The following is a 51,970-nucleotide window of genomic DNA, read 5'->3' as shown; positions in this document are numbered from 1 at the left end:
AAAAAAAAAATGCCGGTGCCACCGTTCAACTTGTTGATGGCAGTGTTGCCGCGCACCAGGTTGCTCAGTGTGTTGCCGGTACCATTGATGGCCGTGGTGCCGGTGAGAGCGAGGTTCTCGACGTTGGTGGTCAGCGTCAGCGTCACAGCGGACTGGATGGTGTCGTTGCCGGCGTTTGCGGCTTCAGTCACCACATCGGTGCTGACGTTGACCACATAGGTGTCGTCGCCCAGACCGCCCACCATCCTGTCGTTACCTGTCCCGCCATCGATCGTGTCGTTGCCGTCGCCACCAGTCAGGGTGTTGTTGGTGCTGTTGCCGATCAGGATATTGTCCAGGGCGTTGCCGGTACCATTGATGGCCGTCGTCCCGGTCAGCGTCAGGTTCTCGACATTAGCCGAAAGCGTGGTGGTCACGCTGGACTGGACGAGGTCGGTACCTTCGCTGAGCAGTTCGGTAACGACATCGCTAGCGTTGTCGACAACGTAGCTATCGTTACCAGCACCGCCGATCATCGTATCGGCCCCGGCACCACCATTCAGCGTGTCGTTACCGGCCCCTCCGGTCAGCGTGTTGACCGCCGTATTGCCGGTCAGCACGTTGTCCAGCGCGTTGCCGGTACCATTGATGGCCGTCGTGCCGGACAGGGTCAGGTTCTCGACATTCGCCGAGAGTGTATAGGTGACACCCGACTGGACGAGATCCGTGCCCTCAATGGCATTTTCGGTGACGATATCGCCGGTATTGTCGACGACATAAGTGTCGTCGCCGGCACCACCAATCATCGTATCGGCCCCGGTGCCGCCGGACAGCGTATTGGCCGCACTGTTGCCTGTGATGACGTTGTTTAGGGTGTTGCCAGTACCGTTGATGGCCGTCGTGCCAGACAGGAGCAGATTCTCAACGTTGTTGGCGAGCGTCAGCGTGACGGAACTACGGACGGTATCGGTACCTTCGCTGGCATTCTCTGTCACAACATCGGACGCGCTGTCGACGAGATAGGTATCGTCCCCCAGACCGCCCACCATCGTGTCGTTGCCCGCGCCGCCATCCAGGGTGTCGTTGCCGGCACCACCGGTCAGCGTATTAGCGGCGGAATTGCCTGTCAGGACATTGTTAAGCGTATTGCCGGTGCCGTTGATAGTCGCCGTGCCCGTCAGGGTCAGGTTCTCGACGTTAGTCGAGAGTGTGTAGGTGACAGAGGATTTGACGGTGTCGGCACCTTCATTGGCCGCTTCGGTCACCACATCGGCGGTGTTGTCGACAAAGTACGTATCGTCGCCACCGCGACCTATCAAGGTATCGGCACCCGGGCCACCGTCCAATGTATCCGCCCCTGAAAAGCCATAGAGCGTGTCGGCACCAGTCGTTCCGATTAGGCTGACCGGCACATGAGCAGCGATATTCATTTGGAAATTGGTGCTACAGCTCAATCCGCCCGCATCCGTTGCAGTCACCACAATTTGCATCAGCCCGATGTCCGCTTGCCCTGCAGTGCCGGTGAAGGTACGTGTGGTGCCATTGAACGTGAGCCATGCCGGCAAGGCATTTCCATTAGCTTGCTTGGCCGTATAGGCAAGTGTGTCACCAACGTCCGGGTCGGCAAAGGTACCGTTGGGCAAGACGTAAGTGAAGGCCACACCCTCCGTCGCCGATTGACTGTTCGGTGTCATCGACAACACCGGCGCATCGTTCACATTCAACACGGCATCGGTTGCGCCACTGGCCACCGACTCAGCCGTGCCATGCCCATCCACGTAGCTGGCCACTACCCGCATCTGTTGGCCGACTTGCGACTCGGTCAGTGTGAAGCTCGTACTCGTCGCGCCAGCAATATCGTTCCAGATCGCGCCATTGGCGCTCGACTGCCACTGGTAACCAATGGTGCCCAGACCATCTAGGTCGCCGAGGGTGTTGCCGGCGCTCAGCGTCTGGTTCTGGGTGGCGGCACCGGTGACCGTGACCGTGCCGGTGGGTGCGTCGTTCACATTCAACACAACATCGGAGGCGCCGCTGGCCACCGACTCAGCCGTGCCACGCCCATCCACGTAGCTGGCCACTACCCGCATCTGTTGGCCGACTTGCGACGCGGTCAGCGTGAAGCTCGTACTCGTTACGCCGGCAATATCGTTCCAGGTCGTGCCATTGGCGCTTGATTGCCACTGGTAGCCAATGGCGCCCAGGCCATCGAGGTCGCCGAGGGTGTTATCGGCGGTCAGCCTCTGGTTCTGGGTGGCGGTACCGGTGACCGTGACCGTGCCGGTGGGTGCATCGTTGATATTGGGGGGCTCGCTATCACTTGCGTTGCTCCCCCAAACAGCCGATTCGATGTCTGGACTCTCCCAATACGAATCGGTTGCAGACCAAGAAAAATATTCCAGACGAGAAGGAGTGGTCGCAAACCAATCTCGTACTAACAGGGAACTGGAGGAACCGTTAACAGAGATCAACAAATCATCTCCATCGCCGGCAAAACGCGTGTAGTACACATCCTCGGGCAGAATCGAGCGATCAATTCCCAACCAGTCCCGACTGTCATCACCCGATAGTTCGACGATTACATCTCGTCCGCTCGTGCGCGTCAGAATGTAGGCATCGCCTCCCATGCCTCCTTCGAGCAGGTCATTACCCCCGTTCTGATGAAACCAGTCATCCCCGGCCCCTCCAACCATATGGTCGTCGCCGCCCATGCCAACGATGACATCGTTCCCACCACCGCCTTGCAGCAAGTCATTTCCCGAAGTCCCAACTAGCCAGTTATCCCCATCGTCACCACTCAGGTTCACAATGGCAGCCTTGACTTCGGATGGCGAGATTACTTGTCCATCGGCGAATTCAAGGCGAGGGGCATTCTCAAGCCTTCCTCCATAGCCAATTGAGTCGCCTGAACTGAGGATACGGAAGTAGAGATCGCCATCCTCAAGCCGAATAGTTAGTTCCGAAGGGGCGATTCCCGCTCCAAATCGAATCACGTTCTCGGAGTTGCTCCCTGCCAGATTCTCCGGGTGAAATTCCTCAATCCAATCTTGGCCGTCTCCCAAGTTGAACACATAGGTGTCTGCGCCAGCCCCTCCAATCAGAAAGTCATCTCCTAGACCACCAATCAGAATATCGTCTCCAGAGCCGCCTAACAGAACGTCATCTTTTTGGCTGCCAGTTAGAACATCGTTACCAGCGCCCCCAATGAGTGTTTTACCGATCCCGGCCCGCTCCTCAAGCTCAGCCGTATCCCAGACTGTTCCGTCAGAAAAGGCAACAGACGCTACTTGAGCACCTACGGGATGTCGCCAACGTAACAGATCGATTCGATCCTCCGAACCCGCGATAGTCAGCACCAAGTTGTCTCCGTCGGCCACTACAGAAACGTCATCGGGCGAGATGCCCTGACCAAAACGGACTTGGTCTATATCTTCAGAAAGCGAATCCTCATCGGAAACCAAATCATATCCGTCGCCTCGCTGGAAGATATAAACATCATCTCCAGGGCCCCCGATCAAATAATCCTCACCAAGGCCACCATGAAGTTCGTCATTGCCCCCCATCCCTTCCAGTTCATCATCCCCGCCAAGGCCATACATCGCATCGCCAGCCTCGGTGCCATAAAGCCACGGATCATTGTCCTCGGTACCAATTATTTCGTTGTCGGATGGTGGATTTTGTAGCGCAAGCTCAAGCGCCCCTTGGTCCCAGACCGTTTGATCGGCGAATTCAACAGCGGCGACTCGGGTGCTTTCCCCCTTCAGCCAATCCGACAACGTCAGGCTATCCGTACTCCCTTTGATCCGCAGTACGAGATCGTAGCTGTTGGCTAACACCGTCACGTCTTGCGGCGATATTCCAGAGGAAAACCGCACGATATCGCGGTCGCCTACTACCGCACCGCTCTGGTCAATGACATCTTGCCCGTCGCCTCTAGCAAAGACGTACACGTCGTCGCCAGCACCACCATTGAGGAAATCGTTGCCACGCAAACCGAAAAGGGTATTGTCGTACTCGTCCGCTGACAGGGAATCATTTCCATCCGTTCCGACGATAGCGCCGTATGCATCCGCCTTGGCAATCAGCACATTGGTATCCCAGCCAGTGCCGTCAAGAAACCTGACTTGCTCAATGCGTTGCTGCGTATCGAGCAGCCAGTTGACCATGGTGATTTTGTTGCCCCGGACAGAATGTGAAAGCACCAAGTCATTTCCAACCCGTCTTACCGAGACCTCCTCCGGCTTGACATCGTAGGCAAACTGCAGCGTATCCACCCCTCCGGAGTCCTGCAGCAGGTCCTGGTCGCTGCTGTAATGCACCACATATACATCGTTTCCTTGGCCCCCCATCAATTGGTCATTGCCTTCGCCACCGGCCAAGGTGTCGTTGCCAGCACCGCCGACCAACGTGTCGTTCCCAGCCATTCCGAACAGCACCTCAGCACTATTGCCCGCAGTCAGCTGGTCGCTCTGGGCATTTCCGATTTGGGTGCCATCACCCAGGTTAGGCATCGCCGGAGCGAATTGGAGTATTTGAGACATTGGCATGAAGAGCCCCTTGCCGAATTTGAAGCCTTCAACGCCAAACCCGATCGGGTCATTCGCATTCGGCATCACGATCCGTGCATGCAAGGCACCATTCCAAGACACATCCAGGGTTAGTCGTAGCTGGCCATCGCCATCATCATGCTCACCCCAAGAGAAGGATAGGTCAGCCAGTTTCAAGGCCTCGGGCAGAACTACTATATCCTGTGCCCCGATTCCCGTATCGGCTTTCAAAGCGTAGTCTCGGCTATTTCCGATCAACATGGGAGGCAAGGCCGGGAAGTGCACCAAATCGCCCGACGCAATGGCTTCGGCAACAGACCACTCGGGATATCTCGCGGCAAACCACGCATCCATCTCCGGGCGCGAGTAGAAGGTTGGGCCACCATCACCAGGCCAGATCGCCCAATGCTCTACTGGACTGAGTTCCCGGTAGTTCGATATCCCTTGTTGCCCATAAAACCAGCTCTTGTAATCATCCAAACTGCTGCCGGCATCCTGAATCAGGTCAGCTCCCGATTCGGCTGCGTCCAGAAAGACATACCGGTCACTCAATTGACCACCATAGAGTTGGTCGTTGCCTTCACCGCCAACCAGAATTGCACCGTTTCCGCGAATGATGTCGTTGCCGGTGTTTCCGTATAAAAGGTCTACCTGGGTTGCGCCACCTTCACTGACAATGGTGTCGCTGCCGGCTCCGCCGTCGACCAACTCAGTCGCCCAGCTATTCGCATGAATCTCGTTATCCGCGTCACCTGCAACGATTTCATCGACCAACGACAAATGCTGAGTCGATAACGAATAGCGAACCGCCATTCTGTTCCCAAGCACGCTATTCTCTTGAGAAGTCCAACCGGTCAAATCATCATCAAAGCTGCTGACGAATCCATATACTTGATAGGTATCTCGCCAATACTGGGTAAGCTTCTGCCCAACAGCCTCCCCTTGTTCATTTCTGACCAAATCAGAGTAACTCCAATGGGAACTCTGGAAATTCGTTTGGCGGTCTCCCAAGGAAATATTTGCAATCGCAGTCCCTGTCGTTTGGTCAATACCGCCTACAGCATTGTTCTCAATCAAAAGATCGTTGCTTTGATTGCGCCGGACTTCGTACTTAACGATGTAGCGGCTCGCACTGTCACCGTATAGCCACCCTTGAAAATTCGACGACTCATTAACGCTGTCTGTCTGCGACAGGACTTTACCGTCGAGGGTCGCAAGCGTTGTGGTCGATAAATCAGTGATTTTTTGAAATGCCCCAATATTTGACAGGGTTCGTTCAAAAGCCAGATTTCCCAAATTGATAGAGGGATACTGAAGTGTTTTCCCCAGTTCGTAGGAAAAATAGCTCTGACCTTGCAGTTCAGACTCGAGACGGCTGGAAATCACCTGATTTCGTGTCTCGGTCCACAGCTTACCCAAGGCAGACCTACTCATCGCCCCAGAGAATATCTCCGAAAGCGGAGTTGATTGCTGACCTTCAAAATCAACCTGCCAATTGGATTGCTCTGCGACAAAATAGTCTTTAATCAGGACGCTCCCTAAGGAAGCATTCAAGGACAAATGGAGATCGTCGCCAATCCGGGCTGCAGAAAAGGATTCCGGATTAAGGCCGAAGTCAAAACGCAATATGCTGTTTTCCGAAGCGTTATCAATGACGACGTCCGATCCAAAATTTGCGGAGAACCGGTAAATATCTATACCGTCACCACCGGAAAGCACGTCATCACCAATCCCGCCAATCAACAAGTCTCCACCGGCGCCTCCGGCGATACGGTCAGTAACGTTAGTCCCATTGATGACGTTGTTGTCTGCAGAACCACTGAGATCGAAACCTTGATTGATTAATTGTGTATAAGTAATCTCCGTTCCATCATCAAACTGGAAACGGTTGATCGCCGGAGTGCTCTTAGTAGCCAAGGCGTCATTGGGATCAAATCCATCGATGTAGATCGCATCATTTGGGTCACTGCCGATCACCAGCTTCAGTTTTCCAAGAAAGAAATCCAGCTTGATATCCGACGGGGCAATGCCGGCCCCAAACTTGATTGTATTGAGACTTAATGAGCCTCCCGGAGTGCCGCTTGCAATACTCGCATCCGTAATATGATCGGTTCCGTCTCCAATGCGATAGAGATAAGTGTCATTTCCGGCACCACCCTGCAGAAAATCGGTACCAACCCCGCCGGCCAGAACATCGTTGCCATCTCCGCCATAAAGCAGGTCATCATCGGCACCACCATCCAGCACATCATCGCCGGCCTCTGCAAAAAGCCGATCCGTGCCAATCCCCCCCATGAGCGTGTCGTTGCCGGCATACCCGCGCAGATAGTCGTCCCCCGCCTCTCCGTCCAGATAATCGTCGCCCTGATCCGTTAACGCCACATCATCGGCATCCCCAAATAGGCTATCGTTGCCTGTCCCGCCGAGGAGTTGGTCGCTGCCAGCACGCCCGATCAGTGCATCGTTCCCCGCGAATCCCCTGATCCGGTCGGTAGTATTGGTTCCAGCAATACTGTCATCACCGTCGGTTCCATCCAGATCAAAGCCCCGTGCTAGCAATTCCTTGTCGGTCAGCGTACTGCCGTCGGCAAACTCGAAACTAACTATGGAAGAACTATTGAACACATCGTTCTGGTTGAAATCTTCAATGTGAATAGCATCTCCATTGCCCATATCAAGCATGAGCGAACCCAGGCGTAACTTGATGGTTGAGGCATCGACACCAGCGCCAAAGCGGAGAATGTTCTTCTCTCTTTCATTGTCATGAATGGTATCTACGCCGTCCCCTGCATTGTAAAAATAGACGTCGTCCCCTACCTCACCCCAAATCGTGTCATTGCCGGTGCCACCTTCCAAGTAATCCTTACCGGCCCCGCCGAAAATCTGGTCCTCGTCCTCTCCACCAAATAGGTAGTCATCCCCTTTGGAATTTGCCCATTGACTGACTGGATCGTCGTCACCCCAAATGGAATCCTTCCCTTCTCCGCCAAAAACAATATCGTCTCCCCCCTGACCGATCAGGTAATCGTTACCTTTACCACCATCGATCACATCATTTCCGTGGTTTTCTGGAAGCGTCCAGACAACCGACACACCATCAGGTTGGTTACCGTCACCATAGATCAGATCGTTACCGCCATCGCCGAACAGAATATCTCCCTGGTCCATGCCATAGACCAGATCATTGTCAGCACCACCATGGACGATATCCGACCCGGTACCAGCGGCAATGAAATCATTGCCAATGCCGCCGTCAATAAGGTTGCCTTGATCGCCATCGAGTCGGTTTCGTGGCGCGTTGGAAAACGCTCGAGGCACCCCATTGGCAGAAGTGATGAAATATCCGGCCGTCCAGTTAAAGCCCGTTCCTTGAGGATTGAAATAGTCATTGACTGGACGTTCAAAATCCACGCGCGTTGGGTTGTAGTGCGCCTTGTCGCTGGAGCCGAAGATTTTGTCATGACCATCCCCACCGAAGATCGTATCCGCTCCCAATCCCCCCTGGATATGGTCATTGCCTATCCCTCCCAGAATGTAGTCGTTGCCCGCCTTACCCGACAGCGCATCGTCACCGCCACCGCCATCAATTACATCGTTTCCGGTAGTGCCACTGATCTGGTCCAGCGCATTCGCCTCCGCACCATCTTTGGCGTAGTTCTCACCATCCATCACATAAGTATCGTCTGTGATTTCAGGGGTATTGTGGTTATCGATTGCTTTCTTGAAATCGCCCATCAGCGTCACTGTAGGAACCGTCGTCGTACTGTCTTGCAAAACGATGCCCAAGGTACCCGCAGCCGGCCAGTCATTGACCAAAATGCGGCTTTTCGTGCTTTCTTTGAGGGCGACAAGAGTCTTCCCGCCGTTGAGCTTCACGAAAGCCTGACCCGATGCACTGTCCTTGTAAACGTTCTCCAATATCTTGCTACCGCCACCGAGCGTTTGCCCATCGACCTGGAGCGAACCGCTGCCATCGCTGTCGGTGACGATGTCGATACCGTAGTCGCCGGTGAACGTGTAGGTGTCGTTTCCGTCGCCCCCTCTAAGGAGGTCATTTCCCGCTCCGCCGTCGAGTGTGTCGCTCCCGCCCCCCCCCAACAGCAGATCGACGCCTTTCCCCCCTTTCAGGATGTCCTGCCCGCTACCGCCGAGCAGTACGTCGTTACCCTCGCCACCATTGAGCAGATCGCTGCCCGCGTTGCCGACCAGCAGATCGTTGGCGGTACCGCCAGTCAGGGTGTCGCTGCCATTGCCGCCGAGCATGAAGGCCCCGCGGTTCTGGGTGTCGGTGGCGGTCATGCCCCCTGCGCCGGCCTGCACATACCAGTCGCGCATGTAGGGCAGGAAGGCTTTGATCTGGCCGAGCTCTTCGTTGCTGAAGATGCCCGACGCCGCCATGCCTTCAACACGCCCAGTGTTGAGATACTGGTCAAAGAACTCGTATCCCTTGAGGATGAACTTGCCATCTTTCTTGGCATCCAGTTTCACCACCTCGCCACCAGCATCCATCTCTGCGATGGCGGCGGCGATTTTCTGTGAGACGTCGCCAATGGCGAAGCGGATGCCGCTGCTGCCTTCGCCGGTCGCAGCCAGGTCGGTGAAGAGGTGTTTCTTGCTGTCGTTGGCGTTGGCGGTGTCTTCGTAATAGAACTGCATGGCAAACGCCGCCAGGGCCTTGCTGATGTTGCGCACCTCAGCATTGCCGGCGTAGCCGTCGTTGATCGTCAGCCCGCCTTCCTGGGCGAGTTTCCACAGGTCGGATGTGAAACGCTTGACCATGTCGTCGGCGGGGAGGCTGCTTCCCATGCCGGCCTGGTGGCGGACGATGTGTTCGAGGAAATTGCGTTGTGGATTGTCTTTATTGTTTGGATCGAAGGCGAACAGGTTCTTGTCGAAGATCATCTTCAACAACTCGGGCAGCTTGAAGGTGACCCGGTTGAAGGTCTTGGCGCTGGCGTCGGTGTTGGTTGCGGCATTGGGGTCGCTTTGCAGGAAGGCGGTGAGCAGAGCTTGCGAGTGCAGTTCGATCTCCCGTAACGCAGGGATTTGCATGTTATTCTGTTGCGGGATGTTGCTTTGCGCGCCAATGCGTTGGAACCCCGGCAAAACCGTGAGAATCTCTCCGTCCACGTTGATGTTGGTGACGCTCCCCTCGTTGGGTAGGACATCCGGAGCGGCATTCTGCAGGGCGGCCACATAGTCGATCAGGCCTTGCAAACGCGCTGTGCCGTACTTCGGCTGACCATTGGCCGTTTGGCCCCGGAGGTAGTCCAGCAGGTCTTGGGCTACGGAGCGGATTGTGCTGCCGCTAACCGGGTCGGTGACGGTATACGTCAGCGCTGAGTTGCGGAAGGGGGCTTGGTCGAAGGTGACGGCCTTTTCACCAAACATGACCGCCATCAGGGAGGCCAGCCCCCCACCCAGGCTGTGCCCCGTAAAGGTGATGCTTGAACCGGTAGGTGCGCTGGCTTTGACTTGCAGGTAGTAGTCCGCCGCCTGTCGCAACTGGTCGGGCAGCCTGCCCAACGCCAGCGGGATGTTGCCATGACTCCAATCGCCATCCCCGCCGGTGCCAGCGAAGGAGATGACGATTTCTCTCGGATTCGCCTTGTTTTGGAAAGATATGGCCTCAAAACCGGTAGCTGCTTTGAACTGCGGAAAATCAGGGTTGTTTGGAACATGAAAGTATTCAAGCCACTCATCGGGCAAAGGAAACCAGTTCAGCGGGGCGCGAGTCGTTTGATATGCCCTTCCTGCCAGCACTGCGTAGTCGATTGTTGTTGCCATGATTTGAATTCCATTAAAAAGTCGATTTCTTGGCTTGTGCAGCGAGTGCCTGGGAACGTGTCGCTTAATTGATCGGCAAAGGTGGTACGGGGCTACGGTAGCGTTGCGCCCCCCAATCAGGGCAAAGCTCGCTGTCGGATAACGCCTCCCTCAAAATGCGCTTGTATTGGGGTTCCAGGTAATAATTCCTGGCATCGACGCCCTCCACCGTGTAGTAGGACTTCAGCAACTCCGTAGCGGGGCGCCCGACGATGACGTTTGTTTTTGTCAGCTCGGCAGGAAATTCCGCCATGGAGATACGTTGCCACCGGCTTTGTGCATGCTTGAACAGAACGTAGGGGGGATTTGGTCGCTGCCATTTGTTGTAGGCGATACAACCGGCTGGGTAGGTGGCGATGTAAGGTATGCCGTTCACCACATCGAACAGCAGCAGGTTTAAGCTGTTCGGTTCGGGCACGGAATCGCGGAAATCGGTTTCCCAGACGATGCGGTGTTTCAGACCCGGCACCTTGAAGGTTATGGTCTGACTCAGTGCAGTTCGATCCGTACTCGCCGGCGTCGAATATCCCCCTAGCTGGTAATGACGTTCTGCGATTGCAGTTTGTCCATCGTGCAACAGGACTTCTTCTTGCCATCCCATCGTGCGAGCGGCTATGCCACCCGTACAGCCGCTCAATCCAAGTAACGTCAGCGCTGCAACAGCGATGAAACCCTTGAATTGCGGTCTGAATTTGATACTCATGCTGCACTCCTTGACCGGTTGGGGATGGGTATGCGGATTTTTAGCCGCTTCTTGAGGACGACAAGATTCCTCCTACCGTTAATCGAATTTTGTAATTCACTGTTCATGCGATCTGTCTCCACAGCGGCAGCCCGCCGATCAAGGGGCGTGTCTGGTTTTGGCTTGGCGGCTTCTGCTGGCTGAGTGTATTCGGGATGATGCGTGGGCTTGCTGGTTCGGGAGCGGCAATCCCCAACAAACGCTCGTAGCCCGCCAGCCCCTGACGCAACGAGTAGCCAGCAACCATGTCTTCCCTGGCCTGCCGGCGCAGAGCTTCCTGCGCTGCCGGATCGTTCAGCACCTCGACGATGCGCCCGGCGATCACGGCATCGTCGAAGAAATCGACCCGCCAACCATTCTCGCCATGGCGCAGCTCTTCGCGGACGGGCGCCGTGTCGGCGCCGATGACCAGGCAGCCGCTGGCCATGGCTTCGAGCATGGACCACGACAGCACGAACGGATAGGACAGGTAAACATGAGTTGCCGATACCTGAAGTACCCGGCGGTAGACGCGGGCGGCGGCTTGGCCGACGCGTACGGCCTGTTCCATGGGGCGCAGATAGGGATGTCCGCCGGGTTTGGCATCCGGTGAGCGATAGCGCAGATGGCGCAGACCGGGGATGCCCGGTGAATCGGTATTACCGAGGACGACGACGCGCAGGTCCGGCCGGCCGGCCCATTGTCTAGCCAGATGGCGGAACTGGCCGGGGAAATTGGGGTGGATCAGCAGGATATTGCGTGTCGCTCCGCTCATGGTCGAGTCTGCTCCTCGACGATTTCCATAGCGTGCGGCTGGTCGCCCAGTTGGATGACCTCATCGACCATCAACCCCCTGGGAATCTGATGCGTAATAAACAGCATCGTCACTTTTCTCTTGAGCTTGTTGATGGTCTTGGCGAAATGTTCAGCCGTGTGCTGATCGAGGTTGGAAACCGCCTCATCAAAGACCAGAATCTTTGGCCGCTTGAGCAACGCCCGGGCAATGGCAATCCGCTGCCTTTGCCCACCCGATAGCCCCGTCCCCCGTTCCCCGATCTCCGTCTGATAGCCGTTTGGTAGTTGCTCGATGACCTCATGTATCTCCGCCGCCTTGCACGCCTGGATCACATCCTCGAAGCTGGCATGGGGATGGGCCATGACCAGGTTGTCGTAGAGGGTGCCAGCGAACAGTACCGTTTCCTGCGGCACGACGCCGAAGGTGGCTCGGAGTTCGTTGGCAGCGAGATGGCGGATGTCTTTGCCATCCAGGTTAATCTGGCCTTCGTTCGGTTGGTAGAAGCCGAGCAGCAGCTTGGCCAGTGTGCTTTTGCCACAACCGGAGGGGCCCATCAGCACGGTCAAGTGGCCGGGCTTAAGGGTCATGTTCAAATTGCGGTAGAGCCAGGGGTGATGTTCCGAATAGCGGAAGGCGAGATGGCTGAGGTCGATTCGGCCCGGCCCCTGATTTTCGCGGGTCGGCGTCAGGGTATGCGGCTCCTGCGGCATGTCGAGAATGTCACCGAGGCGTTTGACGGCGATGTTGGCTTGCTGGAATTCCTGCCACAGGCCGACGAGGCGCAAGAGCGGTTGGCTCATTCGCCCGGCGAACATCTGGAAGGCGACGAGCATGCCCACCGTGAAACCCTCGTTCTGCATGACGAGCAGGGCGCCGACGATCAGGATGGCCAGGGTCATGATTTGTTCGAGGCCGTTGCTGATGGTGTTGTAGGTGTTGCCGACTTGCTTGGTGCTGAATCCAGCGGCGAGGTATTGGGCGAGGTAGTCGCCGTACTTCTTCTCGATGTCGGCTTCCATCTGCAGGTACTTGACGGTGGCCATGCCCGAGACGTATTCGGTGAGGAAGGCCTGGTTTCGGGCACCGAGCATGAATTGCTGGTTGAGCTTGTCGCGAAAGAGCGGCGCGACGAGGAAGCTGATGACGGCGATGGCGCCCAGCAGGCCGACCGCGATCAGCGAGAGTTGCCAGCTATAGGCAAACATCACAGCCAAGAAGATGAGTAGGAAGGGGAAATCGAGGATCAGCGTGACGGCGGCGCCGGAGACGAATTCGCGGATGGTCTCGACGCCGTGCAGTCTTGCGACCAGGGTGCCGGTGGGGCGATTCTCGAAATAGGGCAAGGGCAGTCTGAGCAGGTGCCGGAAAACCTGGCTACCGAGAACCGCATCGATACGGTTGCCGGTGTGCAGCACAAGGTATTGGCGCAGCCAGCTCATACCGCTGGTGAAGAGCATGAATATGACCAGGGCTACGCCAAGAACGATCAGGGTGCTATGGGTCTGGTGAACGACGACCTTGTCGATGATGACTTGGGTGAACAGCGGGGTAGCCAGACCGACGAGTTGGATGGCGAGGCTGGCAAGCAGTACGTCACGCCAGATGGTCTTGTGCTTGAGCAGTTCGGGGATGAACCACGAGAAACCGAATGTCATGGACTCGGCTTTAAAGCCGGGAATCTCGCCTTCCTTGTTGGTGCCGCTGGCTTCGCGGGAGGCAAGGATCAGTTCGGGCTCAAACTGGCTGGCTGCATCTTCGACGCTGAAGGTTTCCGGAGTCTGGGAACCGGCTCGAAAGTAGAGAAGCTTGTGGCCATCGGTTTTGAGAATGAGGACCGGAATGACGGGGATGGCTTCCTCTGCAGTTGCTTCCGGCACGGCGCGCAGGAAAGCGATAGCCGGGAGCGGCAGCTTTTGCCAGTCGGCTGGGTGAGGACAATGGCCGGTCTTGAACCCGAGAGCACGGGCAGCTTCGTGGAAAGTGGCGAGGCTATACGGTGGTGGGAAATCTTGCTCAATAAGCTTCTGATCGAAGGGAATGCGATAGAGACTGCATAGGCTGCCAAGCAGCCAAAGCACCTCTGCCCCCCCCTGTTTCCCCTCTGTGATTTGCATCGCCTTGCTTATTATTGTAAATAGCGAGCATTCTAGGAGATGCGCCTGGAATATGAAATATGGCTTTTGGCGTACTGGTTCTTTTACTCACCCTGGCTTTCCCGTACAAGCTCTGCGTGAGTGACGGAACTGATACCTACGCAGCCGCGGGGCGTCAGAGATATCCTGCACAAAGCATGCTCCAAGACCTCTGGATTTAGATTGAAAAGGTGCCGCAATTGGTGTTCGCTGAGCGCAGCATAAGGTGCCAAGGTAGCCGCTGAAATGCGTATCGGGCCGCCAGAAAACTCTTCTGATCGCCGGATCGCCTGTACCACATCGTCCACACAGGCAGCGAGATACGCTCGCTTGCGCATCAGTTTTTCTGCATTGGCAGCACGGGCAGTTACCTTCTTGCGCTCATCCAGCCAATCGGCATCACGCAAGCTAGAGCGAAAAAATGCCTGCTGAGAGAGGTTCTTCCAAACTCTCACGGTGGGTCTGGGAGCCCTGGAAATTGCGGCCATGATCGTTGCACGATCTGCTTCGATGCTGGGTAGCACTTCGGTCGCGCCTCGGCCACCGGGAGGGTAATGGGCTTCAAACCAAGCTTGGTCGAACAGGGTCAGGTACCAGAACAAAGTCTTATATCGTCGATATAGATAGGAGCGTGTTACCGCACGGCCAACATGTTTTTCGATTTCTGCGGTTTGCGTCCTGGCTTCCATCACAGAGCCGGGATGCCTGCGTGGAGCAGCAGATTCGTATGACTGTGAGCCATGCTCGTGGAGCGTAGCCATTACGCCTGCTAACGAGGTGATACGAACCCGAGTTTGCTCAAAATTAGCATCAATCGCCACTAGAACAGCACAAAACTGCGGAGCCCGAAATTCGCGCTTGCTGCTCAAAGCAAGCGGGGCGGAGCTGTAGATATCAGAGCGCTGCGGGGCCTGAGTGAGTATTGCCTTCGCACTCTCCTCACCATAGATCCCCGATAGCAGCGCCAGAAGTTCCGGACGGTTTTCCAGGCCTCGTTCGGCAAGTTGGCTATCGAAAAATTTGAAAAATACGCCACAAATCTCGACCGAGTCTTTGCAGAATAAAGCGTCGACACTGAACTGCGCCAAGCGCTCCCAAACTTCGCTGTGCTCAGGACCTCGATATTGACGCAGATCGTAGCCGCACGAGCAGATCAGCGGTGTCGGGACAAAGGTACTCGGCATGCGAAAAAGCTGTTCGCAACGAGGGCATCTGGAAATTAATGCGATGCGGTGCAGATGGCAAACTCGGACGAACGGAAGATGATGGGCTCGATGCAGATATGCCTCACCGAACCGTGTGAAATCCTCACTCAAGCATACCGGACAGAGCCTAAGCACTTGAGGGAGAAGAAAGCGCAGTCGTGGTAGAGACTGGCGCCGAGCCTTGAGAATGAGCAAAGGGAGAGGCCTGTGCGAATCCAAGTGGGAGAAATCAAAATGCTCGGCACTGTGAAAGCGTAGCCAATAAGGGTAAGTTGTATGTTCGAGTATGACGTGACGGTATGTAGTACCCAGAGCATCAAGCAGGCGTTCGAAGTCTGGAGTTGTCTGCACTATGTCTCGCCACTGTGCTTTATCGAGATTGCAGCGCGTATCAGGCTCCAGCAGATTGCGAATCACCGAGCCATGATTATGGATACCTAAGCGATACAACCAGCTTCCCAAAAGCTCATCCGGAAAAGGGCTCACCAAAAACGGAATTGCGCACCGATTTGACATAGATTATCTGGCTCAGGAGTATCGGATTACTTGGGCAATGGCATAAGTTTGCAGCGCTTCGCTGAAGTCTCGAATATTGGCTAGGCGCCGGATCCGCCACAACTTCAGGGGGAGGCCTTGGGTGATGAGTCGCTCTATCGCCCAGTCGATACGAAGGCACCGATACACGAATGGTGACTCCACCCATTGATTGAGGCGGGCATTAAGGTTCGGAAGGCGATTAAGATTGGTTCGAAGCATTGGATCGCCCAACTGGCAAAAAATGAAAGTTTTGCTGATCCGCGGCCGGTTGGTGCAAGATTTAGCGGTCTCGACAATCATATCTGCGCGCTGACACAAGCAATGGTCCCGGGCAGCCCAGTCGATCCGGAGTGAAGATGACCTTGGCTGCCGCAAAGCTTGGCAAGTCTGCCGAAGCCAAGCACGATCATGTCGGTACAGCCAGGCATACGTTGCCGAGGCGAGCGCACGAATCTGGCTCACTCCTGCTCTGTCGTGCTTTCGGGCGAGTTGTAGCCAACACAGCCGATGGCGGTGCCTCTCATGCTCGAGTTGGCGGACAGCATGTGCTCGGTTCAGCGCAGGCATTTGCGCACGCAGACGATAAACGGTCGCGATCGAGACTTGTTGTGCCAGGGCGATTGTCGCCAACGACTGACCTCGTTTGAGGGCTGCCTCAATGGCTGATCGGCGCTCGGGAAGCAGTTGCTTAGGCCTAGCCGCGACAGGTATGCCGAGAGCTCGCCGACGAGAGATGACAGTGGTTACGGAGAGGTGCAAGCACGCAGCAACCTGGCGGCACGAGAGTGAGCGATCAGTAAGTACTGCAGTAGCTTCACTCTTGGTTTGATGGTCATGTGATGCTTGGCTTCCGCCGTCAGGCGTAGCGCAGAGATTACTTAACGATTGGTTTGCCACATCTGCCACTTGCTTAAATTTTTTGATTGAGGTGAATAGAAAACCGATCAGCAACAGATGGCAGATTGGGTGCGATGCCCTGGAGGGGCGTTCCAGAAGCGAGCGCAACCAATAGAGGGGATGGTTAGGTGTCGCGAGGAGGCGATCGCGATGGGTAAAGTGCTCGAAATCGTTATAGTGGCTCCTCAGTGCAACCGTAAGCGCAACGTAGTCGATCCGATGCCGGAGGCTTCCAAAGCCCAGATTGCGAATCGCCGTGTTGTAGATTGCTACGCGCCAAAGCGGATCGATGACAGGCAATCCACCTTCAAGCAGATCACGTGACAATACAGAAAAGCTTCGCTGTAGCACATCGGCAGCCTTACGAACGATGCCACTACCAATTTGTCCAGGAGGCAAAATCAAACGTTGCTTGTCGGTCACAGCGTCCAGCAAGCTACATGGGACAAGATCAATGCCATGGGTAGCACAGCAAGTAACCCCAGGAAGTTGATGGCTACGATGCCAGTAAGGTGCCCCATGGTGGCCAATATCCTCGAGAATGCAATCTGAGCAATAGCGTAGCGGCGGACTGGCACCAAAACGATTTGCAACCCGCCCCATGAGTGTCTTGAGTCCTTTGCCGTCTCCAACAAGGAGCAGCCATAAAACGGCCGTGTGGCGCTCGGATGTCAGAAAAGGGCGGTGATAGGGATAGAGTGTCGCGGTATCGATCAGATGTTCAGGGGAGTTGGCGGGCGAAGCACTCCCCAATCGGTGGTGCAAGGCTTCCAGGCGGGTCGGTAGATCGGGACTCGGCACCACATCTTTTGTGCCAAACAGCGTCACGAGAAATTGTCTAGGATTGCCCAAGGCGTTGTAGGTAACCAATCGCGCCAGCCAGGAATACAAAAGTTCGTCAGGTAATAACGATGGCGTGTAGGGGATCGATAGCGTAGAGGCGGAGAGGTACAAGGTTACTCAAAACCACTGGCTACATGGCTAATGGATCTTCAAGAGGGAGATCGCCGTTGAACACCGCGCAGGGGGCCGGCAGGGCTTTCGAGCGTCGACGCCCCTTGTTATGGGGAGCGCCGTCGGCACTGACTTCCTCGAATTCATCAAGGGTGGCCTTTTTTGGAAGCGGATCCTGAGCCCCAAGGAGTTTACGCAGTGCCCGATATTTCGGACTGAATAGAAGATCGTCGAAAGCCCGAAGCTTTGTGGGGTTGCGGCTGCGCAGTGCCGCTATGGCCGGCTGCAAAAAAGCCATGTCCGTTGCGGCCGTACGCGCAAATGCAGCTGCGTCTATGGTCTCTCGCCCACCGATTTCGTTGCGCTGAGACAACCAGAAGGCCAAGGCCGCAAATGCCGTATTGCCTGCCGAGGCCGCGTACCAAGCGTTACGCACGGTCGTGTCGAGCCGGCCTTTCTTCTTCACGAAGCTATAGTCCCAATACGTTTCGCAAAAGTCATTCCACTGAGGATCATCGCTCGACATTGGACTCAATACGGTTTCACCGTATGAGGCGAGCTTTCTGGCGTTGCGGACGCTGTTCTCCACCACGGCTTGTACAGCAGGAGTTGCGAGAATGAAGAGACTAATACCGAGACGCTCGATGATTTCGCTAAACATATTTAGCATAAACTCGGCATTCCCACCCCGCGCACTACGCAGATTCTGCACTTCATCAACAACGAGAAAGCCCAACGAAACTGCGGTAGCAACCTGATTCATCAATTGAACCATGGCGGCAATCTGCCCTAGCGAACGTGCTTGACAGGCATAGCTAGTCTGGAGAAGGCGGTCGACTTCCTCGAAGAACTGCACACACAAGCTTTTGAGAGTCGCATCGTGCGGGACACGCAATACAAGATAGACCACTTGCATGCATTTCAATTTTTCACCCAGGTAAGCGGTGTGTTGGATAACCTGGGGATAACGCAACAAAAATGCCCCAATGAAAGTAGTCTTGCCCATACCACTAACGGCCATCATCAGATGCCCTTTGGCCGAGGATTTCCAATTGGCAGGAAACGGCAGGCCGTCGGTACCATTAGTTGCCAGAGCATGCCGACGCTGTCGATCTTGAGCACTGAGCGGGTTGCGTGCAACGTAGGTGTCACGCATCATGGTGGCCACGGCAATGCCCGCCTTTTGATATTCTGGAAAGGGATAGACAATGTCGTTCAGCGTCGATAATTCCATGAGCCGGGCAATCTCCGATCGCCGTCTCGTTGATGCAGTCGGCACCGGTGGATAATGTGCGAGGGCGGTAAGAAACTGCCGCTTGGTTGCCTCGAGAGGAGGCAAGGCCTCGATGAAAGGGTTCCCTGCGAAACGTCCAACGCCGGTATCGGTGTAGCTAGCCGGAATATGCTCGGTGCAACTCAACGCTTTCTCCTTTGTCGCCGAATAATTTCCAGATTTCGGATGCGCTCAGCCTCTTCCAGTGCAGCCCAATCTTCACCGCCTTCCGTGCTCATGGCTACCGGTTCAGCAAGGGGTCGTTGTGGCCGGCCAGATAGGGCGCGTTTGAGGTCGTTGGACTCCTGGGTGCGGATATCGAGTTGTTCCTGTTTGCTGACCTTGGCGGCAAGGGCACTACGCTTCGTCGGAGGGGATTTCTTACCGCTCTTGGCCGCGACACGATGCACACGGCTGGCATGGTCTGCACGCGCCCAAATCCGAGCAGTTTCCGTCCTGAAAGCCTCCTCCTCGTCCAGCGTCAAACCAGCCAATTCCTGAGCGCTGCCAGGAGTTGCACGAAAGATGGCCCATTCGCGTCCGGAACACGGCACGAAGACCTCTACCGGATCTGTCTTATCAACCCGGATGCTAATCTGTTTGGCACGTGCTGTAGACCTAGCAGCAATATCGAATGCAACCTCATTGATGGGTAGATAGGCTCGGCTCTTGTAGCGTACTACGCCTTTACCGATGTTTGCTGTGTCGACGCTTAGCAATAAGCGCTGATAGTCGGCATCGGTCAGCGGCGGGCTGCGCAGACCCGAGATGTGCTCAAGCCCCCAGAGGTAAGCCTCCTTGGGAACCGGCTGCACACCGGCTTGAGTCAAAATACGGCGGCGACGCAATGCTGTGTGTGGACGATGATTGTGGTCATCGATAATCTCGATCAAGAAACGGTAGGCTTCTGCCAACGAATGCACAGCGGCAGCTTCCGACTTTCGTGCCACCCGTTTAGAGATAGGGTCGAGTGGCCGATCGGCATAAACACCCTTCATTCCCGAAGAAGCCATGCGGCGCTTGAGTTCTCGGATCAAACGCTCGACAATTGCCTTGCCATCCGGGCAGAGCGGCGGCAGCGGTGTTAAATCAATACGAAGATCCTGAACGACGGACTGCTCCATAGATTCGCTCATAAAGTCAGCCCCCCTATCCGGGCAAAGAACAGCCGGCACGCGTCCGATCGGCCAGCGCTTGTCGCTAATATCTACGCCCAATGCCTGAAAACGAGTTTCGCGCGAGGTAAAGGCGATCAGTAAGGTATAGCGTACTTCTTCATAGGAAGGCGATTTCAGAGACAAGTAGGCAGAAACGACAAATCGGCTCCAGCGGTCGATAATCAGGTAAATAGTCGGTTTGCCAACCAGGACAGGCGGGTCACCCGACGACACTAAGTGCAGCCGGCCGCCGGTAGAGTCAATCTCGTAGATTTCGCCTGGGCCAGCGGCCCGTACTGAGCCAAGGTAGCCAGGGTTACTGGCTCGTGTGCGCAAATTCTGGGCAAGTTTTTCACTTAAACGCGCATGGAGCTCCGTGTAATAACGGTACTGCTTGAGAGTCACGGGCTCAACACGTTTCCCAGCTAGATACTCCGCGTAAATTTTGGGGTGACGCCGTTGAAATTGCCTGGAGAGATACTCTTCATGCGCCGTGGTTTTGAATGTTGGGCCCTTCCGCAGGCAGGCCTCCAGTGCAGCGACCATGTCGGCGATATCATCCGAAGTTACGATGAAATCATTGCGCCCCAGTTCTTCAGTAAGGATCGACTGGCGGCCGCGTCGCTTCGGCAGAGACTGATCGAGACCCACAACAGGAGCATCGTATGCCGGTTGGCCAGCCTTAACTCCGGGGGTCAGGGGCTGGAGAGCGAGGCGCGTGCGGCCAAAATAGTAGTAGCGCAGCACCATCCTCTGTAGCGTAACAAAGCTGATCTGCGATGCGATAGCGTGGGCTCGGATAAGTGCACTAAAGCGCGATGGAGCAAGGTTAACTTCCTGATCAAATGCGCGGATTAAGGGTTCGATCAAGGACAAAGAGGCATTGAGCTGTTCCTCCTGCGCGATCATTCCCGGGGATACACTGGAGAACTCTGGCGGCAAGGGTATTCTCCCCCAGGTCAAGGGTGCCCCATCTGCCATAACCGAGAGTTTCTCCTTAGCTACTCGCTGCGGACGCCGTGCCTGGCGAACTTGCCTCGCCTCTCCCACCCACATGACGAAGATAGAGTCTTGGAAGACATGGGTTACACGTAGGTAGGCCGGCTCAGACGTGCCAAGACGCAGCACTAATCCCGGAGCGGGTTCAGAATGAGGCAACGGTTCAAAATCAAGTGTCGGCATCGCGAAGTACGAGCGGTCTGTCCAATTCGAGTTGGTGCGTTAATGACACATCGAGGTGAGCACTCCAGGCGCAGTAGCGAAAGAGGTTTTGGGCTTCGGCTTCGTTTATGCACATCAGCCGAGCAGTCTTGCGAATCAACTCACTGAGCAGGATGTTGGTACCGTACTCCCCGAGAAAGTATTCGGAGAAACGTGCAGCTCGATCCTGATCCGGCTCATAACGATTGGAAAACCAGGTTCGCATAAAACGTAAGGTCGCTAACATGGTCTTAGTAAATGCTGAGGTATCGACCAAAGTCCAAGGAATACCGCGTTCACTGCACCAGGCATGCTCGACCGCGAGGCGGCGACGAATTTCAGGATCAAGCGCGTCAGAAGGAGTCTTGATACTAGCAGCACGATGTGTAACGCTATCATTGACCATTTCCGTAATCAGAAAGTCAATCGTTAACGGCTCCGGATAAGGGCCGCGAAACGGGTGGCGCACACCGAACTGGCGACAGAGTTCAAGCGTCCGGTCAATATCCAAGATCGGCCATTGCTCTCGGAGGTCGAGCAGCGTGGATTTACGCTCCATCAGGTGAAAGTAAATAGCCTCGTATTCAGAGAGCAAGTGATACGGACGTCGTATGACAATTCCAGGCGGCATCGAAGAGGTGCCAACCGAGGGTACATCGCGCGACTTTAGCCAAGGTTTATATTGAGAAGCGGCACCAATGCCACGGCCCCGGCGGATTCGCGAGCGCAGGTAGGAAGGATAGAGGTTGGGATCTGCTTTCCAGTACACGCCACAATTATAAGCACATAAGAATTATTCTCCACAATAATAGTCATTTAAAGGCGACATCCAGGGCTGCTACGACTCGCTGTGCCGGCTACTGGAGTGCTGCGCCTTCGACCCGGCCCGTGATCGCCTGTGGCTGGTCGGCGACCTGGTCAATCGCGGCCCGAAATCGCTCGAAACCCTGCGCCTGATGAAATCGTTGGGGCCGGCTGCGCTGACCGTGCTCGGCAACCACGACCTGTACCTGCTGATGGTGGCCGAAGGCGGCGCCAAGTTCCGCGGCAAGGACGACACGCTGCAGGCCATTTTCGACGCCCCCGACTGCGCCGAACTGCTCGACTGGCTACGCCGGCAGCCGCTGTGCCACACCGAAGGCGAGTACTGCCTGGTCCATGCCGGCCTGCTCCCGCAATGGACGGCGAGCTGCGCCCGCGAGTTGGCTCGCGAAGTCGAAGCTGCACTGCAAGGCCCCGATTACCGGGAGTTCGTCACCAACCTGTGGGGCAGCGAGCCGGCCGGCTGGTCCGACGAGTTGAGCGGCTGGCAGCGTCTGCGCGTCATCGTCAATGCGATGACCCGGATGCGCTTCTGTACGCCGGAAGGCATCATGGAATTCAAGACCAAGGGCGAACTGGTCAACGCCCCGGCCGGCCATCTGCCGTGGTTCGACGCCCCGAACCGGCAAAGCGCCGATTCAGTGCTGGTCACTGGTCACTGGTCGGCACTCGGCCTGAAAATCACGCCGAATCTGCTGGCGCTGGACTCCGGCTGCCTGTGGGGCGGCCATCTGACGGCAGTGCGCCTGGAAGACCGCCAGGTGTTTCAGGTGGATTGCTCGCCAGGGGAAGCTCTGCCGCTAAAGCGATAGCCTCGCGCGCCTCGGCGGCGACCTGCTTGCGGTCCTCACCATTCAGGCCGCGCCGCGGCGTCGTCACCAGCCGGGCAATCAAGCGCTTACGGCCGAGAATGGCCCGCGTGCATTGGCCCAGCGAAATATCGCCATCGTAACGCGGCGCCAGGCTGCGCTGGCCGTCGAGTTCCCAGTAGGAAATTGCCACCGGCAACACCGGATAGCCGGCCGTCAGGGCCGGTTGCAGCAGCGCGGCGTGGAAATGCAGCAGACTGCGCCCATCGGTCGTCGTTCCTTCCGGAAAAACCGCGACATGCCGGCCACGCTCCAGCAGTTCACCGATTTCCTGATTGACGATCTTGGCGTGGCCGCGACTGCCCCGACGCAGGAAGATCGTATCGTTCTTCGCCGCCAGCCAGCCGATCACCGGCCAGTCACGGACTTCCGCCTTGGAGACGAAGGCCGAGGGCAAGGCTGCATTAATGACGTAGATATCGATCCAGGAAACATGGTTGGCGACGAGCAGGGCGCCCGGTATCGCATGCGTCAGGTCCGCCTCGACCTCGACGCCGAGCGTGTCGAGCAGGGCGACCGCCCAGCTCGACTTGAGGCGTAGACGCGCCGCTTCGCTACAGATCGGGAAGAGCAGAAAAGTTGCGACCAAACCGGCCAGCACCAGCAGGCCCAGACGGAAAAGACGATAACAGCGGATCAGCAGGTTGGTTTCTTGCAGACGGTTTATCCCAGGTAGTGTTTGGCGTAACGACTGGAGACCTTGGCCATCGGCATCAGGATCGGCAGGTCGGCCGTGTTGAAATCGGGGTCCCAGGCTGGTTCACCGCAGATCCACGCGCCGGCCCGCAGATAGCCCTTGATCAGTGGCGGCGTCTCGGCCGGCCGGTCCTGCTGCAAGGCAGCCAGGGGCAAGGGGCAGCGCGGGAAGACACGATATTCCTGTGGCCCGAGATGCTCGGCCAGCCGATTATACAGACTGGCCGCAGCATGACCGCCATCGGCCATGCTGATCGAGGCGCAGCCCATCAGGTAGTCGTAACCGCGCTCCAGCATGTATTCGGCGAGACCGGACCAGAGCAGCGTGATGGTTGCCCCGGTACGGTAATCGGGATGGACGCAGGAACGGCCGATTTCGACCAGTCGCGAACGCAGATGCTGCAGGCGGGTCAGATCGAACTCGTTCTCCGAGTAATAACCGATCTGGCGGGCATTTTCCGGCGACAGGATGCGGTAGGTGCCGACCACTTCGCCACTTTGCGTATCGCGCACCACCAGATGCTCGCAATAGGGGTCGTAGATATCATGATCGACGCCGGGCGTCCGGCTCGGCAGATTCGCCCCCATTTCACCGGCAAAGACGCGGTAACGCAGGCGCTGGGCATCGAGGATTTCGCTCTGGCTACGGGCAAAGCCGACCGCCAGGCTCCTCTTTTCAGGGCGACTACGGGCCGCCTTGGTATGGATGTTTTCCATGTTGTTCTCCGTTTTATGTACGGAGAACAGCATGCAAGGGCGGTGTTACACCGCTATTGCCCGATTTTTACAGGCAAGTTTCAGCGCGTGACGCGCGTCTCGCCCTGGCCTGACAGCACGCGCACCGGGTCGCCGGCCCGGAATTCGCCGGGCACGGCTTCCTGGACGACGACAATCATTCGACCACCATCCAGTTCGACGGCAATTTCCAGCGCTTCCTTGCGGGTCACGCCTTCCTCCACCGTACTGCCGGCCAGACCACCAGCGACGGCCCCAATCACGGCACCGACGATCTGCCCCTTGCCGCCGCCAACGCTGCTGCCGGCAACGCCGCCGACGGCAGCACCGGCCATCGCCCCGACGCCCGACTTGGTGCCTTCCATGCGCACCGGGCGCACCGATTCGACGATGCCCTTGCGCACGGTCATTTCACGCCGCGCCTGATCGCGCGTATAGACATCGCCGGATTTGCTGCTGGCGCAGGCGCCAAGCAACAAGACAACAAGGAGCAGGGAGAGCGTTTTCATGGCCGCTTTTACCAGGGCAAGGCGCCAAAGGCGCGCTGATAGCGGGCGGCGATTTCCTCGCGGCTGGGCTGATGGTTCTGGCCACCGCGATGGGCAATCTTGATCGCCCCCATCACCGAGGCCAGGCGGCCCGTGGTCAGCCAGTCGAAACCGTTGGCAATGCCGTAAAGCAGGCCGGCACGATAGGCGTCGCCGCAGCCGGTCGGATCGACCACAGCATCGGCTTCGACGCAGGGAATGTCGTAGCGCTGGCCAGCCGCGTAAATCTCGGAACCTTCGCCGCCCCGGGTGACGATCAGCGCCTGGACTTCAGTCGCCAGTTGTTCCAGGCTGCGCCCGGTCCGCTCGCAGAGCAGCTTGGCCTCGTAATCGTTGAAACAGGCGTATTCGGCCTGGCGCATGAATTCGAGCAGGTCGTCGCCGCTGAACATCGGCAGGCCCTGGCCCGGATCGAAGACGAAGGGCACGCCGGCCGCGGCAAAGTCGCGGGCGTGCTGCATCATGCCTTCACGGCCATCCGGCGCGACGATGCCGAGCTTGGGCTGGGCATGCTCGACCTTGTTGAGATGCGAAAAACTCATCGCTCCCGGGTGAAAAGCGGTGATCTGGTTGTCATCGAGGTCGGTGGTGATGAAAGCCTGGGCAGTAAAACTGCCCGGTACTTGGCGAACGTGCGTGCGCGGCAAGCCGAGGCGGTCGAGACGCTCGAGGTAGGCCGGCGCGTCGTCGCCGACCGTCGCCATGATCAGCGGCTCGCCACCAAGCAGCATCAGGTTGTAGGCAATGTTGCCGGCACAACCGCCAAACTCACGGCGCATTTCCGGAACCAGGAAGGCGACGTTCAAAATGTGGATCTGTTCGGGCAGGATGTGGTTCTTGAAGCGGTCGGGAAAGACCATGATGTTGTCGAAGGCCAGCGAACCGCAAATCAGGGTAGTCATCGAAAATTCTCAGGGGTAAAAGACATAAAGTCGGTAGCCGGCAGCGCCGATGCCCTTGGCCTCGATCCACAGGCGCACCGCGACTTCGCCGTTGGCCGGGAAGGACGCGGGTGGCGCGCTCGGTGGCAGGTAGTCGGGGGGCAGCAGTACGCGGCGGGAAACGATGGTGTCGTGGGTGTCGGTCAGGGTCAGTTCGAGTGCCGGCCAGGCCTGGGCAAAGGCGGCCCGATTGCGCAGCGTGGCCTGCAGCACGAACAGGCCGCGCTGGTTGTCCGACTGCAGATCGGAGGTCTCGATGGCGACCAGTTCGGAATTCTGCGCCAGCGGCACGTCGACCGCAGCAAGTTCATAGAGTGCCGCCGCCGATGGCATCCGCTGCACTACCTCGGTACGGAAATAATAGAGCAACTGGCCGATCAACACGGCGCCCAGGATGATCGAGCACAGCACGAACGGCCAGACCGGACGCCGCCCCGGTTCGCTGTCGAAACCACCCAGTCCGTTGCCGGCCAGGGTGCCTGCCGCCCAGCGGTTGTAGCCAGGCATTTCGCTCAACTCGCGGGCCGCAACCAGGCCGGCCTCACGAGCGGCATATGTCGAGGCCTCCAGGGTCTCGGCAGAAGCCAGCGGCTCGTCGAGACTGGTGGGCGGAACGGTTTCGGCCGCCGGCTCTGGCTCTGGCTCTGGCTCTGGCTCTGGCTCTGGCTCTGGCTCCGGCTCTGGCTCCGGCTCCGGCTCCGGCTCCGGCTGCCAATTGGATTCCACCGGTACGGCCGGGGCAAGAACTTCGAGGGGTATTTGTTCAGCAGGTACCGAAACCGGCAGTTCTGGCTCGGCTGGCGGAGCGAGCGTCACTGGTTCGCTAACAACAGGCGACACCGATATAACATCCGGTGGATCCTGCAGCAGTTCGTCAAAGGCATTGAACAGGGCCTGGCAATGGCCGCAACGGACCTTGCCGGCCTTCAGACGCAACTGCTCGGTCGTCACACGGAAAACCGTGCTGCAGACCGGGCAGCGTGTCCGCATCAGGGCTTGACCCCGCTCAAGCACACCCAATCCTCACGCGTATCGGCGACCTGCATCGGCAGCCACTGCGCGTAAATGCTGATGATTTCCTCAGCCTGCTCGCGCAGGATACCGGACAGGGCCAAGCGGCCACCGGAACGGACATGGGCGCAGATGGCCGGGGCCAGCACCCGCAGCGGATTGGAAAGGATGTTGGCGACGACCAGATCGTATTCGCCGGCCACCGGTTGGGCCGAATCGGCAAACAGCGCCGTGACGCCATTGCGCTCGGCATTGGCCCGCGCCGCGTCAACTGCCTGCGGGTCGATATCGACCCCGGCCACCCGACCGGCGCCGAGGCGGGCCGCCGCAATGGCCAGGATGCCAGAACCGCAACCGTAGTCGAGTACAGTGCACTCGGCCGTCACGTTACGCTCCAGCCACTCCAGGCAAAGCCGGGTGGTCGGGTGCGAACCGGTGCCGAAAGCCATGCCCGGATCAAGAATCAGGTTGACCGCCGCCGGGTCCGGCGACTCGTGCCACGAGGGCACGATCCACAGGCGCTCGGAAACACGGATCGGGTCGAACTGCGACTGGGTCAGTTGCACCCAGTTCTGCTCGGCCACCTCCTCGACGCTGTACTCCGCCACAGTGGGCAGACCGATCGCCGCTGCCGCTTCGGCGAGCAGCGCGTCGATATCGGCATCCGCCTCGAGCAGCGCGACGACGCGCGAATGCTCCCAACCCGGCGAATTGACCGAGCCCGGTTCGCCGAACTGCGGCTGCTCGTCCGGCGTACCGGCATCGGCATCCTCCAGCGAGGCCGACAGGGCACCGGCCTCGAGCAACGCATCACACATCGGCTCGGCATGCGCCGCGTCGGTCAAGAAACTGACACTTTTCCAGCCCATGCTCAGTTCTTCACTTCGCCCTTGTCGGCGAGTTTTTGTTCGAGATAGTGAATGCTCGTGCCGCCTTCGACGAAACGGGCATCCTGCATCAGTTCCTGGTGCAGCGGAATATTGGTCTTGATGCCCTGAATGCTCATCTCGGACAGCGCAATCCGCATCCGGCGAATCGCCTGCTCGCGGGTATCGCCGTAGGCAATCACCTTGGCCACCATGGAGTCGTAATGCGACGGCACGGTATAGCCCTGATAGATGTGCGAATCAACCCGGATACCGGGGCCGCCGGGCGGATGATAAAACGTGATCTTGCCGGGAGACGGCACGAACGTGAAGGGATCTTCAGCGTTAATGCGGCATTCGACGGAGTGACCGCGGAACACGATGTCCTTCTGCTTGTAGCGCAGCTTCTCGCCGGCCGCGACGCGAATCTGTTCCTGCACGATATCGACACCGGTGATCATTTCAGTCACCGGATGCTCGACCTGGACGCGGGTGTTCATTTCGATGAAATAGAACTCGCCGTTTTCGTAGAGGAACTCGAAAGTCCCCGCTCCACGATAACCGATCTTGCGGCAGGCTTCGGCACAGCGCTCGCCGATCCGGCTGATCAGGCGGGCCGGAATATGCGGCGCCGGCGCCTCTTCGATGACCTTCTGGTGGCGACGCTGCATCGAGCAGTCGCGTTCGCCGAGATAGATCGCGCTCTTGTACTCGTCAGCCAGCACCTGGATTTCCACGTGGCGCGGGTTTTCCAGGTATTTTTCCATGTACACCGCCGGATTGCCGAAGAACGTACCGGCTTCCTGACGGGTCATGCCCACGGCGTTGACCAGGGCAGCTTCGGTGTGGACAACACGCATGCCGCGCCCGCCGCCACCACCGGCCGCCTTGATGATCACCGGGTAGCCGACGGCGCGGGCGATCTTGATGATTTCCTTCGGGTCTTCCGGCAGCGCGCCGTCGGAACCGGGCACGCAGGGGACGCCGGCTTCCTTCATGGCGTTCTTGGCCGACACCTTGTCGCCCATCAGACGAATGGTTTCGGCGCGCGGGCCGATGAAGACGAAACCGGAGGTTTCGACGCGCTCGGCAAAGTCGGCGTTTTCGGAAAGGAAGCCGTAACCCGGGTGAATGGCCTGGGCATCGGTTACTTCGGCTGCCGAAATGATGGCCGGCACGTTCAGGTAGCTCAGCGTCGACGAAGCCGGCCCGATACAGACCGACTCGTCGGCCAGCTTGACGTATTTCGCATCGCGGTCGGCCTCGGAGTGCACGACCACCGTCTTGATGCCCAGCTCGCGGCAGGCGCGCTGGATACGCAAGGCGATTTCGCCGCGATTAGCGATCAGGATTTTTTCAAACATGGCCATATCAGCCAATCACGAACAGCGGTTCACCAAATTCGACCGGCTCGCCATTCTCGAGCAGGATGGCCTTAACCACGCCGGAGGCATCGGCTTCGATTTCGTTGAGCAGCTTCATCGCTTCGATGATGCACAGCGTGTCGCCCTGCTTGACGCTCTGGCCGATCTGCACGAAAGCTTCGGCACCCGGCGACGGCGAACGGTAGAAAGTGCCGACCATCGGCGACTTGACGACGTGGCCTTCCGGCAGCTCGTCTTCGTCATCGAGATTGACCGAGGAAGCGGCCGGGGCGCCCGGGGCTTGCATGGGCATCGGGGCGGCATAATATTGTTGCGGGGCAGCGTTGACCGCACCATAATGCTTGGCAATGCGCACTTTTTCTTCGCCTTCGGTCACTTCCAGCTCGGAAATACCGGATTCCTGAACGAGGTCGATGAGTTTTTTGAGTTTACGCAGATCCATGGATGACTCCCTTCTGTATTGCGCCGCGGGGACGCAAAAAGCCGGCCGAAGCCGGACTATTCGATATTAAGTTTGTTAAGCAGATACTCGAGGGCCAGCAGGTAGCCCTGATGACCCAGGCCGCAGATAACGCCGATGGCCAGGTCAGAGAAATAAGAGTGATGCCGGAACGGTTCGCGGGCATGCACGTTGGACAGATGCACTTCGACGAACGGAATGGCCACCGCCGCCAGCGCATCGCGCAGGGCGACACTGGTATGGGTGTAGGCCGCCGGATTGATGATGATGGCGCGCACACCCTGCTCGCGGGCAGCGTGGATGCGCTCGATCAACGCCCCTTCGTGATTGCTCTGGAAAGCCTCGAGCTCAACGCCGGCACTTTCGGCCAGTTGGGCCAGCGCCAGGTTGATATCCGACAGGGTCACCCGGCCATAATGCTCGGGTTCACGAGTGCCAAGCAGGTTCAGATTGGGCCCGTGCATCACCAGGATGCGGGGCTTGTCGACCGGCTTGGAATCGGGCTTTTGCTTCTTCATAGCTGCAAGTTTGCCGCAAATCGCAGCATTTTGTCTAGCTTATTCCGAAAGTAAGGCACGCAGCGTATCGGCGCGGACACGTTCGCGCTGGCGGCCGTCCCGATGCTTCAGACTGACCCTTTCCAGCAGGGGCGACATGATAACAAGGTTCGCCTCAACCGTGTCTGTCTCCATCACCAAGACCGCCTCGACGCGCTCATTGCGCGAAGCGGCATGCTCGACATCGATGCCGCGATTGAGCAGGAAGATCTCGACCTCCTTGGCACTGTCAGCAAAGAGCAGGATGTCGATGCGGGAATGCTCGCCGGCCGTGCCGTCGAGCACCGAACCGGTCAGGTAGGGATGGAAATCGGCCAGCAAGTCGAGCAACTCGAGCGCCGAATGACGCATGGCGAGCAGCATCTCTTCGTGCTCATCGCCGTTGTACAGGCTGCGATAGGCCCGTAATTCGGCCTCAACTTCGGCATTGTCGGGAAACGCGACATGCTCGCTCAGCCCTAGCTGGCGGGCGGCCTTGCGTTTGGCCTGGTGATAGTCGGTAATGCCATCCTCCGCCATCAGGCGGGCAGCGGCACTGGCAATACTGGCTCGCGTGCCGGCGAGCTGGCGGGGCCGTTCATGGCGGGGCATGGGCGCTCGATCAGGGTAAAATCGCCCCCATTCTAACGGCTCTCTGTGACATGCACATTCATATTCTCGGCATCTGCGGCACCTTCATGGGTGGCGTCGCACAACTGGCGGTGGCCGCCGGCCACAAGGTTACCGGCTGCGATGCCAACGTCTATCCGCCGATGAGCGACCAGTTGCGCGGCGCCGGCGTCGAGCTGATCGAAGGCTTCGATATCGCCCAACTGGCGCTGCAGCCCGATGTCTTCGTCGTCGGCAACGCCATCTCGCGCGGCAACCCGCTGCTCGAAGCGGTGCTCGACAAGGGCCTGCCTTACGTTTCCGGCCCGCAGTGGCTGGCCGAAAATGTGTTGCAGGGGCGCTGGGTGCTCGGTGTCGCCGGCACGCACGGCAAGACGACGACCAGCTCGATGCTCGCCTGGATTCTCGAAGACGCCCATATGGCGCCGGGTTTCCTGATTGGCGGCGTACCGCTTAATTTTGGCGTTTCGGCCCGCCTCGGCGACACGCCCTTCTTCGTCATCGAAGCCGACGAGTACGACACCGCCTTCTGCGACAAACGTTCCAAGTTCGTCCATTACAAGCCGCGGACCGTCGTCCTGAACAATCTCGAATTCGATCACGCCGACATCTTCGCCGATCTCGCAGCCATCGAAACCCAATTCCATCATCTGGTTCGTACGCTGCCGGCCAGTGGCCTGATCGTCTCGAATGCTGGCGAAGCCAGCCTGGAGCGCGTGTTGCAGCGCGGTTGCTGGACGCCGGTCGAGCGGTTCAACGACGTGGCCGGCTATCGCGTTACCGGTGACGACGCCAGCGGCGAACTGGTCTTGCATGGCGCGCCGGGCGAAATCGGCCGGACGACCTGGGCGCTGTCCGGTGAACACAACCGGGCCAATGCCTGCGCCGCGCTGCTCGCCGCTCGCCACGTCGGCGTGCCGCTCGACAAGGGGCTGGAAGCGCTGTCCCGCTTCGTCAACGTCAAGCGCCGCATGGAAGTGCGCGGCGAGGTGCGCGGCATTACGGTGTACGACGATTTTGCCCACCACCCGACGGCGATCACCACTACCGTGGCCGGCCTGCGCCGCAAGGTGGGCGACGCCCGCATCCTGGCCGTGCTGGAGCCGCGCTCGAACACCATGAAACTGGGCACCATGAAAAGCCAGTTGCCGGACAGCCTGCGCGAAGTCGATAGCGCCTTCTGCTATGCCGCCAACCTCGGCTGGGATGCCCGCGAAGCGCTGGCGCCGATGGGCGAACGGGCGCTGGTTGAAGACAACCTCGACGAACTGGTCGCCAAAATCGTCGCGGCCGCGCGGCCCGGCGATCAAATCCTGGTTATGAGCAACGGCGGCTTTGGCGGCATCCACGGCAAGCTGCTGGCGGCGCTGGCCGGCTAAAGAAGCGGTCACTCCGCAGTCGCAACCCCGGTTCTAGCCGATGCCGGCGGTCGACCATGAAAAACAAGGCATTTTCAAAACAAGGTCGGCAACCCATAAAAAACCGGCCGCCCCCTTGCGGGAAAGCGGCCGGCTGCAGGCAGGATCCCCGCCGCAGCGGGAATGCCTTTCCTGATTAACGCTCCATCGACTCGACGACGGCCAGCGCCGTCATGTTGACGACGCGACGAACGGTCGCCGTCGAGGTCAGCACATGCACCGGACGGGCCGCACCGAGCAGGATGGGGCCGATGGTGACGCCTTCGCCACCGGTCATCTTCAACAGGTTGTAGGAGATGTTGGCGGCATCGATATTCGGCATTACCAGCAGGTTGGCTTCGCCGGTGAGCGGCGAATCCGGGTTGGCTTCGCGGCGGACGTCCTCACTCAGCGCGGAGTCGCCGTGCATTTCGCCATCGACTTCCAGTTCGCCGGCCGACATCGCGGAAATCAGACCGGCCGCCTTGCTCATCTTGCGGGCCGATTCGGAGGAGCCCGAACCGAAGTTGGAATGCGACAGCAGCGCCGCCTTCGGGTGGCTGCCGAAACGCTTGACCTGCTCGGCGGCCATCAGCGTCATTTCGGCGATTTCTTCGGCCGTCGGGTTTTCATTGACGTGGGTGTCGCAGATGAACAGTGAACGGGCCGGCAGCATCAGGTAGTTCATCGCGGCCAGCGTATTGACCCCCGGGCGCTTGCCGATCACCTGGTTGATCACCCCGAGGTGATGGCTGTACTGGCCAGTCATGCCGCAGATCATGCCGTCGGCGTAACCGAGCTTGAGCAGCATGGCGCCGATCACGGTCGGCTTGCGCCGCATCGATTCCTTGGCGATGGACGGCGTCACGCCACGGCGCGCCATCAGCTTGTGATAGGCGCTCCAGCACTCGCGGTAACGCTCGTCGGATTCCGGATTGACGATGTCGAAATCGACCCCTGACTTGATGCGCAGGTTGGCCTTGGCCAGACGGTGCTCGATGACTTCCGGACGACCGACCAGGATCGGGCGGGCGAATTTTTCTTCGATCACGACCTGAACGGCGCGCAAAACGCGCTCATCTTCACCTTCGGCGAAAATGATGCGCTTGCCCTTGGCTTGGCGGGCGGCCTGGAAAATGGCGCGCATGCCAACGCCGGTGTGATAGACGAACTCGGAGAGCTTGGCGCGGTAGGCGGCCCAGTCGGTGATCGGCCGGGTGGCGACGCCGGAGTCGATGGCGGCCTGGGCGACGGCCGGCGCGATCTTGACGATCAGGCGCGGGTCGAAAGGCTTCGGAATCAGGTATTCCGGACCGAAATTGAGGTCGTGGCCGGGATAGGCCATCGCCACTTCGTCGGTCACTTCGGCTTCGGCCAGTTCGGCGATAGCGCGCACCGAAGCCATCTTCATTTCTTCGGTGATGCGGGTGGCGCCGACATCGAGCGCGCCGCGGAAGATGAAGGGGAAGCACAGCACGTTATTGACCTGGTTCACATAGTCGGAGCGGCCGGTCGCGATGATGGCGTCCGGGCGAACTTCCTTGACCAGTTCCGGCATGATTTCCGGGGTCGGGTTGGCCAGCGCGAACACCATCGGCCGCTCTGCCATGCTGACGACCATTTCCTGCTTGACCACGCCGGCGGCGGAGAGGCCGAGGAAGACGTCGGCGCCGATCATGGCATCGGCCAGGGTGCGGGCTTCGGTGTTCTGGGCGTAGCGTGCCTTGGTTTCGTCGATGTTGCCCGGGCGGCCGACATAGATGACGCCCTTGGAGTCGCAGACGGTGATGTTCTCGCGCTTGACGCCGAGATCGCACCACAGGTTCAGGCAGGAAATGGCGGCAGCGCCAGCGCCGGAACAGACGACCTTGATTTCGTCGATCTTCTTGCCGACCACTTTCAGGCCATTCAGCATGGCGGCGCCGGAAATGATCGCCGTGCCGTGCTGGTCGTCGTGGAAGACCGGAATATTCATCCGCGCCTTGAGCTTCTCTTCAATATAGAAGCACTCGGGCGCCTTGATGTCTTCCAGATTGATGCCGCCGAGCGTCGGCTCCATGGCGGCGATCATGTCGATCAGCTTGTCGGGGTCGTTCTCGGCCAGTTCGATGTCGAAGACGTCGATGCCGGCGAATTTCTTGAACAGGCAACCCTTGCCTTCCATGACCGGCTTGGCGGCGAGCGGGCCGATGTTGCCCAGGCCGAGCACGGCGGTGCCGTTGGTGATGACGCCGACCAGATTGGCCCGCGAGGTCATTTCGGCGGCCATCGAAGGATCTTCGACGATCAGGTCACAGGCTGCGGCAACGCCGGGCGAGTAGGCCAGTGCGAGATCGCGCTGGTTGGTCAGGCCCTTGGTCGGGCGGACCGAAATCTTGCCGGGGGTGGGCCAGCGATGGTATTCAAGTGCGGCTTCGCGCAAATCCTTTTCCACGGATTCTCCTTGGACTGTCGGCTATTAGGGAAAACCCCGTAGGTTACTCCAAAGGTCGAACCCGGGCAAAGGTGGAAAGCACGTATTTTTCGCCTCAGAAACGATGCGAAATGGTCAGCCGGGCGCTGCGCGGCTCGCCCGGATGGACATGGCGATCGAATATCGGCGAGCTTTCGCCGGCCAGTTGCGAGTCGTACCAGTACTCGATGTCATTGACCCGGCGGTCGAACAGATTGTAGATATCGAGGGCCAGCGAAGTTTGCCGGCCGAAGCGGTAGCCGAGGCGCAGATTGGTCAGCGCCGACCCCGGCGCCCGTACCGAATTGTCCTCGATCATCGGCCGCGAGCCGAAATAGCGCAGACGCAGCGCGCCAAACCACGGGCCGAGCTGATCGATGCTGAGGCCCAGGTTGGCGGTGGTACCGACCGCCCCCGGAATGTAACTGCCTTCCGGCGCGGCATCCCGGAAGCGGGCGTGCGACCAGGCGAGATCGGCGTCGACCGCCAGCCAGTCGTTCACTGCGTAGAAATTGGTCCACTCCAGACCGTAGCGCCGGGAAGGTCGTGAAGCCTCGGTCGTCCCGGCATCGCCGACGAAGAGCAGTTCGGACGCCGCTTCCAGTTGCCAGAGGGCGGCGGTCGACTGCCAGCCAGGCACGATTTCCGAACGCAGGCCAATTTCCTGGCCCTTGCTGCGAACCAGCGGTTTGACCGGGTTCACCGTGTCGCCACTGGCCGGATCGACGCGGATCGTCGTACCGCGCGCGTCGTTGGAATGGAAACCATGGCCGTAGTTCAGGTAGAGCTCGGTTTTTTGCCAGGGGCCGAAGACCAGCGAGAATTTTGGGGTCAACATCTGATCGCTAGCCGCACCGGCATTGGCGCTCAAATTGGCGTCCACCACAAAATCGTAGGCATCGGCCCGTAGCCCCTGGATGGAGCGGAACCACGAGGCCCAGCGCACTTCGTTCTGCGCCCACAGCCCGAGGCTGCGCTGGCTGACGCGATCCTCGCGCACAGTCTGCCAGGTCGCGCGCTGGCTAGTGTTGTAAAGGCCGACTGGATTCAGGCGGTCGACCCGGGCCTGCAGGCCGAAAGCGTTGCTGACCTCGAAACCACCCCAACGATCAAAAACGGTGTGCGCGAGCGAGAAACCGCCGGCCTGCCGCCGTTCGCCCTGCTTGAACTGATCACCGGTGGCGCAATTGCCGTTGGCGGCGTAATCGTTCAGGCAGTACTGAAAGTTGGACCATAGATCGAGGCCGGAACGCAGCCACCAGATATTGGCCGTGCTCTGGCTTTGCTCGCCCTGCCTGGCCCAGTCGGCGGCCAGGCTGTAGCGGTAAGTCTTGCCGCCGGTCGTCGAATCGAACGTGCCGAAGCGGTCGACCGCGCCGCTGTCGATGGCGCGCTGGGCAATCTGGTCGGTGGACGTCCATTGCCCGCGATAGGCCATGCCGGTCACCGACCAACCATTGCGGCGGCTGCCTTCGCTATAGCGCAGCACGCCGTTCAGCTTGCGATAGTCTTCGCTGACCTGCCACGGCCCGTCGTTGTGAAACAGCTCCAGGCCATAAAGCAGGCGGCCGTTGGCCAGGGCCGGCGCCCCGGTGAGCAGGCTGCGAGCGTAGCCGTGCTGGCCGAGCGTCAGTTGGGCCAGCGTGCCGTCCAGTTGGCGGAAATAGTCGATATGTGCCGCTCCGGCCGACGAGAAATCGCCTTCTGCGGCGTAGTACGGCCCCTTGCGGTAACTGATGCGGTCGACCAGTTCGGGAATCAGGAAATTGAGGTCGGTATAGCCCTGGCCGTGGGCATGGCTCGGCATATTGACCGGCACGCCGCCGACGTAGGTGGCGAAATCGGTGCCATGGTCGAGATTGAAACCGCGCAGGAAATACTGGTTGGCCTTGCCGTCGCCGGCATGCTGGGTAACGATCAGGCCGGGCACCATTTCCAGCGCCTCACCCGGGCGCAGGATCGGCACGGCGGCCAGACGCTGGCTGGAGACGACGCCCTGGCTGCCGGCGGCGGCGATGCCTTCGAGATTCTCGGCCTGTGCCCGAACTTCGACGGTCGACAGTTCGAGCGCATCGTCGGCGACCGCCCCAGTCATGGCGAGCAGCAAATATGAAGTTATTAGATTTTTTCTTAACAGCATCGCCAAAAAAAGGCCGGTACCCCGGCCATCTCCCTGAATGAGTGCTCAGACCGCCACGGGTCGCCGCGTCAGGCGCAGCGCTGCGAGAAAACTGAGGGCGATGATCGCCACCAGCAGAAAGCCGAAAACCAGCTCCTTGCCTTCGCTCCAGGCGTCGACCGCCGGCGACAGCAGCTTGGCGGCGCCAAAGGCGGCGACCAGCAGGCTGACGCCGGAGACCACCAGCCCCATGACGCGCGAGGCGATCAGCGCCACCTGATCGGCGCGGGCGATCAGCCGGGCAATCCACAAACCGTTGATGCCGTCGGTGAGCAGCATGCCGAGCATGAACAGCATCGCCAGCAGCAAGGCATGCTGCCAGCCGCCGAACTGGCTGGCGGTCAGCGCGAAGAAGGCGGCTTGCGACAGCGTGTCGAAGGAGAGCGCGAACAGCGCTCCGACCAGAGCGATCAGCGCCGGGTGCGAAACTTGGCGCAGGCTGCCAAGCAGGCGCCCTTTCAGGCCGACCGGCTGCACCAGCTGATCGGGGCCGGCGCGCAGCACGGCGGCGAGGTTCAGGCTGCCCAGGGCGACCAGGAAAGCGATCGAGATCACTGCGCCGAGCACGCCGAACCATTCCGGTACTTCCCATTGCCCGGCCAGCGCCGAAACGCCGAGGGCGATGGCCATCACCACCGCGCCGTGGCCGAGCGAGAAGAGGGTGCCGCAGTAGCGCGCCAAGCGCGGCTGACGGTGGGCGTTGTAGCGGGTCAGGCCGTCGATGGTGGCGAGATGGTCGGCATCGAAACCGTGCTTCATGCCGAGCACGAAGGTCAGGATCAGCAGCGACAGCCAGTCGGTGGGCAGGGTTTCCATGGCGCTCGTATGAAAATTTTAGTCATCTTCATACAAGGACTGTGCCAGATCAATAAGTCATTGTTCGTATTGACCTCGGCCTTTGATCGCCCCGCCCAGGTGGTCAGCGGCTTTCCACCGGCAGTGCAAGAATGAATTCCGCTCCGCCCGTCGCGGCGTTGTGTGCCGTTAGTGTCCCGCCGTGCCGGTCGACGATGCCGTAGCTGATCGACAGGCCGAGCCCGGTGCCCTGGCCGACCGGCTTGGTCGTGAAGAAGGGCTCGAACAGGCGACCGAGATGCTCGGCGGGAATGCCCGGGCCGTTGTCAATGAAACGCAGCACGGCGCGCCCCGCCTCGATCGCGCCGACGATCTTCAATTGCGCCGTCGGCTGGCCGGCCGTTGCGTCGCAAGCGTTCTGCACCAGATTCATCACCACCTGCTGCAACTGCCCGGAGGAGCCGGGGCAAACCAGCTTGGGCGGCAGATCGACCTCGACTGCAAAGCGGGCCGCGGCACTCTGCACCACCCAGCGCACCGAACGCTCGACCACCTCATTCAGGCTGACCTGCTCCGGCGTCATCTTGTCCACTGCCGAGAAGCGCTTCAGCGCATCGACAATGTCGCGTGTCCGCTCGGCGCCCTCGATCATGCCGTCGATCAGGTGCGGCATGTCGGCCAGGATGCGGTCGATGCGCAACTGCTGGCGCATGTCCTGCACGGCGGCGTCGTCCGCCGCGGCGCTGGCATGGACGGTGCCGAGATAGCTTTCCAGGCGGCTGGCGTAACGCTGCAGCGACAGCACGTTGCCGAGCACGAAGCTGATCGGATTGTTCAATTCGTGGGCGACGCCGGCCACCAGCCGACCGAGCGAGACCATCTTCTCGGCGTGCAGCAACTGGCCCTGCGTCCGCTTCAGATCGTCGTGCGCCTGGCGCAGCGCCGAGTAGGCGCGGCGCAGTTCGCCGACCGGGCGGCCGGTGACGACCATACCCATCAGCTTGCCGGTCTGCGAGACACGCGGCGTGCAGTTCATCGAGACCGGCACGGTCGACCCGTCGCCGGCCCGCAAAAAGAACTCGCAGTCGTGCACGCCTTCCCGGCCATAGCGGGCAAAGACTTCACGGGCCTTGGCCTGCTCGGCCGCATCGGCGAAAAGCTCGAAGAGCGCCGTTCCCAGCAGGCCTTCGGCCGTCTTGCCAGTGATATGGCAGAGCGAGGGATTGACCTCTTCGATGCCGCCGTTGCGGTCGCAGACGATCAGGATGTCGGACATCGAGGCGAGCACGCTCTCGATGAACTGGTGCGACTCTTCGAGCGCCGCATTCTTTTCTTCCAGCGCCACTTCGTACTGGAGGAGGTCGTTATAGACCTCGTCCATCTTCTGGATGACCTCGATCCAGGCCTGCTCGCCGCCCGGCGGCAAGGGCGAGCCGCCATCGCCGCTCTCAGGCTCAGCGGGCGGGACGGTAGTGGACATGCGCGGCGCCGTGTTCGTCGTGGGCGTGGTGCTGTTCGGCTTCGAGGGCGATGACGTTGAGCTTGCCGTGGCGAACGCCACGCTCGGCCATCAGGGCATCGGCGAACTGCCGGACGGCAGCGGTCGACCCTTTCAAAATGACCGATTCCAGGCAGTTGTCGTGATCGAGATGGCTGTGCAGCGCCGCCACCGTCAGGTCGTGATGGTCGTGCTGCAACCCGGTCAGCCGTTCGGCCAGCTCGCGCTCGTGGTGGTTGTAGACGTAGGACAGGTTGGCGACGCAATGGCCGGCCGGCGGGTCGCGCTGGCGGTCGCTCTCGATGGCGCCGCGAATCAGGTCGCGTACCGCTTCCGAGCGGTTGCTGTAGCCGCGCGCCGCGATCAGTTCGTCGAACTGTTTCGCCAAGGCCTCGTCCAGTGAAATGGTGAAGCGTTCCATGTTCTTTGCTCCCTGCTAAATTTCCGCCGCGACACCGGTGCTAGCATGTCCTGCATCGCATTCTAACGTCTGCCCCCGATGACCGCTGCCCCTGATACCGAACTGATCCGCAAAGCCCTGCGCAAGGTGGTCGACCCCGAAGTCGGGGCCAATATCGTCGATCTCGGCCTGATCTACCGCATCGAGATCGATGCCCCGCAACTGCTGATCGAAATGACGATGACCTCGCCGGCCTGCCCGATGGGCGAGATGATCATCGACGACGCCTACAGCGAACTCGACCGCATCCTGCCCGAAGACTGGCAGCCGGAAATCCGCCTGGTCTGGGAACCGCCGTGGACGCCGGCAATGATGAGCGAAAAATGCCGCCTCAGCCTGGGCTGGGACGCTGAACCGACGCCATGAGCGCCAGCGGCGACCTGCGCCCGGGCGGCCGTCTGCCGCTGCTCTTTTTCGGCATGCTGTCGCTGCTCGGCGGCGTGCTGGCCGGCCTCGCCCGGCTCGGCTGGGAGGTACCGACAGCGGCCGCCCAGGCCGCCGGCGTGCACGGCCCGCTGATGATCACCGCCTTTTTCGGCACCGTGATCAGCCTCGAACGCGCCGTCGCCGCCGGCCGCCGCTGGGCCTATCTGGCGCCGCTGGCCGCCGGCGCCGGCGGTCTCACCCTGCTCGCCGGGGCGCCGCTCCTCATCGGCCAGACCCTGGGCAGCCTCGCCGCCCTCGGTTTGATCGCCGCCAGCGGCGTCGCCCTGCGCCGCCAGGTCGCCGCCTTCACCGTCGTCCTCACCCTGGCCGCTGCCTGCTGGCTGGTCGGCAACGGACTCTGGCTATTGACCGGCGACGTGAACGCGGGCATCGCCTGGTGGCTGCTTTTCCTGGTCCTGACCATTGCCGGCGAACGCCTGGAACTGACCCGTTTCCTGCCCACGCCGCCAATCGCCCAGCGGCTGTTCATCGGCATCGTCGCCGCCCTGCTCGGCGCCGCCGCGTTCGGCAGCCAGCCGCTGTTTGGCGGCGGCCTGCTCGCCCTTGCCGGCTGGCTGCTGCGCTACGACATCGCCCGGCGCAATATCAAGACCGCCGGCCTGACCCGCTTCATCGCCGCCTGCCTGCTCTCCGGCTACGCCTGGCTGGCCGCCGCCGGCCTGCTCGGCCTGGCCGGCGCCTTCAGCCCCGGCCACCCGTGGCGCGACGCCGCGCTGCACGCGATCAGCCTCGGCTTCGTCTTTGCGATGGTCTTCGGCCACGCTCCGATCATTTTCCCGGCCGTCACCCGCATCAAGATTCCCTACCACCCGGCCCTTTACCTGCCGCTGGTCCTGCTCCACCTGAGCCTGGCCCTGCGCGTCTTCGGCGGCCTGAGCGAGCGTTTTGCCCTGCGCCAGCACGGGGCGTTGCTCAATGGCCTGGTCCTGCTGATTTTCATTGCCACCCTGGTGACGCTGGTTCGCCGCAATGCCCAACGAGGTCCACGATGAAACGCCATGCCGCCCTGCAGCAACTTTCCCGCGAGCACCACATCGCGCTCAAACTGGCCCGGCAAGCCCGCTTCGCCAGCGATTCCGGCAACCCGACGGCGATCGGCGAAGCGGCGGAAAAGATCAACGCCCTGTTCGCCGAGGCCCTCGAACCGCATTTCCAGGTCGAGGAAACCGACCTGCTGCCGGCGCTGGCCAAGGCCGGCGGCGAAACCCTGGTCAAGCGCACCCTCGACGAACATGCCGAACTGCGCGCCCTCAACCAGCAACTGAGCGCCGCCGACGGCAGCAAGCTGAGCCGCTTCGCCACCCTGCTCAACGATCACGTCCGCTTTGAGGAACGCGAACTGTTCGAACTCGCCCAGGACCTGCTCTACCCGGAACACTGAGGCGCCGCGGGCGCCAATTGTCGGATTGCTGCGGTCGACCGGCAAAAATTGGCATTTTTCAGACAAGGCCGCCAGCCACCCCACGCTGCCACGCCTTCCCCGGCTCCTCAAAAGCAGGAACGGGATATGCTTGACTTAACCTGCAGAACGCTTGATCCGTTATCTGGTCACAGAGCACATGGAGGAAGTCATCATGGCACACAGCGACATCCGACTCTCGGTCGCCGAGGAACGTACCATCTACGACGTAGGCGCCATCGAGCGCGCCATGGAAGAGGCGGCCGGCAACCGCAATGAAGCGCTGGCGACGCTCTACGACAAGATGAAACAGCGCGGCGGCGGCCGCTTCTTGGTCCGCCCGACCGGCGCCGACATGATCGACGAGCTCTACGACAGCTGCCCCAACTTCAGCGACGTCATCGACGACCTGCGCAAATACGTCGCGCTGTCGGTCGCCGGCAACGAACCGATGAGCTTCACGCCCATCCTGCTGCTCGGCGAACCCGGCATCGGCAAGACCCATTTCGCCCGCGAACTGGCGGCCCGCCTCGGTACCGGCCACGAATTCATCTCGATGAGCTCGCTGACCGCCGGCTGGGTGCTGTCCGGCGCCTCCTCGCAGTGGAGCAACGCCAAGCCGGGCAAGGTGGCGCACACTTTGGTGCATGGCGACTTCGCCAACCCCATCGTGGTGCTCGACGAAGTCGACAAGGCCGGCGGCGATTCCCGCTACGACCCGATGGGCGCCCTCTACGGCCTGCTCGAAAAGGACACCGCGCGCGCTTTCAAGGATGAATTCATCGACATCGACATCGATGCCTCGCACATCCTGTGGGTAACGACGGCCAACGACGAACGCTCAATCCCGGAACCCATCCTCAACCGGATGAACGTCTACGAAGTACCGCGCCCCGACCACGACGCCGCGATCAGCATCGCCGCCGCGCTCTACCGCGAAATCGTCAGCCAGCACGACTGGGGCTTCCCGCCCGAAGCCGACGAAGCGGTCCTCGAACGCCTCGGTGCGCTGCCGCCGCGCGACATGCGCAAACGCCTGCTCGCCGCCTTCGGCACCGCCAAGCTGGAAGGCCGCAACTGGCTGGAAGGCAGGGACTTCGAACAGGCCCGGATGGGGCGCAGCCGGAAGATCGGTTTCTAGGCCCGGCAGCCGGGCCGCGAACCCTGCCGGCCGCTGGCGGTCTGACTCAGGCCGGCCACCGGCCGGCATTTTCGATAGAGGGGAGCGCTGATGTCTGGAACACCACTGATCAAGGCCGTCCTGAAAACCGTTCCCTATCGGGTCGAACTGTCCGACGACCAGGGTCACGCCTGGGCGGCCGACGAGCCGCTCGAGGCCGGCGGCGGCAATGCCGGACCAACGCCGGAGAACTTGGTGCTGGCCAGCCTCGGCGCCTGCACCGCGATCACCGTCAAGATGGTGGCGGCGCGCAAGCAATGGCCGCTCGACGAAGTGCGGGTCGAACTGCAGCTCAACCCGGCCGGCAAGCCCGACAGCGGCAACGACATCGTGCGCCGGATCGAACTGCTCGGTACGCTCGACGACGATCAGCGCGCCCAGTTGCTGAAGATCGCCAACGCCTGTCCGATGCACAAACTGCTCAGCGGCGAGATCCGCATCCATAGCGAATTGCGCTGAACGCCGAACGAACTGGGCGTCCGCCGCCGCCCCTTAACGCACCGTGCACACCATGTGCAGCGGGAACGCTCAGCATTATCTATTCAGGCTCAACGGCTTAGGGTTGCTATCGGCACTTCCAAAGCCACCGAAAACACACCATTGCGACCACATAAAATCAGATAGTTACAGCGCAATTTGGTAAACGCACCGCTGCGCTTTCAACTACACAAGCAACGGTTGTTGCACTACAATGCGATTCACATTGCTATTCACAGCGTTATTCACATCATTATTCAGCACCATGTCAGCACATGCCGATGCAATCCGACTTCAGCTAGGCCGAGGCCCACAACAAGCCCGCCAACTCGTTGATAGCCTTGAGTTAAGCCAGCCGACAATCTCCAGGACAATCAATGCGCTGGGGGATGAAATCGTGCGTATCGAAATCGGCCGAACTATTCAATACGCCCTACGGGATACCCGGCGCGGTATCGGCGACATACCCATCTACCGTGTCACACCAGAGGGCACCATCAAGCCGCTCGGCACCCTGATCCCGGTTCGCCCCGATGGCTTTGTGATGCAGCAAAGCGACGGAAAGACACTGCACAGCGATTCGCTCCCGTGGTGGCTGTTCGACATGCGACCACAAGGCTACCTTGGCCGGGCCTACGCATCGCGCCATGCCGCATCCCTCGGACTGCCCAACCAACTCAACGACTGGGACGATACCCACGCCCTACGCGCCCTGCTCGTACAAGGCCACGACGCCGTAGGAAACCTGCTGCTCGGTGACGCCGCGCGCGAACGCTTCCTGTCGGCCAACCATCAGCCGATCGATGAAGCCGACAAGGCCGGCGCCTACATCCAGTTGGCTGCGGAATCATCCCGCGGCGAAATTCCCGGCTCGTCGGCCGGCGGCGAACAACCCAAGTTCGTCACCTACGCCCTCACCCCGAACGGACCGCGACACCTCATCGTCAAGTTCAGTCTCCCCGAAGACAACCCGGTGACGGAGCGCTGGCGCGATCTGCTGCTGGCCGAACATCTGGCCCTCGACACCCTCAATCGCGAAGGCATTGCCGCCGTGCGTACGCACATCAAGGATTTCGGCAATCAACGCTTCCTCGAAGTTGAACGCTTCGACCGCGAAGGAGAACTGGGCCGGCATGCCCTCATCAGCATGAAAGCGCTTGACGCAGAATTTGTCGGTGCCGGTTCAGCGGGCTGGCCGCTGATCGCCAACGCGCTTGCCAAGGGTGGCCAGATCACACTGGAGGCCGCCGCTGGCACCTCCCTGCTACAGGCCTTTGGTGCATTGATTGGCAACACCGACATGCACACCGGGAACCTGTCGTTCATCTCCGACCACGGCCGGCCCTATAGTCTCGCCCCGGCCTACGACATGCTACCCATGGGATTCGCTCCCAAGTCGAGCGGAGCCCTGCCGTCAGACCTCAGCGACATCACCCCACACGCCGACATCACGCCGGAGATATGGCAACGTGCCAGCCAGGTCGCCCGCCTCTACCTCGACCGTCTACGCAACGAACCAAGATTCTCGGCAGCATTCCGACCCTGCATTGAGGCTCTGACCGACCATCTCCAAACGGCTTTGGGAAAGATTGCCAGGCTCGGGTAGTCGCAACGACAGATAGCGCTAGCGTTATCTATCGCAACACCCGCGGCGCCGAGTGGATCGAGGTCAAAACTGCCTGACCTCTCCCCGGATTTGGTGAACTTTTGGTGAACAATCCAGAAAAGCCCGCCAACCAGGCCTTCCGGGGCTAATGGACAGTACACACCATGCACGGATCGAAGGAGCGCACCACGTGCTGCACGGTCGGCGGGGCACCTTCGCCGGCCGGCAGGCCGAGCAGTGCCTGTTCGAGCGGGCCGGGCTGGCCTCCGGCGTCGCGCGGCGAGAAGTTCCAGGTGGTCGGGGCGATGATCTGGTAGCGCTCGATGCGGCCGCGCCGGATGCTCAGCCAGTGGCCGAGGCTGCCGCGGGCGGCTTCGACCAGGCCGACGCCGCTGCCTTCGTCGGGCAGCGTGCCTTGGGCACAGAAAGCTTCACCCGGCTGCAACGCCTGCACCCAGCTTTCCATGGCCGGCACGACGATGGCCAGTTCGAGCAGGCGGGCGACGACGCGGGCCATGACGCTGGCCCCGTCCTGCTCCACCAGGTCGCGCAGCAGCGGGTGGCCGGCCAGCATCTGCCGGGCCAGGGCGCCGACTTCGAGCGGCTGCCCGGCGTAGCGCGGCGCCTTGCACCAGGTGTAGGCATCGGGCTTGTCGGCGGCGACGATGGTTTCCCCGACCGCCGGATGCAGCGGCCGGCCAGCCAGCAACCAAGCCGATGCGCTATCTTCGACGATGGCCGACGGATCGAGCCCTGCGACCTGGCCGGCCTGCCAGACTCCGGCCGGAAACAGGCCGTAGGCGCCGAAGGACAGAAAGCGGTCGCCGGCACGCCCCAACTTGTCGAGACCGAGATCGCGGGCGGCTTCGATGAACAGCGGCAAATCGGCCGGTCGACCGGCGGCCCAGGCCAATAAGGCGCCCTTCGAGTCGAGCTGGCTTACTGCGGCCAGCGTATCGCCAAATAGCCGCTTTTCCAGGAAGCTGCGGAATTCGCGGAGCAGGGCGAGCAGCCGGATTCGTTCGCCGGCAGTGATCGCCCGCGTGCTGCCGCCCGGCTGGATGGCCAGCGTATGCGGCCAGCGGCCGGCGAGGAAGCCCATCAGCTTGAGGAAGCCGGCACGGGCCGGCAGCACTTCGGCCGCCGCCTCGCCCTTGACCGCCGTGAAGCGGCGCGCCACCGCGGCATGCCAGCTACGGTCGACATAGGCTGGACGGGCAAAATCAGGCATGAAGAAGAGGTAGAAGTGGGTCAGGTGATCGGCCAGGTTTTCGGTGGCCTGGATCAACTGGCGGGCGAGTTGGCCGTTCGGCGTCGGCCGGATGCCCATCGCGCCAGCCAGCGCCTCGGCGGCAGCGGCCGACTGGGCGACCGAGCAGATGCCGCAGATGCGCGGCACGATGGCCAGCGCATCGAGCGGCGAACGGCCGATCATGATCTGCTCGAAGCCGCGAAAGAGCGGCGAATTGACGTAGGCGGCCTGAACCCGCCCGGCTTCGAGATCGAGGCTGACTTCGAGATCGCCTTCGACGCGGTTGAAGGGGCCGAGCACGAGGCGCGTCATTTGCCGCCGCCTTTCTTGCGGATCGCCGGCCGGATCAGCGGGTGATCGACCACCGCGTTGTCGCGCACCCGCTTCGGCGTTGCCGACTTGGAGAGCGCGGCGAGCGCGACGAACCAGGCTTTCGGCATGTCGGTCGGCAGGCCGAGCGGGATGCCGGCCACCTTCGGCGTTTCCTGGAAGGCATGGCCGGGCGACTCGAAACCCGGCTCGGTGCAGGCGATGCAGGCGAAGCCGCCGCGCAGGCAGGAGCCGCTGCCGTTCCACGGCCGCAGGTTGCAGTCGGCGTGCGCCTGCGTCCCCTTGCAGCCGAGGTTTTCCATCAGGCAGCCGAGATCGGACGGCTTTTCGGCGCTCGCCTTGAATTCGTAATACTCGTTGCGGGCGCAGCCGTGGTGCACCAGTTCGCCGGCGTAGAACAGCGGCCGCCCGAACTCGTCGAGATCGGTCGCCGACAGGCCTTCCAACGCCAGTTTTTCCAGCGTTTCGACGACCCAGCCCGGGTGCGTCGGGCAGCCGGCGATATTGACCACCGGCAGGCCGCCGGCCGCCACAAAGTCGCGCCCGAGCAGGCCGCCTGGCGTCTGTTCGTCGTATTGCAGGCCGCAGGCTTCGAGCGGATTGCCCGGCGTATTGGCCGAGAAGCCGCCATAGGCGGTACAGGAACCGATGGCGAATACCCAGCGGGCGTGGCCGGCCAGGCGCTCGACCCATTCGGTCAGCGGCCGGCCGCTGCCGGCCATCAGGTGAAATTTGCCGGTGCCGTTCGGACCGCGCAGCATGGCGCCTTCGACGCACAGTACATCGAAGGCCAGGCGCCCGGCGGCGCATTCTTCGAGGATGTGCAGCGCTTCGCTGCCACTTTCCAGCGACAGGGCCGGATGCCAGAGAAACTCGATGCCGGCGTCGGCCAATTCGTCGAATAGCGAACGCGGCTCGGAACAGAGCAGCGACTGCGTACAGCCGCCGCAGCCGCCGCTTTGCAGCCAGAGCACCTTCATTCGCCGACTTCCAGGCCGTGCCGGCCAAGCTTGGCGCGCAGGCCGACGCGCGACAAGCCGAGCTCGCGGGCCGCCCGCGACTTGTTGCCGCGATGGCGCCCCATCGCCTCTTTCAGGACATGCATTTCGAGCTGATCCATGCGTTCCTTCAGGTTGCCGCTCAGTTCGGCCGTCCACGCGGCACCGCCGCCCGCCGCCGCCCGGGGCTGGCGCAGCACGCGCGGCGACAGCAGGTCGGCACCGAGTTGCGGCGTATCGGCCAGCGCCACCATGCGCAGTATCTCGTTCTGCAGTTCGCGCACGTTGCCCGGCCAGGCGTAGGCAGTCAGCGCCGCCAGCGCTTCATCGCTGAAACCGTCGACCCGCTTGCCGAGCGCCTGGCAACTGCTGTCGAGCAGGCGCTGGAGGAGCAGCGGCAGGTCCATCGTCCGCTCGCGCAGCGCCGGCACATGCAGCGCGATGGTCGCCAGCCGGTAATAGAGATCCTCGCGGAAACGGCCGGTGCGGACGTCTTCTTCCAGATCGCGATTGGTCGCTGCAATGACCCGGACATCGACCGTCACCGCCCGGTTGCTGCCGAGCGGCCGGAATTCGCCTTCCTGCAGCACGCGCAGCAGCTTGACCTGGAAAGCCGGGCTGGTTTCGCCGATTTCGTCGAGAAACAGCGTGCCGCCATCGGCCTGCTGGAAGAGACCGACCCGATCCTCGACGGCGCCGGTGAAGGCGCCGCGTTTGTAGCCGAAGAGTTCCGATTCGAGCAGTGTATCGGGCAGCGCGCCGCAGTTTTCGGTGATGAAAGGCTTGCTCGCCCGCCGGCTTTCGTAATGGATGGCGCGGGCGATCATTTCCTTGCCGGTGCCCGACTCGCCGGTCACCAGCACCGACAGGTCGTAGGGCGCGACGCGCTCGACCAGGTCGCAGATGGCATTGAGCGGGCTGCCCCGGGCGCGCAGGAAGCTGCCCAGGCCGAAGCTGCTTTTCGCCTTTTCCTGCTTGGCCTCGACCCGTTTTTTCAGCACCGGCTCGGCGGTGCGCAGGTCGAGCGACAGGCGCTGGTTTTCCTGCTGCAGGCGCCAGACTTCGGCGGCACGCTGCAGCGTCAGCAGCAACTGTTCCGGCTGCCAGGGCTTCAACAGGTATTGCCAGATACCGGCCTCGTTGACGCCGGTGATGATGTCCTCGGCGTCGGTATAGCCGGAGAGGATGATGCGGACGATGTCCGGCCAGCGCGTGCGCACTTCGCGCAGGAAGTGGACGCCGGTGGTGCCCGGCATGCGCTGGTCGCAGAGGACGATGCGGATGGCTGCGGTGGACTGCTCTTTTTCGAGGATTTCCATGCCCTCGGCCGCACTGCTCACGCACCAGACTTCGAAATCCTCCTCCAGCGTCCGGCGCAGCGCCTCCTGCGAGCGCACCTCGTCGTCGATGACGAGGACGGCGGGCAGTCGGCGCAGGCTGGCTTGGCTCATTCGGGAATCTTCCAGTCGAGATCGCGGTGGCGGGCAAGGTGACGCGGCGTCCAGGAGTTCGGCGAACGCGCGACGAAATGATAGCGTGCGACGTGGTAGGACGGGTCGAAACCGTAGAAGTTACGGCGCATCTCGTTCAATTCCGCCGCCCGGTACTCGGCCAGCGGCCTGGCCGTTTCATCGGCGGCCCGCCTGGCCTGCTTGGCGGCGAGCTGGGCCGCGATATCCGGCGCCGCCGCCATTTCGGCAGCGCGGCGGGCGACATCGACGGCAAAGCCCGGGCTGGGCAGGCAGGCGTCGTAGAAGCCGAGGCGGACCGCTTCCGCCGCCGTCATCGGCAAGCGGTGGCGCATGATGGCGGCCGCCCCGTCGTCGCCGACGCGCGGCGGCAGCAGGTAAGTCCAGAATTCCGAGCCAAACAGGTTGCCCATGTTCTTGTAATGCGGGTTGAGCATGACGCCGGCCCGGGCCCAGACGAAATCGGCGGCACGGGCCAGGAAGCAGCCGCCGGCCCCGGCGTTGCCGCCGACTGCGGCGACGGTCAACTGCGTTGCGCAGCGCAAAATGGCCTCGGCCAGATCGTCGATCGCGTTGATGTTGGCCCACGACTCGTCGGCCGGGCTTTCCGCCGCCTCGATGGTGTTCAGATGAATGCCGTTCGACCAGAAATCGCTGCCACCGCGTAGCACGATGACCCGGGTCGGCCGCGTCGTCGCCCACTGGAAGGCCTCGGTCAGCCGCTGACATTGCCCGGTGCTCATCGCGCCGTTGTAAAACTCGAAACTGAGAAAGCCGACGCCGGCCACCTCTTCATAGGCAATGTCCTGCCAGGTGGGCGTTGGCGCTTTCCACCAGCCGGCCAGCGGCAATTCGGGCAGTGCGGCCGCCTCGGGGAAAGCCAGCGTCGCCGGCAGCTTGATGCCGCCAGGCCGTTTGACATGGCCGATCCACAGCGCGCCATCCACTGTCGCCCGACAGATGGCCGTGGCCCGACGACCGAGCAAGGTACCGGCCGGTCCTTTCAGCTCCGCCTCCGGCCAGGCATCGAACAGATGGCAGGGCTGGCCGAACAGTTCGTCGGCGACGCCGGGAAAACCTTCGGCCGCGTTCAGCCGGGCGAGGAGGCTGGCGCTGCTCGCCGCCGCCCAGTCGAGGCGGCGTTCGCTCTGCTGCATCAGTGCATGGGCCTGGCCGGGTACCCGCTCCGGTGTGAAATTGCCCTGCTCGACGCGGTCGACCGCAGCAATCACCGCCTGCACCGCCGCTTCGGTCACTTCATTGCGGTACAGCGACGCCTTGCGCGCGACGCGCATCGGAAAGTTGGCCGTCGCCCAGACCGGCCCGGCATCCATCTCGGCCTCCGCCTGCAGCACGGTGACGCCCCACTGCGCGACGCCGTTCTGGATCGCCCAGTCGAGCGCCGACGGCCCGCGATCGCCGACGATGCCGGGATGCACGATCAGGCAGCGCCGCCGCGCCCAGATCGATTCGGGAATCGCCCGCTTCAGGAAAGGGGCGACGATCAGCTCCGGTTTGAACAGGTCCACCGCCTCTTCGGCCACAGCATCGGCGATGTCGAACTCGATGCTGATTTGGTGGCCGCGCGCCGTCAATTCGCAATAAAGACGCTGGGTCAGGCTGTTGAAACTGTGCGTAAGAAAGAGAATTCGCATTCCGTCCGACTTTTTACAAATAATTTAAATGTCATGAATCTCGATTTCTCGCGGCTTGGCAGGCGGAAGTTTCCCGAAATGCATGTCTCTATAACTTTCGCGATATTTTTCAATCGCTTGGCTTTGGTTAGGATGCGCACACTCATGACACAGGCTTGAAACAATGCAAACGCAACGCAAACCAGCCAAGACCCGCAGCCCACGCAGCCAACGTGCGCCACGCCCTGAATTTACCGCCGCCGTCCGCTATCTCGACGGCAGCCGCGACATCTTCCACGTCCGCAATGCCGACGACATGGAAGATGCCCGCGCCCTGGTCATCGCCGAACTCGGCCAGCTGCAAAGCATCGTCATTGCTCAGCGTCGGGCGCACTGAGCGTCCTTCAGCAAATCCGCGGCAACTGCTCGCCGGACAACCAGTCCACGATGCGCTTGCCGCCGAAACCGGTGGTCATCTGCACGAAATGGTGCGGATCGGCCTTTACCGAGCCGATGATCGCCGCCGCAGCCCCCAGCGGGTGAGCCCGCATCGCTGACAACAATGTGTCGGCATCGCGCGCCGCGCAAATCGCCACCAGCTTGCCCTCATTGGCAACATAAAGTGGGTCCAGCCCGAGAAACTCGCAAGCCGCACTGACCGCCGGCTTCACCGGCAAAGCCTTTTCCTGCAGCATCATGCCGACCCCCGATTGCTGGGCGATTTCGTTCAGCGTCGTCGCCAGCCCGCCGCGGGTCGGGTCGCGCAAGACGTGAATCTCGGCGCCGCTCGCCCGCATCGCTGCGATCAGGCCATGCAGCGCCGCCGTGTCGGACACGATCGGCGACTCGAACCCGAGGCTCTCGCGCTCGGCCATGATCGCCATGCCGTGATCGCCGAGCGTGCCGGAAACCAGGATCACGTCGCCGGGCTGGGCAGCGCGCCCAGACAATTCATCACCGCTCGCCACGATGCCGACGCCGGTCGTCGTGATGAAGACGCCGTCGCCCTTGCCGCGTTCGACGACCTTGGTATCGCCGGTCACCACCGGCACCCCGGCTTCCTTGGCGGCGGCGGCCATGCTTTGCACGATGCGCGCCAGATCGGCGAGTTTGAACCCTTCTTCGAGGATGAAGCCGGCCGACAAATAGAGCGGCTTCGCCCCCATCACCGCCACGTCGTTGATCGTGCCATGCACCGACAGGCAGCCGATGTCGCCGCCGGGAAAGAACAGCGGCGAGACGACATGCGAGTCGGTCGCCATCACCAGCCGCCCGGCGCCCGGCGCCGGCAGCAGCGCGCCGTCATCGCCCTGGGCCAGGTATTCGTTGCCGAGATGTTTGGCGAACAGTTCCTCGATCAGTTGCGCCATTGCCCGGCCGCCGGCGCCGTGCGCCATGTCGACCTGGCCGTGCTTGATGTCGAGGGGGCGGATGTAGTTTTTACGGATTTCGGTCATGGGGTTGGGGTGATGGATTTTGGGGGGATAGGGGGATGCTGCTTCTTCAAATATTGGTCTTTGGGCTGGCGGTGTTTTCCGCGCTTGCGGCGCGGGCGTACTTTCTTTTGTTTGCCCAAAAGAAAGTAGCCAAAGAAAAGGTCACCCCTCGGTCGGTGCCGGCTACGCCGGTTCCCTGCGCTACTCGAAACGCCGGGCGGCTGCGCAACTCGGGGCG

The 51,970-nt window shown here is 60.7% G+C and carries 38 protein-coding genes and 1 pseudogene; 10 read left to right on the top strand and 29 right to left on the bottom strand.

What is annotated here, in order from left to right; genetic code table 11:
• The 9 genes from AT959_RS21660 to AT959_RS18750 form a co-directional block, all read right to left on the bottom strand.
• A partial coding sequence (locus AT959_RS21660) for a calcium-binding protein (protein WP_066886765.1) occupies nucleotides 1-10,313 on the bottom strand: 10,313 nt, incomplete at its 3' end.
• A 64-nt stretch (nucleotides 10,314-10,377) separates the two neighbouring features.
• The gene (locus AT959_RS18790; protein ID WP_066886761.1) at nucleotides 10,378-11,055 is read right to left on the bottom strand and encodes a hypothetical protein; all 678 of its coding nucleotides are present in this window, start codon (nucleotides 11,053-11,055) and stop codon (nucleotides 10,378-10,380) included.
• Nucleotides 11,056-11,158: 103 nt separating this feature from the next.
• Entirely contained in the window at nucleotides 11,159-11,848 is a 690-nt protein-coding gene (locus tag AT959_RS18785) for a glycosyltransferase (RefSeq protein ID WP_066886756.1), read from the bottom strand.
• Complete coding sequence (locus AT959_RS18780; protein WP_205629966.1) at nucleotides 11,845-13,947, bottom strand: peptidase domain-containing ABC transporter; 2,103 nt, start codon at nucleotides 13,945-13,947, stop codon at nucleotides 11,845-11,847. Before AT959_RS18780 ends, AT959_RS18785 begins: the two co-directional genes overlap by 4 nt.
• A gap of 119 nt (nucleotides 13,948-14,066) precedes the next feature.
• Entirely contained in the window at nucleotides 14,067-15,722 is a 1,656-nt protein-coding gene (locus AT959_RS18775; RefSeq protein ID WP_083518500.1) for a TniQ family protein, read from the bottom strand.
• Between the two features lie 12 nt (nucleotides 15,723-15,734).
• On the bottom strand, nucleotides 15,735-17,594 hold the full coding sequence (locus AT959_RS20730; protein WP_083518499.1) for a TnsD family Tn7-like transposition protein: 1,860 nt from the start codon (nucleotides 17,592-17,594) through the stop codon (nucleotides 15,735-15,737).
• 19 nt (nucleotides 17,595-17,613) lie between these two features.
• Nucleotides 17,614-19,014, bottom strand: coding sequence for an ATP-binding protein (locus AT959_RS18760; protein ID WP_066886742.1), 1,401 nt, complete (start codon nucleotides 19,012-19,014; stop codon nucleotides 17,614-17,616).
• Nucleotides 19,011-20,966 (bottom strand): DDE-type integrase/transposase/recombinase, encoded by a 1,956-nt coding sequence (locus AT959_RS18755; protein ID WP_205629965.1) that lies wholly within the window; start codon nucleotides 20,964-20,966, stop codon nucleotides 19,011-19,013. The genes AT959_RS18760 and AT959_RS18755 overlap by 4 nt, the downstream gene beginning before the upstream one ends.
• A 226-nt stretch (nucleotides 20,967-21,192) precedes the next feature.
• Entirely contained in the window at nucleotides 21,193-21,993 is an 801-nt protein-coding gene (locus AT959_RS18750; RefSeq protein WP_157651362.1) for a TnsA endonuclease N-terminal domain-containing protein, read from the bottom strand.
• A gap of 58 nt (nucleotides 21,994-22,051) precedes the next feature.
• On the opposite strand from AT959_RS18750, the gene AT959_RS18745 reads away from it, so the two are divergent.
• Nucleotides 22,052-22,858 (top strand): symmetrical bis(5'-nucleosyl)-tetraphosphatase, encoded by an 807-nt coding sequence (locus AT959_RS18745; RefSeq protein ID WP_066886732.1) that lies wholly within the window; start codon nucleotides 22,052-22,054, stop codon nucleotides 22,856-22,858.
• 190 nt (nucleotides 22,859-23,048) lie between these two features.
• On the opposite strand, the pseudogene AT959_RS21925 reads toward AT959_RS18745, so the two are convergent.
• The 10 genes and pseudogenes from AT959_RS21925 to AT959_RS18700 all read right to left on the bottom strand — a co-directional run.
• Nucleotides 23,049-23,516, bottom strand: a pseudogene (locus AT959_RS21925) (lysophospholipid acyltransferase family protein); the annotation flags it as partial.
• 62 nt (nucleotides 23,517-23,578) lie between these two features.
• Nucleotides 23,579-24,328: a GNAT family N-acetyltransferase gene (locus AT959_RS18740; protein WP_066886729.1), complete on the bottom strand. Its 750-nt coding sequence runs from the start codon at nucleotides 24,326-24,328 to the stop codon at nucleotides 23,579-23,581.
• A gap of 80 nt (nucleotides 24,329-24,408) precedes the next feature.
• Nucleotides 24,409-24,855 (bottom strand): outer membrane lipoprotein, encoded by a 447-nt coding sequence (locus AT959_RS18735; protein WP_066886726.1) that lies wholly within the window; start codon nucleotides 24,853-24,855, stop codon nucleotides 24,409-24,411.
• 8 nt (nucleotides 24,856-24,863) lie between these two features.
• Nucleotides 24,864-25,796 (bottom strand): carbohydrate kinase family protein, encoded by a 933-nt coding sequence (locus tag AT959_RS18730; protein ID WP_066886723.1) that lies wholly within the window; start codon nucleotides 25,794-25,796, stop codon nucleotides 24,864-24,866.
• A gap of 9 nt (nucleotides 25,797-25,805) precedes the next feature.
• Nucleotides 25,806-26,825: a DUF3426 domain-containing protein gene (locus AT959_RS18725; protein WP_066886720.1), complete on the bottom strand. Its 1,020-nt coding sequence runs from the start codon at nucleotides 26,823-26,825 to the stop codon at nucleotides 25,806-25,808.
• Complete coding sequence (gene prmA / locus AT959_RS18720) at nucleotides 26,825-27,715, bottom strand: 50S ribosomal protein L11 methyltransferase (RefSeq protein ID WP_066886717.1); 891 nt, start codon at nucleotides 27,713-27,715, stop codon at nucleotides 26,825-26,827. The genes AT959_RS18725 and prmA overlap by 1 nt, the downstream gene beginning before the upstream one ends.
• 2 nt (nucleotides 27,716-27,717) lie before the next feature.
• On the bottom strand, nucleotides 27,718-29,076 hold the full coding sequence (gene accC / locus AT959_RS18715) for an acetyl-CoA carboxylase biotin carboxylase subunit (protein ID WP_066886774.1): 1,359 nt from the start codon (nucleotides 29,074-29,076) through the stop codon (nucleotides 27,718-27,720).
• Between the two features lie 7 nt (nucleotides 29,077-29,083).
• Nucleotides 29,084-29,539, bottom strand: coding sequence for an acetyl-CoA carboxylase biotin carboxyl carrier protein (gene accB, locus AT959_RS18710; RefSeq protein ID WP_066886713.1), 456 nt, complete (start codon nucleotides 29,537-29,539; stop codon nucleotides 29,084-29,086).
• Nucleotides 29,540-29,595: 56 nt separating this feature from the next.
• On the bottom strand, nucleotides 29,596-30,075 hold the full coding sequence (gene aroQ, locus AT959_RS18705; RefSeq protein WP_066886710.1) for a type II 3-dehydroquinate dehydratase: 480 nt from the start codon (nucleotides 30,073-30,075) through the stop codon (nucleotides 29,596-29,598).
• Nucleotides 30,076-30,114: 39 nt separating this feature from the next.
• The gene (locus tag AT959_RS18700; RefSeq protein WP_066886705.1) at nucleotides 30,115-30,705 is read right to left on the bottom strand and encodes a hypothetical protein; all 591 of its coding nucleotides are present in this window, start codon (nucleotides 30,703-30,705) and stop codon (nucleotides 30,115-30,117) included.
• A 50-nt stretch (nucleotides 30,706-30,755) separates the two neighbouring features.
• On the opposite strand from AT959_RS18700, the gene mpl reads away from it, so the two are divergent.
• Nucleotides 30,756-32,102, top strand: coding sequence for a UDP-N-acetylmuramate:L-alanyl-gamma-D-glutamyl-meso-diaminopimelate ligase (gene mpl, locus AT959_RS18695; RefSeq protein WP_066886700.1), 1,347 nt, complete (start codon nucleotides 30,756-30,758; stop codon nucleotides 32,100-32,102).
• Nucleotides 32,103-32,277: 175 nt separating this feature from the next.
• Here mpl and AT959_RS18690 read toward each other — a convergent pair whose 3' ends face one another.
• The 5 genes from AT959_RS18690 to nikR form a co-directional block, all read right to left on the bottom strand.
• Nucleotides 32,278-34,554 carry an NADP-dependent malic enzyme gene (locus AT959_RS18690; protein WP_066886697.1) on the bottom strand — a complete coding sequence of 759 codons (2,277 nt, stop codon included), beginning with the start codon at nucleotides 34,552-34,554 and terminating at the stop codon, nucleotides 32,278-32,280.
• 94 nt (nucleotides 34,555-34,648) lie between these two features.
• A complete protein-coding gene (locus AT959_RS18685) occupies nucleotides 34,649-36,667 on the bottom strand; it encodes a TonB-dependent receptor (protein WP_240481891.1) in 2,019 nt (672 codons plus the stop codon).
• A gap of 90 nt (nucleotides 36,668-36,757) precedes the next feature.
• On the bottom strand, nucleotides 36,758-37,567 hold the full coding sequence (locus tag AT959_RS18680; RefSeq protein ID WP_066886691.1) for a HoxN/HupN/NixA family nickel/cobalt transporter: 810 nt from the start codon (nucleotides 37,565-37,567) through the stop codon (nucleotides 36,758-36,760).
• 103 nt (nucleotides 37,568-37,670) lie between these two features.
• The gene (locus AT959_RS18675; protein ID WP_066886688.1) at nucleotides 37,671-39,026 is read right to left on the bottom strand and encodes a PAS domain-containing sensor histidine kinase; all 1,356 of its coding nucleotides are present in this window, start codon (nucleotides 39,024-39,026) and stop codon (nucleotides 37,671-37,673) included.
• Nucleotides 39,001-39,465, bottom strand: coding sequence for a nickel-responsive transcriptional regulator NikR (nikR, locus tag AT959_RS18670; RefSeq protein ID WP_066886686.1), 465 nt, complete (start codon nucleotides 39,463-39,465; stop codon nucleotides 39,001-39,003). The genes AT959_RS18675 and nikR overlap by 26 nt, the downstream gene beginning before the upstream one ends.
• A 78-nt stretch (nucleotides 39,466-39,543) precedes the next feature.
• Between nikR and AT959_RS18665 the strand changes: the two genes are divergently transcribed.
• The 6 genes from AT959_RS18665 to yjjJ all read left to right on the top strand — a co-directional run bounded on the left by AT959_RS18665 (nucleotide 39,544) and on the right by yjjJ (nucleotide 44,613).
• A complete protein-coding gene (locus AT959_RS18665) occupies nucleotides 39,544-39,870 on the top strand; it encodes a metal-sulfur cluster assembly factor (RefSeq protein WP_066886683.1) in 327 nt (108 codons plus the stop codon).
• The gene (locus AT959_RS18660) at nucleotides 39,867-40,943 is read left to right on the top strand and encodes a hypothetical protein (RefSeq protein ID WP_066886680.1); all 1,077 of its coding nucleotides are present in this window, start codon (nucleotides 39,867-39,869) and stop codon (nucleotides 40,941-40,943) included. Before AT959_RS18665 ends, AT959_RS18660 begins: the two co-directional genes overlap by 4 nt.
• Nucleotides 40,940-41,332 carry a hemerythrin domain-containing protein gene (locus AT959_RS18655; protein WP_066886678.1) on the top strand — a complete coding sequence of 131 codons (393 nt, stop codon included), beginning with the start codon at nucleotides 40,940-40,942 and terminating at the stop codon, nucleotides 41,330-41,332. The genes AT959_RS18660 and AT959_RS18655 overlap by 4 nt, the downstream gene beginning before the upstream one ends.
• A gap of 193 nt (nucleotides 41,333-41,525) precedes the next feature.
• Nucleotides 41,526-42,491, top strand: coding sequence for an AAA family ATPase (locus AT959_RS18650; RefSeq protein WP_066886772.1), 966 nt, complete (start codon nucleotides 41,526-41,528; stop codon nucleotides 42,489-42,491).
• Nucleotides 42,492-42,581: 90 nt separating this feature from the next.
• The gene (locus AT959_RS18645; protein WP_066886676.1) at nucleotides 42,582-42,989 is read left to right on the top strand and encodes an OsmC family protein; all 408 of its coding nucleotides are present in this window, start codon (nucleotides 42,582-42,584) and stop codon (nucleotides 42,987-42,989) included.
• A 232-nt stretch (nucleotides 42,990-43,221) separates the two neighbouring features.
• Nucleotides 43,222-44,613: a type II toxin-antitoxin system HipA family toxin YjjJ gene (gene yjjJ / locus AT959_RS18640; RefSeq protein WP_338032536.1), complete on the top strand. Its 1,392-nt coding sequence runs from the start codon at nucleotides 43,222-43,224 to the stop codon at nucleotides 44,611-44,613.
• Between the two features lie 145 nt (nucleotides 44,614-44,758).
• Here yjjJ and AT959_RS18635 read toward each other — a convergent pair whose 3' ends face one another.
• Genes AT959_RS18635 through AT959_RS18620 form a run of 4 tightly spaced genes read right to left on the bottom strand, consistent with a single transcriptional unit; the run spans nucleotide 44,759 to nucleotide 50,317 of the window.
• Entirely contained in the window at nucleotides 44,759-46,177 is a 1,419-nt protein-coding gene (locus AT959_RS18635) for a nickel-dependent hydrogenase large subunit (RefSeq protein WP_066886670.1), read from the bottom strand.
• Nucleotides 46,174-47,175, bottom strand: a complete 1,002-nt coding sequence (locus AT959_RS18630) for an NADH-quinone oxidoreductase subunit B family protein (RefSeq protein WP_066886666.1) — start codon at nucleotides 47,173-47,175, stop codon at nucleotides 46,174-46,176. Before AT959_RS18630 ends, AT959_RS18635 begins: the two co-directional genes overlap by 4 nt.
• Entirely contained in the window at nucleotides 47,172-48,644 is a 1,473-nt protein-coding gene (locus AT959_RS18625) for a sigma-54-dependent transcriptional regulator (RefSeq protein WP_066886664.1), read from the bottom strand. The genes AT959_RS18630 and AT959_RS18625 overlap by 4 nt, the downstream gene beginning before the upstream one ends.
• Nucleotides 48,641-50,317 (bottom strand): enoyl-CoA hydratase-related protein, encoded by a 1,677-nt coding sequence (locus tag AT959_RS18620; RefSeq protein WP_066886660.1) that lies wholly within the window; start codon nucleotides 50,315-50,317, stop codon nucleotides 48,641-48,643. The genes AT959_RS18625 and AT959_RS18620 overlap by 4 nt, the downstream gene beginning before the upstream one ends.
• Before the next feature lie 163 nt (nucleotides 50,318-50,480).
• Here AT959_RS18620 and AT959_RS18615 point away from each other — a divergent pair, with 163 nt between their 5' ends.
• Nucleotides 50,481-50,693, top strand: coding sequence for a hypothetical protein (locus AT959_RS18615; RefSeq protein ID WP_066886658.1), 213 nt, complete (start codon nucleotides 50,481-50,483; stop codon nucleotides 50,691-50,693).
• Between the two features lie 7 nt (nucleotides 50,694-50,700).
• On the opposite strand, the gene hypE is transcribed toward AT959_RS18615, so the two are convergent.
• Nucleotides 50,701-51,753 (bottom strand): hydrogenase expression/formation protein HypE, encoded by a 1,053-nt coding sequence (gene hypE / locus AT959_RS18610; RefSeq protein WP_066886655.1) that lies wholly within the window; start codon nucleotides 51,751-51,753, stop codon nucleotides 50,701-50,703.
• Nucleotides 51,754-51,788: 35 nt separating this feature from the next.
• Here hypE and AT959_RS21655 point away from each other — a divergent pair.
• The coding region (locus AT959_RS21655) for a hypothetical protein (RefSeq protein WP_205629964.1) at nucleotides 51,789-51,970 on the top strand (182 nt) is incomplete at its 3' end.

The organism is Dechloromonas denitrificans, assembly GCF_001551835.1.
Lineage (GTDB): Bacteria > Pseudomonadota > Gammaproteobacteria > Burkholderiales > Rhodocyclaceae > Azonexus > Azonexus denitrificans.
Note: the sequence above shows the minus strand (reverse complement) of the source record. Positions and strands in the feature narration are given on the sequence as shown.

Coding starts and splice junctions, on each gene's coding strand:
- AT959_RS18790 (WP_066886761.1), bottom strand. CDS start 11,055: ATGAGTATCAAATTCAGACCGCAATTCAAGGGTTTCATCGCTGTTGCA.
- AT959_RS18785 (WP_066886756.1), bottom strand. CDS start 11,848: ATGAGCGGAGCGACACGCAATATCCTGCTGATCCACCCCAATTTCCCC.
- AT959_RS18775 (WP_083518500.1), bottom strand. CDS start 15,722: ATGTCAAATCGGTGCGCAATTCCGTTTTTGGTGAGCCCTTTTCCGGAT.
- AT959_RS18740 (WP_066886729.1), bottom strand. CDS start 24,328: ATGGAAAACATCCATACCAAGGCGGCCCGTAGTCGCCCTGAAAAGAGG.
- AT959_RS18735 (WP_066886726.1), bottom strand. CDS start 24,855: ATGAAAACGCTCTCCCTGCTCCTTGTTGTCTTGTTGCTTGGCGCCTGC.
- AT959_RS18730 (WP_066886723.1), bottom strand. CDS start 25,796: ATGACTACCCTGATTTGCGGTTCGCTGGCCTTCGACAACATCATGGTC.
- AT959_RS18725 (WP_066886720.1), bottom strand. CDS start 26,825: ATGCGGACACGCTGCCCGGTCTGCAGCACGGTTTTCCGTGTGACGACC.
- prmA (WP_066886717.1), bottom strand. CDS start 27,715: ATGGGCTGGAAAAGTGTCAGTTTCTTGACCGACGCGGCGCATGCCGAG.
- accC (WP_066886774.1), bottom strand. CDS start 29,076: ATGTTTGAAAAAATCCTGATCGCTAATCGCGGCGAAATCGCCTTGCGT.
- accB (WP_066886713.1), bottom strand. CDS start 29,539: ATGGATCTGCGTAAACTCAAAAAACTCATCGACCTCGTTCAGGAATCC.
- aroQ (WP_066886710.1), bottom strand. CDS start 30,075: ATGAAGAAGCAAAAGCCCGATTCCAAGCCGGTCGACAAGCCCCGCATC.
- AT959_RS18700 (WP_066886705.1), bottom strand. CDS start 30,705: ATGCCCCGCCATGAACGGCCCCGCCAGCTCGCCGGCACGCGAGCCAGT.
- mpl (WP_066886700.1), top strand. CDS start 30,756: ATGCACATTCATATTCTCGGCATCTGCGGCACCTTCATGGGTGGCGTC.
- AT959_RS18685 (WP_240481891.1), bottom strand. CDS start 36,667: ATGACTGGGGCGGTCGCCGACGATGCGCTCGAACTGTCGACCGTCGAA.
- AT959_RS18680 (WP_066886691.1), bottom strand. CDS start 37,567: ATGGAAACCCTGCCCACCGACTGGCTGTCGCTGCTGATCCTGACCTTC.
- AT959_RS18675 (WP_066886688.1), bottom strand. CDS start 39,026: ATGTCCACTACCGTCCCGCCCGCTGAGCCTGAGAGCGGCGATGGCGGC.
- nikR (WP_066886686.1), bottom strand. CDS start 39,465: ATGGAACGCTTCACCATTTCACTGGACGAGGCCTTGGCGAAACAGTTC.
- AT959_RS18665 (WP_066886683.1), top strand. CDS start 39,544: ATGACCGCTGCCCCTGATACCGAACTGATCCGCAAAGCCCTGCGCAAG.
- AT959_RS18660 (WP_066886680.1), top strand. CDS start 39,867: ATGAGCGCCAGCGGCGACCTGCGCCCGGGCGGCCGTCTGCCGCTGCTC.
- AT959_RS18655 (WP_066886678.1), top strand. CDS start 40,940: ATGAAACGCCATGCCGCCCTGCAGCAACTTTCCCGCGAGCACCACATC.
- AT959_RS18650 (WP_066886772.1), top strand. CDS start 41,526: ATGGCACACAGCGACATCCGACTCTCGGTCGCCGAGGAACGTACCATC.
- AT959_RS18645 (WP_066886676.1), top strand. CDS start 42,582: ATGTCTGGAACACCACTGATCAAGGCCGTCCTGAAAACCGTTCCCTAT.
- yjjJ (WP_338032536.1), top strand. CDS start 43,222: ATGCGATTCACATTGCTATTCACAGCGTTATTCACATCATTATTCAGC.
- AT959_RS18635 (WP_066886670.1), bottom strand. CDS start 46,177: ATGACGCGCCTCGTGCTCGGCCCCTTCAACCGCGTCGAAGGCGATCTC.
- AT959_RS18630 (WP_066886666.1), bottom strand. CDS start 47,175: ATGAAGGTGCTCTGGCTGCAAAGCGGCGGCTGCGGCGGCTGTACGCAG.
- AT959_RS18625 (WP_066886664.1), bottom strand. CDS start 48,644: ATGAGCCAAGCCAGCCTGCGCCGACTGCCCGCCGTCCTCGTCATCGAC.
- AT959_RS18620 (WP_066886660.1), bottom strand. CDS start 50,317: ATGCGAATTCTCTTTCTTACGCACAGTTTCAACAGCCTGACCCAGCGT.
- AT959_RS18615 (WP_066886658.1), top strand. CDS start 50,481: ATGCAAACGCAACGCAAACCAGCCAAGACCCGCAGCCCACGCAGCCAA.
- hypE (WP_066886655.1), bottom strand. CDS start 51,753: ATGACCGAAATCCGTAAAAACTACATCCGCCCCCTCGACATCAAGCAC.